Raw genomic sequence first — 57,671 nt, 5'->3', positions numbered from 1 at the left:
GGCCAGCAGACCACTCCAGCCATTCCTGAATTTCAGCACCGGTAACTTCTACGGCTTGAACTGTGTTCGGGTACACGTACAGATCGGACACGTTTTTAATGGCTATCGTGCCTTCAGGAATGTTGGTGTAATACTCAGCACCGTTTCGACCACCAGCCTTGAATGGAGCGCCAGCCGACAATACGGGAAGATTTTCGTATTCGGTCCCTTTAAGATGGTTTTGTACATACCATTTTTGTGCATTCGTCACGATCTGAATGGATGGATCATCCTGAACTAATGCAAAATAACTGTTAATCGGTGCGGTCGTGGTTCCTACTGGTTGACGAACATAATCCAGCGTTCCTGTATGCTCTTCATTGATCGCATCTGTCAGTTTGAATTCGGGTTTGATCTGCGCAGTCTGATTTTTGGTATTCACAACCGGACGTACTTCCGACTGAGAGTTGGTTACATTCCACACGCGGTTTTTCTTTTCCAGGCTCAGGTCAATAATGCCCAGTTCCTTGCCCCATGAGGAAGCTTCCACAGCTGGTACACCATTAATCGTTCCTTTATCCAGGTCTACACCACTCATTTCTTTAAAATCAGGGCCGGGGAAGGATTTATGCGCATGTCCAAACAGAATAGCGTTAATTCCGTCCACCTTGCTCAAATATTTAACGGCATTTTCCATCATCGGAGTTTGTGGTACATCCTCATAACCTGTGTGTGCCAGCACAATAATAATGTCAGCACCCTCGGTTTTCATTTGAGGAATAAACTTTTTCGCCGTTTCCACAATATCCTTGGTAACGACCTTCCCCTTCAAATTGCCTTCATCCCACTGCGTAATTTGGGGCGTTACCAAGCCAATCACGCCCACTCTGAGTGGATGAATTTGACCCTTTTCATCCGTCACTTCTTTATCAAGAATCCGATAAGGGGTAAAATAATTTTTAGTTCCTTGGCCCCCATCATCGTAATACACGTTCGCATTTACGTAAGGGAAATCGGCTCCCTTGAGTGATCTTTCCAGAAAGTCGAGACCATAGTTAAATTCGTGATTCCCCACCGTAGCCGCATCATAGCCCATCAAGTTCATCATCTTGTAGACCGGATGGACTCCGCCCTCTTTCTCGAAGGCTTTGCTTCTGGCCATATAATCACCTAGTGGATTGCCCTGCAACAAGTCGCCGTTATCGAACAACAGGCTGTTTCTTGTTTCACTGCGCGCCTGCTGAATCAGTCCAGCTGTGTTAATCAAGCCATATTCATTCGTTTCCCTGTCCGCATAGTAATCGTAATTCATCAAGGCCGCATGAATATCTGTTGTTTCCATGATGCGCAAATTCACTGTACCGCTATCCTTGGATTCGCTGGCAGCCCAGGACGGAGCGGCCGAAAACACCAGCATGCTACAGGCTACAACTACTGCTGTAAGCCCTCTAAAGCATTTTTTATGAAATATCAAAATATATCCCTCCTCATTAAGGTGTAGGCGTCATACACATGCTTTTGCACATATATGTAAGCTTTGAACCCACCATTCCTATTTTAATCCAATGACGGACAAATGAGTAGTCATTTACTCCATTTATTTATGAAAAAATAATTAATTTTCCGTAAACTTAAAAAACCAGCAAACCTCCCAAATAACTCGGAGAATTGCTGGTTTCCTCATATTCTAACCGTTCTATTTCTCCCAAACCTGACGTCCGTTTTGCTTACCCATATACTCAATACGAGTCGGATTCACATCCAGAATGACATAATCGGGGTCATCTGGGCCAGAAAACCATTCCTTTAGCGAATCATTCCACACTTGTTTACGGAGTTCCTCGTCAGCTGTTACCCGGACAGTAGCCTCAACCTCCACGACTTCCTTCGTACCGCCAACCTCATAGCCCAGCAGCAGATAAGCGTTTGGATTATCCTTCAGCTCTTCCACCTTATGTGTTTTGCGATCTGTCGCGAGATGAATGTTCAGCCCTTCGTTAAAAAGAGCCATATAGCGTACCTTCGGCTTGCCGCCCTCCACCGTACCCAACGAGCAAAATTTGTTGTTATCCAAAGCCTTTACAATGGCTTGTTCCAGTTGGCTGCGATCCAATGTTTCCGTTTTACCCACGGTACAACAACTCCTTTTCGCAAATTAGAATTCCTGTGAATGCCATGCCTTGAACCGAAGGATCATAGTCATTTTCAGAACAAAGCTCACAATAAAAGTGTACCCTGACGTGCGGCAAATGAACCGTCACTTCTTCCCCCATGCTGGACAGACCCGCCTTCTAGGCATATAATCGTCGTAGTAAACCCGAATGAATAACCCATTTGACTATACAATGCCAGGGGTGCTGGAATCGGCCGGCTGAGAGTGTGTCCCAAGACACTGACCCTTACAACCTGATCTGGGTAATGCCAGCGTAGGAATGCTTAAGCAAGATGCGCCCCCTTTTTCTTACTACGGTGGGCCATCCCTTACTTTGGTATATACAAGCGCAAGCGTCCCGGAACATCGGGGCGCTTTTTTTTGTTGAGGATGATGTTGTTGTTGGAACAGATAGCGTCCGGCAGAAGTTATTTTTGTAAAATGGGAAACATAAGCTGTCTGATCCGACGGATTACGGGTAATAAAAGGAGAGAAAACAACGATGAAGCGCATGAAAATGTTAAGCCTGGGGCTGATCAGCCTGTTGCTCATGACCCTGACTCTGACCGCCTGCGGCGGAAGCTCCTCCTCTGCGCCACAAGGTGCGGCTCCTGCCGCCAATACCCAAGCGACCTCCCCGACCAAGGGACTCCAGGATGTAAAAGTCGTGCTCGACTGGACGCCAAATACGAATCATACGGGACTCTATGTCGCCAAGGACAAAGGATTTTACGAAAAAGCAGGCTTGAATGTCCAGATCGTTCAGCCCGGTTCGGGCGGAGCCGATCAAATGGTTGCTTCCAATGCTGTACCTTTTGGTATCAGTTATCAGGAGGGCGTCACACAAGCTCGTACGCAAGGGGTACCGCTCGTATCCATCGCTGCGGTCATTCAGCATAATACATCAGGCTTCGCAGCCCCGGTTGACCGCGGGATTAAGAGCCCGAAGGATTTTGAAGGTAAAAAATACGGCGGCTGGGGTTCGCCCGTAGAAGAAGCGGTCATGAAATCCATCATGGACGCAGACAAGAGCGATGTAAGCAAGGTGAAGATCATTAACATGGGCAATGCCGATTATTTTACAGCCGTGAAGCGGGATATCGACTTTGCCTGGATTTTCTACGCATGGACCGGGATTGAAGCCCAACTACGGGGTGAACCACTGGATATGCTGTATGTAAAAGATTATTCCAAAAGTCTGGATTACTATACACCCGTCATCGTGAGCAACGAACAGACCATTAAAAATGATCCCGAGCTGGTCAAGTCCTTCATGGACGCGACCGCCCAAGGCTATGAATATACCATCGCTCACCCGGAAGAAGCCGCAGACATCTTGACCAAAGCGGTTCCGGAACTGGATAAAAAGCTGGTACTCGCCAGCCAAAAATGGCTAAGCCCGCGTTATCAGGACGATGCCGCCCAATGGGGCGTACAAAAAACGGAGGTCTGGAAAAACTACTCGGACTGGATGTACGAGCGCAAGCTGCTCAGCAAGCCTTTGGAAGTCAATAAAGCCTTCACCAACGACTTCCTGCCCAAGCGCTGATCTTGTAAATCGAGCTTAAAAGTAGCCTTTGCGCCACTACGCAGTCGGATGGTGCTTCGCTTGTAAAGCACCATTCCGCCTACTTCGTTCTTATGCTTGTTTCGCTTTTATAAAAATGCCACACCAATAAAACCCAAAAATATGGTGCTTTTAAGGCGGTTGGCAGCGTAGCGTTACATTTGAATCTGAAGAAGCGAAGCGGTCTCCCCCCCTTAAACCACCATATTTCCCTAAAAACACTCCAAATAAAGGACAGGTGAATTCACATGGCTAACACACTGCTCAGTATTCAAGTAATTCCTAAAACCCCCAATAACGAGGACTCTTACGCATATGTAGATAAGGCAATTGAAGTTATTCAGCGCTCCGGTGTCAAACATCAGGTGAACCCATTGGATACGACCATGGAAGGCGAGCTGGACGAGCTGCTAAAGGTGGTTAAAGAAATGCACGAGGCACTGACAGAAGCAGGCAGTCCAAGCATCATTTCACAAATCAAAATCGCACATAACCCGCAGGGCATCAGCATGGATAAGCTGACCGAGAAATATCGCCCATGAATCCGAAAGGCAAAAACGCTTCTTGGTGGAAAAGCGTATGGCCGCCCCTTGTGGCGGTCCTCTTCTTTTTAGCCGCCTGGCAGGGAGCGGTTTCCTATTTACATGTTGAATCCTGGCTACTGCCAGCTCCGTCCCTAATCGTGCAGGAAGGAATGGCCCAGTCGGCGCTGCTTGGCGCCCATACTTGGGCTACCGTTCGCTTAACGCTGGCGGGATTTACGATCGGCACAGCAACGGGATTATCGATTGCCATTGTTCTTCATACCATCCCTTTTCTCAAATCGGCTCTGTATCCGCTGCTCATTCTTAGTCAAAACATTCCGACCATCGCTCTCGGCCCGTTGCTGATGGTGTGGTTTGGTTTTGGCGTGTTGCCCAAGCTGATGGTGATTACACTGGTCTGCTTTTTTCCTGTGGCTGTAGCGGCCATGGACGGGCTGACGAGGACGGACCGCACGATGATGAGCTATATGCGCATGTCGGGCGCAGGCCGCATGACTATTTTCATGAAGCTGGAGCTGCCGCATTCCCTGCCACAAGTATTTTCGGGCATCAAGATTGCCGCCACATACAGCGTAATGGGCGCGATCATTGCGGAATGGATCGGCGCCAGTGAAGGAATTGGATATTATATGAACCTGCAAAAGTCGGCCTACCGCACGGATCTGATTTTTGCCGCCATTGGCATTATTGTTACACTTAGTTTGTTAATGTTCGTAGCTATTCTACTGCTGGAAAAATGGCTGGTACGTTGGAAACCCGACCAGGAATAGCTTCCAAGTGGAATCAAAGGATACCAAAGAAAGGACGTGGCATGTATGAGTCTGCATCCTACTAACTTATCACCGCAAAATATGGCTGATGAAAAACGAGTCCAACGAGCCGTGGAACCGCAGGAGCATTCTTCCACTTCTCCAGCCTTGGAACTGGACGGTATTAGCCTGGCCTTCCGGGAAAAGCGAAGCCCGCTGCCTGTATTGCAGGATGTATCCTTGAGCGTTCGACCTGGGGAATTCGTCTCCCTGATCGGCCCGTCCGGCAGCGGCAAAAGCACACTGTTTCACATCATCGGCGGGCTGCTCAAGCCCCAGCAGGGGCACATCCGTATGCACGGACAGGACGTGACCGGCGAACGCGGGCATATCAGCTATATGCCCCAGCAGCCCGCGCTTTTCCCGTGGCGTACCACGCTGGACAACGTGCTGCTCGGGCAGGAAAATGCGCGGCGTAAAGATACAACAGCGCAGCCTCGGCACAGCAGCGAACGCGAACGCCGTAAGGAAGCCCTGCAATGGCTGGAGCAGGTTGGGCTTGGCCCATTCGCTAAGGCGTATCCGCATACGCTCTCTGGCGGCATGCAGCAACGGGCGGCTTTCCTGCGCGCGCTACTCAGTCCGCAAGAGCTGATGCTACTGGATGAGCCGTTCAGCGCACTGGACGCGCTGACGCGCGGAGACATGCAACAATGGCTCCTGCGGATGTGGGAGAAGAACCGCCGCTCTGTGCTGTTTATTACCCACAGCATTGAGGAAGCGTTGCTGCTCTCCGACCGTATCTATGTACTGTCGGCGCGACCTGCTTCGGTGATACACATCGTAGACGTTCCCTTCCCTCGCCCTCGCAGGGAAGAAATCACCATCGACCCGCGCTTTATCGAATGGAAGCGGAAAATGACAGGCTGGATGCGCGAGGAAAAGTACAGACTGGAAGGCGACATGGACAACACTGGAGGCGTCCGTGAGGATGCTTCAGGTAATGGGGCAAGCCGTTATGAATGACTCGAAGAATAAGAAACTGGACACGGCAGCGCCAACGACGACGCCAGTACCGGCGCCTCTAATCGACGCGCACATTCATGTGGATGGCTATCCGTCCGAGCAGCAAGAGCTATTGCTCGCTTCGCTTGCAGATAGCAGCGTCGAAGCCGTCATAGCCGTGTCCATGCATCTCGCCTCCAGCCGGGCCAATTTGTGCTTATCTGAGCGTTTTCCCGGGCTGGTACGACCCGCCTTTGGCTTTCATCCCGAACAGCCTCTTCCATCGCAAGCTGAGCTCGATCTGTTATTCAACTGGATGGACAAGCATGCAGAGCATATGGTCGCCATAGGTGAGGTCGGCTTGCCCTACTATAATCGGCTGGAAGCCTTGGAGAGAGCCGTTTCCTTTGACCTTGCTCCTTACATAGAACTGCTGGAACGTTTTGTCCGATTTGCGGGAAAACATAACAAGCCGATTGTACTGCATGCCGTCTATGAGGACGCGGACATTGCCTGCGACTTACTGGAACGCCACGGCGTTACGCAGGCGCATTTCCATTGGTTTAAAGGCTCTCCCGCCACGACCGAACGCATGGCCCGTAACGGCTATTATGTCTCCTTCACACCGGATCTCTTGTATGAGGATGAAATCCGAGGCTTGGCAATACAGTATCCATCCGGGCAGGTGATGGCGGAAACGGACGGCCCTTGGCCCTTTGAGGGGCCTTTTTCCGGACAACAGACCCATCCATGCACGACCGCCGAAGTCATTCGGGCGTATAGCAGGCTGACAGGTCAAAATGAAACTGTCGTTCGGCAATTATTTTATGACAATACGAGACGCTTTTACGCATTGTCTAATTTATAAAGCCATATCAGCTATTCCCTGAAAAGATATACAAGCCAGCTTACAACAAAAACAAAGAACCTCCTATTACGCGGACTTCATCATGCGCAAAAGGAGATTCTTTGTATTTTTCAAACATACCTATGGCTCATGCCATTTATATGTTGCTGCGTTATTTTTATCGCTTACCCGACCTTTATTGCTTCAAAAATCCCTTTTGCTCCAAAAAAGACTTCATCTGCAAACGTGCAGGCTCGGTCAGTCTTGCTGCCATTTGCTCTGACCATGGAGTAGACCGCTGGCCACCTGTGCGTTCCTTCAAATATTCAGCCGATGTGTGATCATACAGATCCACAGCTTTCATCGTCTGATTTTTGTCGTAGCCGTTCATATGCAAAACACCGGACAGCGGAAGACGTGGACGTAAGCTCCCTTCCTGATCCGGTACACCAATACACATGCCGAACACCGGATATACCAGCTCAGGCAATCCCAACAGCTCGGATACCTCGGCTATTTTTGTACGGATGCCCCCGATGTAGACCATGCCCAAACCGAGTGATTCGGCGGCCACGGCTGCATTCTGTGCAGCTAACGCGGCATCAATGGTCGCAACCGTGTAATTTTCGACGGAACCTTCATAGGAGGACTTGCCCGGTTGATGATGAACCGTGACCTGCTTCAAGCGGTACAAATCTGCACACCACACAAGGAACGCCGGGCATTGCTCAACGTAAGCCTGACCACCTGCCAACTCAGCCAGTTTTGTTTTCAAAGAAGGCTCTGTAACGGCAATGACGGTATAAGCCTGTACATTGCTGGACGAGGAAGCCATCTGGCCTGCTGCCACAATAGCTGCGAGCTGCTCGTCGGTAACGGCATCTGACTTGAATTTTCGTACAGACCGATGATTCATCAACAAGGAAATCGTATCATTCATGACTGCTTCACTCCTAATCCATAATATAAGCTTTTTATCTGTGTCAAGCTGTGCGTATACGAAGAGGTTTTGCATGTTTGCATGGCATTACTACAAGTATTATGAAACTTTCGGGAATGATAAGCAACTATAAGCCATTTAGCAAGGAAGGATTCTATGAAAAAGGGCTGAACATAACAAAAAAGCAAGCACTCAGGAGGTTAATCCTTGTTTACTTGCTAAAAAAATGGTCTATTTGTATTCTAATAATGTCGCTGCCCAAATCTTATAAATATCTATATGAGTCAAAGTTCTTTCTACATTCACTCAGTACCTTAGTAAGTTTTTCAAAAAGTCAGTAATTTCTTTGACTGGTATCAGGACCAATGTGCTTGAGGAAATCCAATCATTGTCTTGTATAGAGACTTGATTTGCTTTTCCTGGTTTTAAAATATTAGCTATGCAACCAACTACAACTTTTGCCTCGTCTGTTACTCCCCAATTATGTCTATACTGGTCATCGATATTATTCACATAGTTTAAGGCACCTTTTAAAATCTCTGGATACACAACTTCAGCACACTGAATTAATGCATCCTCCAATGTGCCTTTATCTCTATTATTAGGGAAAACATGTATTCCTATACGAGGGATATTTTCTATAATCTCACCTGGATATCCTATATTCGAAAACGCTAAGTCGTCATCTCCTAAAGTCTGAATGATATTTTGACAACTTATCTTGGCTTCTTCATCATCCGCGTCAATCAGAACGCCAACTGCACTTAAAAAACCATTTTCCTTCCGCAAAATATTTAACAAAGTTAACCTCAGCACTTTAGCTATTTTGGTTATTCCTCCGGCAGAGTGTACAGCGACTGACAAGTTGTTGCTCTGAAAGAAAACTGGAATAGAAACTCTTTTTAGTAAATCGCCTTCAGGAGGAAAGTTCTTTGGTATTATATCTAGTCAGTACTCGTCTAATTTAGAAAGTTGTTGAACTCTTTTAAAACCATTCGATTTCAAGACTTTCCCCACTACTTCAACATCGTGAGGACCTTCGACAACCAAATATGCATATTCCATTTGCTTACCTCACATCCTGACCCAGCTCATATCTCAATGAGTACATATCCTCACCTATAAACCTTTTTGAATATGTTCTGCTATCTGACAAAAGTTTCTCTAATCTATAGGTAGTAAGCTCGTTTAAATTTTTTGTATCTGCTGACAATATCGCATCAAGGGCTTCTAAACTATGAGTTGTTACAAATAGCTGTACATTAAAATCTTTACAATTGCTGACAAGCCAATCAAAGAACTTTTTAAATAGTTTGGAATGTATGGCAGTTTCAACTTCATCTATTAACAACACACCGTTTTTAGACTGTAATATAGCGGTTGCAATAGTTAAAATTCTCCGCACACCATCACCATAGACCGTAATCGGAACATATCCCATCGTCCTATGCTTAAAATAAGGAGTAGATCTGTTGCCATTAGGATCTAATATCTCTATTCCCTCAATATTTTCATCAAAATCTTGTAGTAAGTTAATAATACTATTTTTATTTCCCGTCATAATAGTTGCTGAAATCGCTTTTGCTGAGATAGGCAATACACGGTGATCCACGGGAGATACCAGATTTGTCTTGAAAATAACATTTTTCCGATCTCTTCGCATAACTCTTTGTGAATCGGTAATCAAATACTTTTGCTCTACTTCATCATTGAGTACTTTAGTTCTAAACATGATTTCAACTGCTCGTTCTTCTTCTACTTCTCCAATGTTCTCCTGTTGTTTCACACTATTCGTTAAATCCATAACAGATGTTTCATGACATTCAATATTACATTCTATAAATCCCGATTCTAATTTCGCTCCTAAATTAATACGTTCCCTGACTAACTCATTAACAGCCCCGTAAAAGGCAACTGGGAAAGTCCATAGAACAGAGTCTACTGTCGATAGTTTCCGAGATAATATTGAAAATGTTCTATCTCTCCCTTTAGAAGTAGCAATAAGCTGAAATATATCCCCTGGACTTGTTATTAATTCAATACTTTCTAAAATGGAAGTCTTACCCACATTATTCTTCCCCACTAAAAGATTGAACTGACTCAAATTCTTCAGTTCTAAATCTTTAATTCCACGAAAATTTTCAATATATAAATCATTTATATGATTCAAAATTATCGCTCCTCCCCATCTTGCTAATACTTAATTATATTCCTATTATTGACTGAATACTCATACAATATAAAAACCTTTAGAAGAATAGTTTATCCTCCTCTTTGAATCGTGTAATTCCATTCTATCAAAGAACCGTTACTTGGGGTTTGAATTTTAAAAAAAGGGCTGCCCTAAGGACAGCCCTTGATTTTATCTACAGTTTCACCCGTTGGAGACGCAGGGCATTCAACACCACCGAAACAGAGCTAAATGCCATAGCTGCTCCCGCCAGCCACGGGGCAAGGAAGCCCAAGGCAGCAATCGGAATGCCGATTACGTTATAACCTAACGCCCAAAACAGATTTTGCCGGATATTCGTCATCGTACGGCGGCTCATTTCGATCGCATCGGGAATGCTGTTCAGGTTGCCGCGCATAAGCGTGATATCCGCAGCCTCCATCGCCACATCCGTACCCGTCCCCATCGCCATCCCGATATTAGCGGTAGCCAGCGCGGGCGCGTCATTAATACCATCGCCCACCATGGCTACGATCAGTCCCTGCTCCTGAAGCCGTTTTACTTCTTCAGCCTTGCCCTCCGGCAGCACCTCAGCCAGCACCCGCTCAATTCCGGCCTCGGCAGCAACTGCCCGCGCGGTCCGTTCATTGTCACCCGTAATCATGATAACCTCAATGTTCATCGCACGCAGACGGGCAACCGCCTCCCGTGACGTTTCCTTGATCGTATCTGCCACGGCTACCAGTCCGGCATAGGAACCGTCCACTACAATCAGCATGGCTGTTTTGCCCGCGTTCTCCAGCTCATGCATATGCTGCTCGGCAGAGTCAGCTATCGCGATGCCTTCCCTGCTCATCAATCGACGGGTACCTGCCAGTACCTGCTTGCCTTCCACATGAGCCATCACGCCATAGCCCGGAATATTTTCAAAATCCGTTGGCTCTGCTAGCTCAATGCCGCGATCCGTAATCCCTCTTACAATGGCTTCCGCCAGTGGATGCTCCGAGCTTTTTTCCGCCGCAGCCAACAACCGCAGCAGATCCGTTTCACTCAAGCTTCCTTCTCCGACCATAACATCCGTCAGCACCGGCTTGCCGTTCGTAACCGTACCCGTCTTATCCAGTACCACCGCGTTGATGGAGCGGGTCATTTCCAGATGCTCGCCGCCCTTGAACAGAATGCCATACTCTGCGGCACGTCCCGAACCCGCCATAATAGACGTTGGCGTAGCCAATCCGAGCGCACAAGGACATGCAATGACGAGAACTGCAATCATTTTCTCCAGGGAGCCTGCAAAATCTGCTGGAGTTACAAGGAAAAACCAGACGATAAAGGCCATTGCCGCTATAGCTACAACGATTGGGACAAAAATTCCTGATATTTGATCAGCGATCCGCTGAATCGGTGCCTTGGAATTTTGCGCATCCTCCACGACCTTAATAATACGGGCCAATGCCGTATCGCCCCCCACACGCTCAGCCTGGATACGAAGTACACCGTTTTTATTGAGCGTAGCTCCTGTGACCACAGAACCCGCTTCTTTTTCCACCGGAAGACTTTCGCCACTCAGCATAGATTCATCCACTGCCGAGCGTCCGTCCACAACCACACCATCGACAGGGATTTTCTCGCCGGGACGTACAATAAAAATGTCCTTCACACGAACCTGCTCAATCGGTATATCAAGCTCTTGCCCATTACGTACCACACGCGCCGTCGTCGCCTGGAGACTCATGAGACTCTTAATCGCCTCGGACGAACGGCCCTTGGCTACTGCTTCGAACCATTTACCGACGAGAATAAGCGTAATCAGCACCGCGCTTGTCTCATAGTACAGCTCAGGCATTTTCATGACAGGCATCCCTGCCATACCTCCCATGCTGTCCATCACGGTAGACGGACGCAGGGTGAGATACAAGCTGTAAAAATAGGCGGAAGACGTGCCCAGAGCAACCAGTACATCCATATTGGAGCCGCCATTGCGCAGCGCCTTATACGCTCCCACGTAAAACTGCCATCCAATGATAAACTGGATCGGTGTAGCCAGCACAAGCTGGAACCACGGATTCAGAAATAAGCCAGGCACATAAATCCATGAGGTAAAGGAGAAATGAGCCACCATCGCCCACAACAGCGGAAGCGACAGCACCGCCGAGACGATCCACTTCCACTTTTTACGATTCATATCCTTGCTGCGCACATCTGCAATGTTATCTTCGGCACTTTGTGGAATGGCTCCATAGCCAAGCTGTTCAATCTTGCTCACCAGATCATTGACTGCAATACTCCCCGCCGCATATTCCACATGAGCTGTTTCCATCGCCAAATTCACCGTAGCTCCTGTCACACCCGGCATCCGATTAAGCCCCTTCTCAATACGGGTTGCGCAGGCTGCGCATGTCATGCCTGTCACATTCAGATTGGCTTCCTCACTCACAGTTCCAAAACCAAGTGAAGCAATTTTATCGCGAAAATCAGGAATATCCACCTGCTTTGGATCATACGAAATCGATGCCTGCTCCATGGTCAGATTTACATTAGCCTGCGCCACGCCGTCTATTCGATTCAGCCCCTTTTCAATCCGGGCTGCGCAGGCAGCACAGGACATCCCTGTAATATGAAGCGTTGTCTGCTTGTCACCATCCGTCACACGGTTTTCCATGATACCCCTCCTCCATATACCCCTATGGGGTATATTTGTGATCAAAAGAAAAAGCTCCTATATGGAAGCTTTTCCTTGTAAAACATGTTCATGTACCCATTTCTTCAATCTTAAACGACGTCATAGCCTTGGTCTTCAATTGCGGTTTTCAACGCTTCCACGTTCAGCTTGGACTCGTCGTATTCTACAGCCACTTGTTTCGCTTCAAGACTGACCTTGCCGGAAGCGCCGACTTTCTCCAAGGCTCCTTCTACTGCTTTCACGCAATGATTGCAGCTCATGCCCTCTACGTTCAATGTTACTTGTGCCATTGTGTTTCCTCCTCCTGGATACTTCGTGTACCCGATTCATGTGTATGGATATTGCTCTTAACGGATCAGCTTCTTGACCGTAACCAGCAGCTCATCAATCACTTCCGGCTCTCCGGCCTGCATGCGCTCAATGACACAGCTTTTCATATGCCCTTCCAGCAGCAGCTTGCCGACACCATTCAGGGCGGACTGGACAGCCGCAATCTGGTTCAGCACATCGTCACAATAGGTATCCTTCTCGATCAAGCCCTTGATTCCCCGAACCTGACCTTCAATACGGTTCAATCGGGATGTAAGACTGTTCTTGAATTCTGCCGAGTGATGACTTTTTCTGACGGTCTTTTCCCCTTCTGTTCCGCAATGAGCCTCATGGACTTCAGCGTTGGAAACAGGTTGCTCTTCAGCCATACATTAGCCTCCTGTGTTGTGTATATGCATCCATGCATTTGTAATATGCTTCTAGCATAATATACCCCTATGGGGTATGTCAACCTTCCAGAAAAATGTCCCCTGTTTGCCTTATTTCAGACCTTCGCGCGCACTTCCTCGGGCAAGTACCATAAAGCTTAACAACGCACCAACTTCCGCTATAGCGATGACGATAGCCATCGGTATGGGGGTTGTTCCACTGCCCAAGCCCACCAGCGGCGAAGCGATGGAGCCAAGCAACAGAGGCAGCAAGCCGAGCATAGCGGACGCACTGCCTGCGGAGCGCTGCTGGCTTTGCATTGCCAATGAAGTGGTGGTGGTACTCACGATCCCGACGCAGGAAACAACAAAGAATAGCGGAACTAGAATAGCAAACAGTTGACCTCCGGTAAAAGCTACAGTAAGCAAGCTAATTCCGGCTACAGCCGCAATCACCAAACCCGATAAGAGCAGCTGCCGTTCGCTGAAACGGCCCACAAGCCTCCCGGTCAATTGAGAAAACAGTACAATCCCCAAACCATTCACCGCGAAAATAATACTGTATGTCTGAGGTGAAACCCCGAAAATATCCTGAAGCACGAACGGCGAGCCAGCGATGTACGCAAACATGGCTCCTGTAATGAGCGCCTGCGAGAAGGCATATCCCATAAAGCGCCGATCCGTAAAAAGATGACCGAGTGTACGAAGCGTCTGCTTCAAACCACCCGATGAACGGCGGCTGACAGGCAGTGTTTCCGGAAGCCCCAACACAACGGCAATTAACATAGCCACACCGACTACGCAAAGCACCATGAACACACCGCGCCAGGATACAAAATTCAAAATTACACCGCCCAGCACAGGAGCAGCAATCGGAGCCACACCGTTCACCAGCATGAGCAGCGAAAAGAAGCGCGTCAGCTCTTTGCCCGAATATAGATCACGCGCAACGGCTCTGGAGATGACGATCCCCGCAGACCCGGTAAGCCCCTGAATAAAGCGCAGCCCGATCAGCACGCCGATATTCGGCGCAAACACGCATAACAGTGAAGCAGCGGCGTACAGGACAAGCGATACGACCAGCGGACCTCTACGTCCTCTTACATCACTCAGCGGCCCAGCAACGAGCTGCCCGACTGCCAGCCCCAACAAACAGGCGGTCAGACTGAGCTGGGCCAGAGAAGTCGTCGTATGCAAATTGTTGGCTAATGTAGGCAATGATGGCAAATACATATCTATGGACAAGGGTCCGAAAGCGCTCAACGCTCCCAGAACAAAGGCAATCCATAAAATCCGGGATTTGGTCATATCTGCGGCAACCATTACTGTATGGGCAAACCGATTCATAATAACAATCATCCTTTTCTGAAAATATAAAATATCACTTCAATTACATCATGATAACATTCATTTTATCCTGGTTCGATCATTTACACGCTAATCCGCAATTTTTTTCGAAACTGCTACATATCAGGCAGGAATTTACCAATTTAAGGTCGAATTATACCTTAACCAAAACAAAAAATTTGCGAAAGCTGGAGAATAACTATGGTCTATGATGGAGTGCTGCTTGGTCTCATTGTAGGACTGTTCAGAGGAGGCTGGCAGCAGGGGTTAATCCGCTTTAGCCAAATTCGCCTCATAGCTGGCTGGATGTTCCCTGTGCTACTGCTGGTGCAGTTCATTATTTTTTATGCTCAGGAAAAATGGGCCTGGCTTGCGTCCATCAACGGGTATCTGTTTATGGGCATCTATGCGGTTGGATTGATTTTTCTCTGGCTGAACAGGCACCACAAGGGATTCAAGCTTATTTTAATCGGAGTTCTGTTGAATTTTGTCGTCATGGCGGTCAATGGCGGCAGGATGCCAGTCTCGTTGAGCGCTTCTGAAGTGCTAGGCCCTTATTATACGGAAATGCTTAAATCTGGAAGCGTTATATCGAAGCATTACATGATGGATGCGGGTACGCGTTTATCATTTTTGGGTGATATTATTCCACTCTCCAAGCCCTATCCCCGTACGCAGGTGATCAGTATTGGAGATGTCATCATGAACTTTGGGATGTTTCTGTTTATTCAAAGCGTCATGGTCGTGAACAAAAAGAAGACCTCTCAGCAAAAAACCCATCCTCGCCACGCCTAGTGTGCGCCTTATTCCAAGGAAGGGAGTGAAACCTATGAAAAATTTGAAATATTCCCGTGTGATTATCAACGCTATTATCGTCGCTTCTGTCGTAATCGCTTTGACTTCCGGTTACAAAATCGGAGGCTAATCACTGATAAGGAAGAGGGAAGCACAGGCTCAACAAAACAGGCTGGATTCCGGCCTGTTTTTTCATGTGAAATATTCGATTACAAAATTGTAAATTACCCATTTACCCCCTGGTAGCTTTGACATCAAGATACGACAAGGCAGGAGAATGAAATAATGAGTATAATAAAAAAGCTGCAAGAACGGGTTAGCGCGACGGGATTATACGTTTTTCTCGTATGTACGGCAGGCTTAGTCGTCCTCTTGTATACGAACCATTGGTCCTTTATGCATTACTCGTCTACAGAGTGGGTCACGATCTACTCCCTGCTGGGGGCAGTTCTGATTTTGGAGCATTTTACCTTCCAGCTGCCGCCAGCCAGTAACAAGCAGTCGATGGATTCCTCCGTGTATCTCGCTTGTATTTTTGTACATGGCACTGAAATCGCTATGCTCGTTTTATTGTTCAATGTACTCATTGCCGCAATCCGGTATAGAGAACTTTCCTGGTGGAAGCATGCCGCCAATTTTTCCATCTATGCGCTCTCCATTTTCCTGTCGTCTGTCGTCTTTGAGCTTAGCGGCGGAACGCAGGGAGGCTTGAACGATGAGCATTTTACTTCCTACCTGCTGGCACTGTTCTGCTACTTTACGGTGAATACCATTACATTGGGTCTCTACTTTTATATTGCTTACAAAGGCTCTCTTCATGAGCTCAAAAAGGCTTTTCTCGCTGAATCCCTGCTTGTTTACTTATGCACACTCATCCTGTCTCTCGTACTGACCACACTGATTTATCATAACGGTATTTTGGGGCTTCTGCTGTTCCTTGCACTAAGTATGCTGCTATCCCACGCATTCAAGCAGTTGTTTACGATGTACCGGGAAATTGAAGAAAAAGCCAACATGGACCGCAGAACAGGGCTGTACAATCACAGTTATTTTGAAAATGCACTCGAAACCGAGCTGAATATAGCCAGATCCCAGAATACGCCTCTCAGCCTTGCCCTGATTGATATTGATGATTTCAAAAAGTACAACGATCACTTCGGTCACCTGAAAGGCGATCAGCTGTTGGGATTCCTCGGAGAGATTCTCAAAAAGGAAACCTCCGGCTCCAATATTATCGTCTCCCGCTATGGTGGAGAAGAATTTACGTTGCTTATGCCTGACCATACCGCCGAGCAAGCCTACGAAACGGTCAATGCCATCCGAAAAAGACTGAATGATTCCCGCTACGAGGGCGTGGAAATTTTCCCACACGGCTGCTTGTCCTTCTCCGCAGGCATTGCACAAAGCCGCATTGACATCTACGACAAATCACAGCTGGTTGATCTGGCAGATAAAGCACTGTACTACGCCAAGAAGCAGGGGAAAAATATCGTTCACACACATGGCAGTTTAAATGAACTGGAACGTGAAGTCGATCTGGGACAGGATATTCGTGATATTGAACAGCAGCTTAATCTGTTTTTGTACAAGGATATTAATACCTTCAAACATTCCAAACGGGTATTCAGATATGCAGCAGATATGAGCGAGGTGCTTCAGCTCGGCCCGGAGGATAAACGGCGGTTTATATTGGGTGCTCTCATTCATGACATTGGAAAACTGGAAATTCCTTGGAATATTATCAATAAAAAAGAAAAGCTGTCCTGTGAGGAATGGACGATGGTGAAAGCACATGTCATGTGGGGCAAACGAATTATCGAGGCCAACGAACGATTCGCAGACTTGGTTCCTTTTGTGGAGCTACACCATGAACGCTATGACGGGGGTGGCTATCCGTTCGGCTTTAAGGGTGAGCAAATCCCCCGGCTGTGCCGGATGCTGACGATTATTGACTCCTTCGATGCCATGACCACTGAGCGTCCCTACCAACCCACCAAAACGTTCGAGGAGGCCATCGAAGAGCTGCGGGCCTGCTCGGGTAGCCAATTCGATCCGGAGCTAACGGCTATTTTTATCCGCCATGTCCAGCATAAGCAGCCTGCTTTCATGGATTCTATAGAAGCAGACCACTAATTCCACATAAGGTTGCCCATCACCCCTACCGTTGTTAAAATCGTCCAGATTTCTACATCGGTAGGGGTTTTCATATGGATAGCACATGCAAAATACTATTTATTTCAAATTTCATATAAATGTCATAATTCGCTCCATCTATTTCTGCCACATGCACTATGATTAAGATATGAATTTAGGCTTGACCGTATGAGATGTCGTACTTTGGGACATCCTCGCTTCAAGTAATCGAGAGAAGGTGAATCCACGGGCATGTTGCACCTGTCCAGACCAGCCCGCGCGGCTTGTCTTCTGCTGCTATGTCTACCGTTACTTTTACTGTTTCCTCACTTATCATGGGCCCATGCATTTATCGTTGAATCCAGTCCGACCGAAAATCAGGTTTTGGACAAGCCGCCTTCACAGGTAAAAATCACCTTCAATGAGAATTTGCAATCCGCTTTTATGTCGATGAAAGTGACCGATGAAACAGGAAAACGGGTCGATACAGGAAAAGCGCAGCTCCATCCGGAGTATGAAAACACGATGGAAATCAAACTGATTCCGGGGATGAAAAATGGAATTTATACCGTCAATTGGAGAGCTTTATCCGCGGACGGACATCCGATCAACGGAGTGATTCCATTCCAGGTCGGCAACGGTTCCCATGCGTATACGGACCCCGCTGCCATCACATCCGAAGGCTCGGGAGCATCGCGGCTTGACCTAATTGCTATCCGCTGGCTGCTGTATATAGGACTGTCGTTGCTTTTGGGAGCGCTCTGTTTTCGGCTGTTCATCCTGCCAGGAACGGATCAAAGCAAGTACGCAAGTGAGCATCAAAAGCATGATCAACAGACCGGCATCACGTTACCACGCTGGTCCGCACTGCTATGGAGCGGCTACGGCATCACGTCTGTCGCCATCCTGATCAGTCTGCCGCTTCAGGCATCCTGGGATGCCGGGGTTTCGATCGGGCAGGGCTTTTCGTTCCCGATTCTTGGAGAAGCCCTCCAGTTCACGGGGGCGGGACAAATCTGGTTTATCCAGATGATTCTCGTGCTGATACTGAGCGTAGCGCTGATTTATACGCTGGATCACAGCATTTCCAACCGCCAGCGCCGTCTCTGGGGCTACGGCTCCGTCGTCCTGACGCTAGGCCTCATGCTGTCCAAGGCCTTTATAGGCCATCCGGCGGCGGCTACCCATCCGACTCCAGCCATCGCAGCGGACTTCGTCCACCTGGCCGCGGCAGCCTTCTGGATCGGCTCACTCGCCGTCATGGCGTTGTGCCTGCCTGCTGCCAGTCCAGAGCTGCCTGTGTCCGAGCGGGCAGCTCTGCGGCAAGCGGCCCTGCGCCGCTTTGCCGGCTGGGGCATTGCCATGGTGGCGGCGCTGCTCGCCACCGGCATGTATGGAGCCGTGCTGTACGTCCCGGCTCCATACATGCTGCTGAACACGTCCTACGGACTCGTTCTGCTTGGAAAAGCAGCGCTGCTGCTGGTCATGCTGGCCTTCGCGGCCAGCCAATTTCGCAGCGCACGGCAAGCGGCGGCAGCCAAGCGTGCCGCCGGGGGCTTGCGCATCGAGCTATCCATCGGCCTGCTCGTGCTGCTGTTGGCGGCGGTGCTCACCCACCTTTCGCCTGGTCAGGCACCTGCGGTACCGTTTGAGGAAACTCGCACCGCAGGCAAATATAACGTCACGCTGGCGGTTAGCCCGAATACCGTGGGCAGCAATGAATTTAAGGTAACCGTGCGGGATGCCAAAGGAGCCACCGTACAGGGAATCCAGCAGGTCACACTGACACTCGTTCCGGATGCCCCTGACAAATCCCGACAGGAATTTGTACTCCCTGTGCGGCAGCGGCAGCAGCAACCATTCCTTACTCAAGAGCTGCTGACCGCTGGAGGAACGTGGGCGGTACAGGTACATGCTCTGACCGCATCCTTGGATGCAGTTGACGCCGAATTTACTCTGCATGTCAGCCCCATAAAATAACCTAGGGCACGTAATTACAAATCTTTCAAACTAAAGGAGCTTATTTATATGAATACAAGAATTCAAATGGTAAAATCCAGATTTTCCAGGCTTGCGACCTCGTTGGGTCTGATTGCAGCAGGTGCTTTACTTTTTGCGGGTATGGCCAGTGCCCACGTGACGGTCAAGCCTTCCGTTTCACAGCCTAATGCTTGGGAGACATACACGTTGAAAGTGCCTGTAGAGAAAAACATTCCAACCACCAAAGTGGCTTTAAAAATCCCGAAAGAGGTCGTTTTCAAACAGTATGAGCCTGTACCAGATTGGAAGGTAGCAACCGAGAAAGACAGCTCCGGCAAAGTAACCACCGTTACCTGGACGACCGACGAAGATGGCATTCAGGCGGGTCAATACATGCGTTTCAGCTTCGTAGCACAAAATGCAGATCGGAATACGGAAGCCGCATGGAATGCTTTCCAATATTACAGTGACGGAAGTATCGTGGAATGGACAGGCGATGAAGGAAGCAACAATCCGCATTCCATTACAAAAATCACGGCAGATGCCGCCTCCGAAGCTGCCGCACCTTCCGCAGATCATGGTCATGATTCGGCTGGTGCAGCCGCAGGCGATGCAAGCACAGACACAGCTAAGGATAGCAGCAGCCCGGCACCCGCTTCGAACAATGCTACCGAAGCCGCACCTGCCGCTGCCAGCTCTGCTGCACAAACGACCGCACTCGTTCTGTCGATCATTGCAGTCGTGCTTGGTGCAGCAGCCGTCGGTATTGCGCTCAAGCGCCGCAAGTAATTTTTGTTTGCTAAAGCTGGCACCTGTATTAAAAGGGTGTCAGCTTTTTTGCTGATTTTAATTAAGCTTGCAATATTTATGTAGCAATTAACCATCGTCCCTATATCTTTTTATTTTTCATAGAATTCGAAACTGCATGTACGAACTTAACATTCACCTATCTATCATTTTTTTTGGTAAAATAGTAGAAACCTCACGATTCTAACATGATAGCTTTGTAATCTATGATGCATAGGAGAGTATAAGATGAAAATCGTAAATAAGGCTCTGTTATCCAGCGCCATCTTTCTGAGTGCCGCAGCAGGTATCTATAGCCCGTCTGCGCAGGCAGAAGCGGGGCAGGTCAGCATTGTGCTGGACGGATATCCGTTACCGTTCCCCGTACAGCCCGCAATGATGAACGGCACGACCATGGTCCCTTTTCGTGCTATTTCTGAGGCTCTTGGCATTACGGTGAAATGGGATCAAGCCCGCCAAAGCATTACCGCTACCAAATCACAGGTCTCTGCAACCAAGCAGGTCGTGCTGAAAATGGGTAGCCGCAATGCGACAGTCGACGGGCAAACGGTGCAACTAACAGCCGCACCCCAAACCGTGCGTGGCAGCACAATGATTCCGTTAGGCTTCTTCGGGCAGCAGTTTGGAGCCACGGTCAACTGGAATCAGGGAACGCGGACAGTATCCATTACATCGCCGCGTGAGCCTATGTATACAGTGGGATTTTATGCGCTATCTTCCTTCGACCAAAAATCCAAAATACCGGATTTTAACGCGATAGCCTTCGGCTGGAGCCGAATTGATGCGAACGGACAATTTACGACCAGCGGTAAGGAATACAAATGGCCTCAAGCCGCCGGCACCGTAACACCGGAGTCCATTGTACAGGAGGCAGACAGTCAGGGGACTTCCCCTTACCTGATGGTCTATTCTGGAGACGGCAATCACGAGCTGACCAAAGTTTTGGAAAATGTACAGCTTCAGGAGCAGACGATTTCACAAATCGTCAGCACCGCCACCGACAAGCAGTTTAAAGGCATCACGCTGGATCTGGAGGGACTGGGCTGGAGCGGCGATAAAGCCAAGGCGCGTTCAGACTACAACGCCTTCATCCAAAAGCTGTCGGCCAAAGCGCATCAGACCGGACTCAAGCTCACGGTCGTCCTGCACCCGCTGAACAGCTCTTACTCAGGTTACGACTACAAGACACTGGGCAATCTGGCGGACGATCTGATCATTATGGCCTATGATTACGGACAAAAGGCAACGCCTGAGCCACTCGATAAGGTAGACGAAGCCATTCGACTGGCTTTGAAGGAAGCTTCACGGGACAAGCTGATTTTGGGGATCTCTATGGGTAGCGAAAAAGACAGCACCATCAACGCTAAGATCGGTTTGGCGAAACGCTATGATCTGAAGGGCATCGCCATCTGGCGGCTGGGCATCATTGGAGAAACCGCCTGGACGCAGATGAACGAATCCATCAAGTTTAAATAATCTAGAATAAATAGGTTTACATTTTATAAAAATAACCCTGTCCTTATTCCGCCCGCTGATGAATTTCATGCATCTTCCATGCGAAGCTCATGAGATCATCAACGGGCATTCCTCATTTTTCACTTCAACAAGAAGGCTCCCCACACTTGGAATTTGCCGCCACAGGCTCGCAGGTCTGTTCCCCATAGAAGATACCCCATTCTCTCATAAAATACAGCAACGACCTCAACGTATCCCCCAACGGAGTAAGCGAGTATTCCACACGCGGCGGATTCTCGTTATAGATTTCACGGTGTACGATACCGTCACGTTCCAGCTCACGCAACTGCAAGGTCAGCATACGCTGCGTAATATTGGGCAAGGTCCGTCGAATTTCGTTATACCGGCGCGGTCCTGTGGTCAAATGATATAAAATGACTCCCTTCCATTTTCCGCCTATAACCCCTACCGTTTTCGCTACCGGACATCCAAAGTTCACGCTGACTGTATTTTCCATCTCTTGCGTCATGGTTTCCCCTTCTTTCTACTGATTGTAGACCCGAAATCTCAGAGTAATGACAAGGAACAAATATGTGCGTACTTGTTCCTGCGAAAAACTTTTTATATGATGACTATACATTCGATATCAGCTCTCATTATAGTAGCAGAAAATAAGTGGAGCACCAACTTAACCCAAAACGGAAGGAGTACACTTCATGTCCAATACATCAGCTAAAAAACAGGAGATTCTGGATGCCTTTCTGTTCAGACATGCCACCAAGGAATTCGATCCTGATCGCATCATACCGGAGGAAGATTTTCAATTTATTCTCGAAACCGGTCGACTTTCCCCAAGCTCTGTCGGTTTTGAGCCGTGGCGATTTGTGGTCGTACAAAATCAGGCATTGAGAGAAAAGCTGGCTGCGGTTTCAAGCGGGGGCCAAAAACAGATTCCTGATGCCAGCCATGTTGTCCTGATTTTGGCACGCAAGGATGTTCGTTATGATTCCCCGTATGTGGAGTATATGTATAAAGAGATTAAAGGGATGTCCGAGGAAGACTTTGCCTCACTGCCGGGCCGATATAAAATCTTTCAGGGTGAAAATCAACGCCTGCTGGAAAACGAACGTACGTTATTCGACTGGGCTTCCAAGCAAACCTACATTGCCTTGGGCAATATGATGACGGCGGCGGCTCAGATCGACATTGATTCCTGCCCGATTGAGGGCTTTAACTACGATCAGGTGCACGCCATTTTGGAGGAAGAAGGACTGCTGGAGAACGGACTGCTGGATATATCGGTCATTGCTGCCTTTGGTTATCGCGCTCACGAACCCAAGCGGGAAAAATCCAGACAACAGCTGGAAAAGGTCACACGCTGGGTCTTGTAAAAGCATGTCCAACAGGGTTACCCAAGCTTTAAGTATAGTACATCATAACAGGCGAGCTTGCGATCATTCACTTTAACGGTGGACTATTGCAGCCCGCCCTCTTTATATTAAATTCTTCTCCTCTAACAACTTTTATTCATCACCGCAGCCAGATAAATTGTATCTGGACATAGCCATAGACCCTTGCTCCAAGATCAGAATACCCTTGGAGGCCAGATTATCCAGGCATTCCTGCATATAAGCATCGTCATGCTCCGCATACGCTCCGACAGCTTCCAGTTCCTCGCCAAGCTCTGTCGCCCACGGTTCGCACTGCTTGCCGCGATACAACGGCTGCTCCCATAGCGGATCAACGTTGTAACCGCGACTTTTCATTTCGTCCATGATGAGCTTATGGTAGCGGACGAGCAGCATGGGGTGATAGTCGAACACATAATTAACCGTAGCATGTCGCTTTCCCCACCCGTTCCCACGCAGTGCACAGCACTCGCGGTGTTGCCCCAGCAGTTGCGGCCGCGGCAGCTTGTCGATCAACTCTTCGTGCCAAAGCCTCATTGCTTCACAACCTTATCTGTAGCATTTTCTTCTCTAATGAATCAACCGATCAGCATACGGACACCTGTCAGGACAATACCGATCAGGAAGCCCGTAACCGCGCCGTTAATACGTATCCACTGCAAGTCCTGCCCCAGCTTGTCCTCCATCAGAGCAATCAGGGAATCGTTATCCATTTTATCTACATTTTCGCGTACCAGATTACCAATTCGACTATGGTTGGCTTCCACCAGCCCGGTAATGCCTGCCACAATTCTAGAATTGATCTTGTCCAGCAGCTCGGTATTCCCTCTCAAATCAGCCAGCATCCGATCCAGTAGCGGCAAAATATAGGTCGGCACATAGCTGCCGTCTTCCATATAGTCCAATAAGCGTACGCGCAGCTCTTCCATCTTATGAAGCACCGACGCATCGCCTTCCCAGGTTCCCACAAGGTTGTTTTTCCAGCTGTTCAAGCCTTCCTGAACCGTATCTTTCGTCGCCAGACGGGTCAGCTGTGTTTTCAGACCATCCAGCACGGCCCGACGGCGTGGATGTTCTTCCCTTTGCAGCTCCGCAACCTGATCCAGCAGGAAGTGGCGAATCATTTCACCCATGCGCTCTTCGTTCAGATAGCCAAGGAACGCATTCAGGGCAAATTGCATCAGCCCGCTCACTTGCAAACCGCTAATAGCCTGCATTCCCAAGGTACCCAGCGTGTAGCCCGTTTCCGGCTTCAAAAGCCAGGATTCAGCCTGCTCCAGCGAGTCATCCAGCGCGCGGCGGTCATAGCCCTTCTCACTGGTTTGACGGACAAGCGCCTCCAGCAGCGGTCCGGCGTCGAAATCTGTCACCTGCCGCTTGATCTCGGCCGCAATTACTGGGGCCAGCTCCGCAAGCGGAAGCGACCGGACCAGTCGTTTGGCGAGAACATCTATGGATGCGGCCGCTTCCGGCGTGCGCAAGCCCTTTTCCACACCATCCAGCATCAAATCGGCCAGCCGGATATCGGCAATTTTAGATGCGATACTGTCTTTATTAAGCAGGTTATTTTCCACCGTACTCACCAAGGTACTCGTTAGCTTGTCCCTGTTCTTGGGAAGAAGTGCTGTGTGTGGAATCGGAATGCCCAGCGGGTGACGGAACAATGCGGTGACGGCGAACCAGTCCGCCAGTCCTCCGACAAGCCCGGCCTCGAAAGCACCTGCTAACAACCGAGCCCAGCTATATTGCTGAAAAGGCAACATAGCTGCAAAGCCCGCTCCCAGAATAACGAGCGACCAAGCCGCTGCGGTTTTCGTATTTTTTGGTTTTCCCATCCTATTAATCCTCCAAACTGACTGTTGAGTAAGTGAAGCCCTATATCTGTATTACCCATCATATCATTGCCTGTATGAATTCCAAAGCTAACGGCACTCTATTTCCTATTATATTAGAACGCATCGAAGCAGAAAATCACGCAAATAAGATAATACACTTTTTGTGTTATTTTGTACTTTTATACTTTTATTTTCCATATGATTTGCATATATTTACAGTGCACTAATCAGCACAAAAAGAGTTCATATATCTCCCTCGTGCGTCTACATATTTGTGAACAAAATCACAACATTGGACCCAATCTCATTTTTTTCCATGATAAGCCTAATGAACTATTTCGCTAGAACAAAGACCCATTTTTTTCAAAACAAAAGGATATGCACGTTGGAAGGTGGAATGGGCATAGAATACCTTTAGCATCCTTTCCTGGATTTTATTCCAGAATTGAATTAAATCCATGGCATCTCCGAATTTTTTTCAACATAATTTAACTTTTTCATATGGATGAATGAGTTAAAAATATGGAGGAAACGAGGCTGTTTTCACCATAATAGTACACCTGATTTAGATTGGGAAATAATTCAAAATATTATTCGCTACATGCATTTATATGATGTGATAAAATAAACCGTATTAAGTAGGAAATCATGTGTAAACCACCATTTTGTTTGTTAAACAAACAGTGATTAGCTTGATAAATTTGCTCTTTTGTAAAGGAATTGGACATGACAACAGACCAAAAAAACAACGGGAATGGGACCCCTTGGAGCAGCGATCCAGTCGTCATTGCACGTACTCCCTCCGCTTTTGCCAAGCGATCCCTTTTTTATATACAGGAAATAGGTTATTTCAAAAAAACATCTGCTTATGCCATGGAACGGAAGGAACTCACCTCGTTTCTGCTCGTTTTTACGTTATCAGGACAAGGGGAATTACTGTACCGAGAGAAAAAATACATATTGAAGCCTCATGATATGTTTTTCGTTAATTGTGAGGAATTCGTACAGTACAGCAGTGCTGGTCATGAAGCTTGGGAGTTTATCAGTGTAAATGTGTACGGCAATCTGATCGACAATTTCTACGAACAATTTGCCAAGCACAACAAGCCTGTAATATCACTCAACGATCCAGTCACCATATTGGACAAGCTGCGTTCCCTCTTATGCGTACAATCTGACAGAACTCTCTCTGCTGAACTGTTGACATCCAGACTCATCAGTGAGTTGCTGACTTATATTTTGCAGCACCCCTACGATCATCCGTATGTAAATCAGGATACGATCACCGAGGTACGCAAGGTTCAGCAATATTTGGATCGATCCTACAGTGAACGAATTACGCTGGATTCGCTGGCAGACATGTTTGAGTTAAACAAATTCAATCTCGCTAAAAACTTCAAGAAACAGATTGGATTTTCTCCAATTGATTATCTCATTAATGTCCGCATCACAGCGGCTCAAGGCTGGCTTAAAACCAGTGACGAATCCATTGTGGATATCGCACGGTTTGTAGGGATTCCCAACACTAGCCATTTTATCAACCTGTTCAAGGAACATGTCGGAGAAACCCCACATTCCTTCCGCAAAAAATGGGGGAATCGAACCAAACTATAAACTCATCTATTAGATGACTTTGTCGAAAAACAGAGAAAATCTGAGATTGTGCTTGCCTAATCGGAAGTCCAACTGATAGAATGATAGATATAGACTGTTCAGGATAAATGGCAAACCTGTCGAAAGGCAGGGACGCAAAGCTACAGGGCCTTCTTTTTAAGATGGCAGCCAGCTACCGGTTGGAGAGGCTTTTTGTCGTGTCTTTTTTCCTGAAAAACTTTATACGATAATAGCAAACCTGTCGAAAGGCAGGGACGCAAAGCTATAGGGCCTTCTTTTTAAGATGGCAGCCTAGCCGCCGAAAGGAAGTTTTTCTATGAGGAAAATGTCATCTTTTTTAATTATTTTGGTTTTTTTGTTATCCATCCCCCTACATACGACAGCATTTGCTGCCGAAAGTCAGGCATGGCTGAATCAAAACAACGTAAACCACGGTATTGTTAGTATACGTTATCCTGTCAACTCCAATGTCAAAACCAAGATTGTAATTACCAAGGATGCGGAGAAATACTCTTATTATCTGAATTCGGGCAAGCCTGAAGAAGCATTTGCTCTTCAAATGGGCAATGGCAATTATAACATTCGTTTATTGGAACAGCTAACTGGCAACCAGTATAAAGTGATAGGTGAAGAAACGGTCCAGTTAAATTTGAATGACAGTAAAACCATATACCTCAATTCTATTCAAAATATTGACTGGAGCGATACGAATCAGGCGATTCGGAAAGCCAAGGAATTAACCAAGGGTGCAAAGACAGATGATGAAAAGGTGAAACGTATTTACGAGTATGTCATTAGTCATATTAAATACGATTCCAATCAGCCTTTCAACCTATCAACAGACTACCTTCCACAAATTGATCGTACAATAGTTTCGCAAAAAGACATTTGCTATGGATACGCTTCACTGTTCGCCGCCATGCTTCGAAGTGTGGATGTTCCAACGAAGCTGGTTATGGGTGAATCCTCCTATGTGAAAACTTACCACGCCTGGAATGAAGTCAATATCAACAATCAATGGGTTATCATTGACACTACAGTAGATGCTGCTCTAAAAAGCGGAAAACAGAAGTTTGCAATGGCCAAAGAACCCTCCAAATATACAAAAACAAAACAATATTAATTTTTTTTGTAGAAAGCCCTGATCACTGCGATCAGGGCTTTTTTCTATTATTGTTGAGAAATTGTTGAGATAAGGAAGGTATTGTATATCTAGTCAGTCATTTAAAAACTAAGTTTGTTGAATATACTATTTCCGGGACAAGAAAGAGGGGGGAGCCAAATCCGCCCGGGTACTTTCCATAATATTATGATGAATAGGAGACTTACTTAAGAGTATGAGAACAAAAATAAACGCAACGATCATTGTACTATTGCTTATTTTCCAAAGTTTTTTTAGTGCAGCGTTGGCTTACGCAGACACTTCAACCACGGCTGTACCAGAAAGCGCTATAAGCGATCCTGCGAATACAGTTATGGAAGATGTATACGGTATTCCAAACCCTGAACCGTTAGAGGCACCTCCCAGCATAGCCCCTATGATTCAGGCAGCGACCAACTCAGTTCAAGTAGACAATATTTTAACCAAGCTGATCTTGACGGATGAAACTGGCCGTATCATTGATGCTGTGGATAATCCTGGCGTCCGTGTGGACATTGGCGCGGCAGTCCAGCTAAGCTATGAATGGGAGATTCCGGACAATCAGTATAAAGAAGGTGATACCTTCACCTTTAACTTACCGGAACAATTTGAAATTTACACAGATATCTCGTCTCCGTTGATTTCAACAGATGGAGAGGTTGGTACCTTTACGGTAGATCGCCAAGGGAAAGTCATTATGACCTTTAACGATTACGTAGAGAATCATTCCAACGTAAGCGGAAAACTGCAAGTAAAAACCGAGTTCAGTAAGGAAGTTGCAAAAGGCAGTACAGAAGTCATTATTTCGACTCCAATTAAGATCGGGGTACAAACATCCATCGTCAACATCAAACCCGTGTCCGGTCCCCCAATAAGTAAACAAGGAAAGGCTAACGGCAAAAACAAGATTGACTGGGCCATTAATGTGAATACACAATTGGACACCGTAAAGAATGCGATCGTAACTGACCCGACTCCTCAAGGGCTGGAGCTGTTGCGAGACTCCTTCCAACTGTATAATCTGCAAGTCAATATTGACGGCTCGACGGTAGTTAAGGACCCAATCAGTGGGGACAAGTATACGCTCGAACCAGATCAGGCCGGTACGGGCTTTGTTATTCGTTTTAAAGACGAGAGCATCAGCCCAGCCTATCAGATTCAGTATTCTACAGATATTACAAGTGACGAGACCCGATTCTCCAACACAGCTACTTTTTCGGGAGACTCTATGAATGGTGTCTCTGCTACCGCTACCGTACAGGTTGATCGCGGAGAATTCTTGTCCAAGAAGGTGGAAAGCTACGACCCTGTTACACAAACGGTATCTTGGGTGATCAAGTACAACTTCAGCGAAAAGAAAATACCTGCCGACAAAGCCTTGTTAAGTGATCGGTTCAACAACAGTCAGGTATGGCTTCCCGCTTCACTTGAAATATACAAAGACGATACTCAAGAGGTACTTCCATCCTCAGAATATACCGTCTCTCCGGTTACGAATGATCTGGACAGCAACGGCTTTGATCTCCAATTCAACTCCGATGTGGATACAGCCTATACCATTCGTTATCAAACGAAAGCCAAAGAACGTGTATATCAAGATGATAAGGTAACGAACCGTGTGACTTCAGGTGGAGTCTCTAAGGATGCCACAGCAACTCTTAAAAGTGGAATTATTATTAAAGAATCCAAGGAGCCGAACTATAACGCAAAATTCATACCTTGGGTTATTACCATCAATGAAGATCAATATATTATGAACGATATCGTCATCAAGGATGTATTTCCCAACGACGGCTTGGCCTTGTTGCCGAATACTTTGAAAATCCAATCCGCTGACGGAAAAACGGAGCTTCAAGCTCCCGCAGATTATGAGCTTATTCCGTTATCACCGGATAATAAGCAAGGATTTAATATCATTTTCCATGCACCAATTCAAGATACTTATACGATCAAATATTCAACCGCATTCAATAATGACTGGAAAAAAGATGTGAAAAAGACTGAGTTCTGGAATAAGTCCGTCATTGAATGGCAGCAGGACGGAGATTCAAAATCTGCAGAAGCAGACGCCCGGGTCTTTCCAGACATCATGACCCAGCAGAATGGAGCCAAGCAAGGAAGCTACAATGCCAGCTCCAAACACATCACATGGGACATTAAGGCCAACTATAACCGTAAGACCCTAAAACAACCGGAAATAAAAGATCCATTGCTGCAAGGTCAGAAGCTACTGCCAAACTCCGTTAAAGTGTACAACATGACACTGACTGGATCGAGGAACGGCGTGGAAAAGGGCTCCGAATTACCAGCAGACCAGTACACACTTATTCTCCCATCCGAACAAAATGGCAACACGTTGCGTATCCAATTTAACAATCAGATTCAAACCCCATATTGGATTACGTTCCAAACGACGCTGGAAGGAGAACTTATTGAAAGAGAAATCCGCAATAAGGCCCTTTTTCTGGATGGAGAAAATATAATCTCAGAATGGTCAGCCCAAGTAACCTTACCTCACGGTGGAGAATATGTTTCTAAAAGCGGCAGCCAGAACGGGAATAAAATTAACTGGCAAATCCGTATAAACGAAGGACAGTCTCAAGTAACAAATGCCAAAATTGTGGATCATCCCAGCAGCAATCAGATTCTGATCGAGAATTCCTTTCATCTGTATTCAACTGTGGTGTCTGAAAACGGGAAGGTTACCAAGAGTACAGAACTAACTAGGGATCTTGATTACAAGCTCATTTTCAAGCCAGATGCTCAAGGTCAGGAAACTTTTGAGCTTGCTTTTACGAAGGAGATTTCCTCCGCCTTTATTCTGGAATATCAAGCGTTCATTGATGCAGCTGACAAAGAAAAGGTGAGCAACAAAGTATCCTTCGAAGGGGATCGCTTAACAACAGAACAGAAGGAGACGAATCAAGAAATTATTGTGCGGACTTCTTCCGGCTCCAGTTCAGGCAGTGGTATTAAAGAAAGCCTCGAAATTACAAAGGTTGATCAGGATGAGCCTGATAAGGTACTGCCTGGAGCAAAATTCGCGCTCTATGATAAAGCGGAGAAAAGAGCCCCAATCATTCAAACTACCAATGCGGAAGGGAAGATTGTGTTCTCTGCATTGCTCCATGATGATTACATCTTGGAAGAGCTAGTAGCTCCCCAAGGCTATAAAATAATGGATAGTAAGCTTGAAATCAAAATAGACGATACAATCAAACAAAGCGCTGGTATTAAGAAAGTTGTGGTAACCAACCACAAAGAAAACAATACAGATCCAGGTACACCTACCAACCCGGGTACACCTGGTACACCGACTAATCCGGGCACGCCTGGTACACCTACCAACCCAGGCACGCCTGGTACACCTACCAGCCCTGGGGGATCAGGTAAAAAACGCGACAAAGATTCTGAAACAACAACTACGCCGTCTATATCCGTTCCTTTAGTGGACAATAAAGAACAGACTGTGGATGTTGAGAGCCCAGTATTAGATAGCATCGTGCCTGCATCTACACCTGACAAAAAACAGACGGATGATGATGGGGGCCTGCCAACGGGTGGTATTGTGCCTGCATCTACACCTGCACCGAAAGCAAAACCGAAATTACCAATCATTAAACCTAATAAGGAACCTAATCCCCCCGTGGAAAGTGATGACGACTCTCTGCCTCGTGGTGGAATCAAAGTTCCTGCTGATGTACCGAAAGATCCGAATGTTTCACCATCGGCAAATAAATTGCCACAAACAGGAGAAAACAGCCCTGCTCCCTTCTATTTAACAGGCCTAGCTATGATCATTTGTGGCGCATATCTGAAATATAGACGGATGGGCAAAAAATAAAAATAATCATCCCCTCCCTTTCTCAGACTACACTAAATGAGAAAGGGGGGATTTTTAAAATCAGTACGCGATACACCTTACATATGTTAGGGAGGTTTTTAGATTGCGTAAGCTATCATACTTGTTTATCGCCTTGGGATTACTCATTATTTTGTTTCCTAAAGCCAATGAATGGATCGAAGATCGGAAGCAGGGCGAGCTTTTGAAAGAAGCAGAGGTATTGAACCCTAGCATTATCGACAGCTATAAGCGCTTGTCCAGCAAGCTTGCAGAAAACACGGGCATCGAAACCACACGAGGTCCTTCGGTACCCGCAAATGAACCAGACACCAAGCAACTCCCCATTGCCACCATTAGCATTAATCGCATTGATTTGAAGCTTCCTGTGCTGGAGGGTGCAACTCGGGATAATATGAAGCACGCATCTGTACATATGTCGGAAACGGCAGCTCTGGGTCAGACAGGAAACGCCGCCATAGCAGCCCACCGTGCGCGTACAGCAGGACGTTTATTTAATCGGCTGAACGAGGTGAAGATTGGAGATAAAATCATGATTAATACCAAGGGTGAACAATATAGTTATACAGTCTATAAAATTTCGATTGTCGCTCCTACAGACGTCTCCGTTCTGAAAAGTTTTGAAAATAAAAAGCTTCTCACATTAATTACATGTGACCCTCTTGTAAATCCGACACATCGCCTCATTGTTCAGGCCCGACAAAGCACCTAAAGCTGGAACTGTTCGCCATATCCGAACACCCTTTGCTACTTAGATTTACTTCATTTGCAGCGTTAGAGGTATCTCTATTTCATTGGACAGACTCTTAGTCCGTTGAATATATTACTTCCGTGAAAGAAGGAGGGATGCTATAAACGTCCTGACATGAATACAATATACAGTAATCTTTATACAATAATCTTTAGAAAGGAGAATTAAATAGAGTATGAGAAAAAAATGGAATGTACTAATTATTGCACTATTACTCATTTTACAAAGTTTTTTTGGTATCACCCAAGCTTATGCTCAAATCCCTGCCCCGGATCAGCCGGAGATTGCTGGAACCGAGGCAGAGCAAACCGTTACAAATGATGTATATGATATCGTAGTACCCGAAACAGAACCAGTCATAGAACCAGAACAACAGATGCCTCCTTCCCTACCAGCTCCTGTTGTTCAAGCAGCGGTCGCCACAAATTCTGAAGAAGCTGCTCAAGCGAGTATATTAACGAAACTTACCCTGACCGATGCGACCGGTCAAGTGATTGATGCGGTATACAATCCCGATAGTCGCTTGGACATTGACGATGCAGTCCATCTCATTTATGACTGGGAGCTTCCCAACAATACGTACAAGGCCGGAGACACCTTTACCTTTCAATTGCCCGAGCAATTTGAAATCTACACAGATATCTCCTCTCCTTTGGTTACGACAGATGGAAATGTTGGCCATTTCACGGTAGACCGCCAAGGCAAAGTGGTCATGACTTTTAACGATTACCTGGAGAGCCATTCCAATGTCAGCGGAAAACTGGAGGTTAAGACCGAGTTCAGCAAGCAAATTGAAAATGGCAGTACAGAGGTCATTATCGCCATCCCGATCAAGGGGGGCGTACAAACAGCAGTCGTAAATATCAAGCCTGCGGCAGGCCCTTCCCTGGATAAGCAGGGGAAAGCCAATGGAACCCGTCAGATTGATTGGACGATTGACGTAAATAAACAATTGGATACGGTTCAACATGCTGTAGTCACTGACCCGACTCCCCAAGGATTGGAGCTGGTAAGGGATTCTATCCGGTTATATTATTTACAAATCAACGTGGATGGTTCAACCTTGCTGCGTGATCCGGTGGATAAGGATAAGTATACGCTGGAAGCCGATTCGGCTGGTACCGGCTTCATCATCCGTTTTAAAGATGAAAACATCCGTAGCGCATACCGAATCCAATACTCCACTAACATCACCAGCGAAGAATCACGTTTTTCCAACACAGCCACTTTTTCTGGCAGCAATACGAAAGACGCTTCTGCAACAGCTACAGTAACCGTTCAACGCGGCGAATTCTTGTCCAAAAAAATGGAGCAATACGATCCGGTTACGCAAACGGTATCCTGGGCGATCAAGTATAATTTTGGCGAAAAGAAAATTCCCGCCGGGAAAGCCGTGTTAACTGACCGCTTCAACAAAAGCCAAGAGCTCGTGGCTGGTTCACTTAAAGTGTACAAAGGATCAACTTCTGAGGAACTTTCTTCCTCCGAATATACCGTCTCACTGGTTAGCAATGAAACGGCCAACGGCTTCGATTTACGCTTCAACTACGATGTAGAGGAAGCATACACGATCCGTTATCAAACCAAGGCGGTAGATCGTGTACTTAAAAATGAACGTATAACGAATACCGTAACGTCTGATGGAGTAACCAAAGATACCACCACTGAGCTAAAAAGCGGGGTCATTGTTAAAGGCTTCAAGGAACCGAACTACAACACAAAAACGATTCCCTGGGTTATTGCCATCAATAAGGATAAATATACGATGAATCAGGTTGTGATCAACGATACGTTTCCGAATGGCGGTTTGGCTCTTTTACCAGATACATTAAAGATCCAAAGCGCGGACGGAAAATCAACACTAACATCACCAGCAGATTATGAACTGATTCCTTTATCACATGACTATAAGCAAGGATTCACGATACGTTTCCATAAAACGATCCAGGACGCGTATACCATCAGCTATTCAACAACATTTAACAATGAATGGAAAAAGGATACGAGCAAGTCGGAGTTCTGGAATAAAGCTTCCATCTCATGGGTGCAAAATGGAACGCCCTACTCTGCTGAAGCCGAAGCCCGGCTATGGCCTGACAATCTGACACAGCAGAACGGTGCCAAGCAAGGAAGCTATAACGCTACCTCCAAGCACATCACATGGGACATCTTGACGAACTATAACCGTAAAACCCTGAATCAGGCTGAAATAAAGGATACGCTACAGCAAGGTCAGAAGCTGGTTCCCGGCTCTGTCAAAGTGTATGACATGACACTGCTTGGGTGGTGGAATGGTGTGGAAAAGGGAGCTCAACTGTCGGCAGACCAATACACCCTTGTTCTTCCCACCGCTGATAACGGCAATGAGCTGCGTATCCGTTTTAATGAACAGATCAACACTCCCTACTGGATCACTTTCCAGACCACCTTGGAGGGAGAGCTTATTGATAAAGAAATCAACAATAAGGCTCTGCTGATGGATGGAAAAAACATGATCTCTGAGTGGGCAGCCAAAGTAACTGTGCCTCATGGGGGAGAATACGTTACAAAAGCCGGTAGCCAGAATGGTAATAAGATCGAATGGCAGATCCGGATCAATGAAGGGCAATCTTATGTCTCCAACGCCAAAATCGTGGATACACCCAGCAGCAATCAAATCCTGATTGAAGATTCCTTTCATTTGTATTCCACCAAAGTATCAGCCAACGAAGAGGCTGCCAAAGGCACTGAATTAGTCAAGGATCAGGATTATAAGCTGAAAATTACGACAAACGATCAAGGTCAGCAATCCTTTGAGCTTGGCTTCACACAGGCCATTTCATCCGGCTATATTTTGGAATATCAATCTTTCATTCAAGCGGATGATAAAGCGAAAGTGAGTAACAGCGTCTATTTTGAGGGCGACCGCTTAACTACGGAGCTGAGAGAAACCAGTAAAGAAATCATCGTGCGGACATCCTCCGGCTCAGGTTCAGGGGGAGGCATAACAGGAAGCCTGGAAGTGACCAAGGTTGACCAGGATCATCCTGACAAGGTGTTGCCTGGAGCACGCTTTGCACTCTATGATAAGAACCAAAAAAGAGCCCCGCTCATTCAAACTACCAATGCAGACGGGAAAATTTTGTTCAATTCATTGCTGTATGATGAATATATTCTGGAGGAACTTGCAGCTCCAGCAGGCTATAAAATAACAGCCTCGAAGACAGCGGTCAACATAGACGCCACGGTTAAACAAAGCTCAGGTATTAAGCAGATCGTGGTGACCAATGAAAAAGAGACCCCTGTTGATCCGGGTAAACCTACCGATCCAGAAACGCCTACGAATCCAGGAACACCTACGAATCCGGGTTCAGGTAAAAAGCACGATAAAGATCCTGAGCCCACAGAAACGCCGAATGTACCCGTTAAGCCAGTAACCAATGAGCCACAGATCGTTGAAGATGAAGATGTGCCATTGGGTGTTCCAGAGATTGAGCAGCCTCCTGAAGAACCCGATGCGCTGCCGGAATCGCCAGAAATGGATCCTCCTCAGAAATCGTCTCCACCTGTAGAGATTGAAGATGAACCCATACCCAAAGGAGGCATCAAGTTCCCTGTTGAGGACCCCGAGGACCCAAGTGATTCAGGTCGTACTCCGCAGGTAAATAAATTACCGCAGACAGGAGAAAACAGTCCTGCTCCCTTCTATTTGAGCGGAATGTCTTTCATTCTTCTGGGTGCCTATTTGAAATACAGACGGATGCACAAAAATAAAAGAATGAAATAATCAAACAATCCCCTTTCTGGCTTACACAAAGCGAGGAAGGGGTACTATCATGATATGGGTGGTGACATGAACTTGAATTTAGCTCAAAACTCCTATATGCTCTTGTGTTTATTGATCTTAAACCTGATCGTATGGACATGCCTTGGGATTTTTTTAAGGTCTGTATTTGTGGAAAGAACTATGCTAAGGAAACTTGCTTACCAAGACCCTGTAACAAGTTTGTTCAATCGGAATGCGCTCAACCACTTTTGGAAGCAACATAAAGGCAAAGAAAGCACTGCTATTTTATACATTGACCTGGACGGCTTCAAAGCCATTAATGATGCTTATGGACACAAGGTTGGCGATATGCTGTTACATGAAGTTAGCCTTCATCTGCTACAAGTCATGAATGCGAACCAAAAGGCTTTTCGAATTGGAGGGGATGAATTTTTACTCATTATAAAAAATTTTGATTCCGACCAGGTAAAAATTTTGGCGCAACTCCTCCTAAGAAAAATCAGCAGCGCCTACAGCATTCATGGACACAGACTATCTGTCACAGGAAGTATCGGTATTAGCTTGAACCCATCCCAGAAGGACAATCTGCAGACATTGCTCAAAGAGGCAGATATCGCCATGTACCATGCCAAACGAATGGGAAGAAATCGCTATGCCGTATATTCCAAGATTAACCGGAAACAGAGCAGCTCATACAACACTACACGGATCAAAAACCTCGCAAAAGACATTCGAAAGCGCCATAATGTCCATGCCCCAAAAAAACCTTCACCTCTATAAGCCAGAAAACAATCCAAACCCAGCAGAGAATATAAATCAGGCGGGCCATCCTGTTAATTTAAGGAACACACCCGCCAATAAAAACTTCCTTATTCAGTTTTGTCCTTTGCAATCAGCTTGAAATCGTCAAAGTGGAATCCCGGAGCAACGACACAGGTTACCAGCACAGGCTCATCCCCAAGCGGACGCGCCGTTTGCCATACTGTGCCCGGCACCAGCGCTTGTGGATGCTGTCCTGCCTCCACATCGGCACCGACGATAATCACCGTTTCTTCACCAGGTTGTTCTCCGCTTCCACCCAATTTCAACTCCACAGGGCTTCCGCTATGATACAGCCACAGCTCATCCGAATGCACGACATGCCACTCGGAGAACTCGCCCGGATGCAGCAAAAAATACGTCGATGAAGCTGCAAAGCGCGGACCGGAATACACATCCGGCAGTACAGGCTTCGGAATTTGAAAATGGGACTTCCACATTTCTTTGTACCAGCCGCCTTCCGGATGGGGCTCCATGCCCAATGCGGTTACCAGCGGTGAAATAGCTTTCGTCATTGCACTAACCTTCCTTTACCCTAAATTCCTTCTCCCCTACTGTAAAACATAACGTTGCTTTTGTCACGTTTCTCCCTTGGAATGTCGAAGGAGATTATTTTATGTCAAATTTAATAACATTAATTTGTGCATGCATGCTCATCTACATATGAAAATATCGATTCACTCATGAATAATTACATAAAAATATATTTTGAGTGAAGTTTTATGACATAAAATCTTGTTTTTCATTGTAAGCTTATAGTATCATGAGAGAAAATTTTGAAATTTTGATAGAGCTTTATCATGCCAGCCAATCTACCAAGCTATGTATCCAAGCCTGAAAGGGGTGAGCCTTCTGATCCAGTTTCGCAACGTCAACAAGCATTTTGGTCACTTCCATGTACTTAAAGACATCAATCTTCAGATTAAGGAGGGCGAGGTCGTCGTGATCATCGGACCCTCCGGCTCGGGTAAAAGCACCCTGCTACGCTGCATCAACCGTTTGGAAACCATATCGGACGGGGAGCTGATCGTCAACGAGATACCTGTACATGACAAAAAGATTGATATTAACGCGTTCCGGCGCAATATCGGTATGGTATTTCAGCATTTCAATTTGTATCCCCATAAAAAGGTAATTGAGAACATTGTACTCGCACCCATGAAGGTGCTGGGGATCTCGAAGAAAGAGGCTATCCAAACAGCCATCACCTATTTGAAGCGTGTTGGAATCGAGGAAAAAGCACAGAGCTACCCCGCCCAATTGTCCGGGGGACAGCAGCAACGGGTTGCTATCGCCCGTGGCCTCGCTATGAATCCAAAGATCATGCTGTTTGACGAGCCTACCTCCGCTCTGGATCCCGAAACCATCGGAGAGGTACTGGATGTTATGCGTTCGCTCGCCCATCAGGGCATCACCATGGTCATAGTGACTCATGAAATGGGCTTTGCCCGTGAAGTAGCGGATCGCGTCATTTTCATGGACAAAGGACAGATTTTAGAAGACAGTCAGCCTGCCGAGTTTTTTCAGAATCCGGGTGAAGAGCGGGCGCGCCTGTTCCTGAGCCGTCTGATTCACCATTAAACAGACCTTTAATCGAAAGGAGATTGTTCAAATGAGAAAAAGATATTCATGGAGTGCCCTTATGCTGCTTACGCTGTCCTGTCTACTCGTTTTGGCTGGCTGTGGAGGCAAGCAAGGAACGGCAACGTCGGGGAATGAGGCGGCGGCAGCCAACGGGCTGGAAGCCATCAAGCAACGTGGCAAGCTGGTTGTTGGGGTGAAATACGACACCAAGCTGTTCGGTCTGAAAGACCCGGCTAGCGGGAAAGTAGAAGGCTTTGATATCGACATTGCCAAGGCGGTAGCCAAACATATTTTTGGAGACGAAACCAAGCTTGAATTGAAGGAAGTCACGTCCAAGACACGAATCACCTTGCTGCAAAACGGAGACATCGACGCCATTATCGCAACCATGACCATTTCGGACGAACGTAAAAAGCAGGTCGATTTCAGCGACGTCTACTTTAACGCCGGGCAATCCCTGCTCGTGAAAAAAGGAAGCCCGATTACCGGTCTGGAGTCCCTGACCCCGGCTACCAAGGTACTCGCAGTTAAAGGCTCCACCTCCGCCAAAAATATCCGCGAAAAAGCACCCAAAGCGACTATACTGGAGTTCGAAAACTACCAGGATGCATTCAACGCACTCAAGGCAGGTCAAGGTCAGACGTTGACCACCGATAACTCTATTCTGCTCGGCATGCAACAGCAAGATCCGAATTACACCCTCGTAGGCGGAAACTTCACTGAGGAACCTTACGGCATTGCGGTGAAGAAGGGACAAACGGAATTGCTGCAAGCCATTAACGATACGCTCAAGGAGCTGAAAAGCAACAGTGAATACGATAAGCTCCACGAGCAATGGCTTGGGGTTAAACCCGAATAATGGGGGTGTCATCCGCAGATGCTTACTTTTGATATCAACGTACTTTTCGACCATAGCGACCGCTTCATAGAAGGCTTGCTTCATACCGTTCAAGCCAGTGTCATTGCCTTGATCGGAAGCTTTATTCTGGGAGCGATCATCGCCATCCTCCGAATCGCTCCCTTTCAATGGATGAACTGGATTGGCACCGTCTACGTAGAGGTCATTCGTAATATCCCGTTGCTGATCGTTGTATTGTTTTTTTATCTGGGACTTCCTACTTTGGGTGTTCCTTTGGATGGTTTTGTGTCTGGAACGCTTGGCTTGACCGTATACACCGCCTCCTTTATTGCAGAAGCGATACGTGCCGGCATCCAGTCTGTATCAAAGGGGCAATTCGAAGCCGCACGCTCCTCCGGGCTGAGCTACAACCAGACGATGATCAGTATTATTTTGCCACAAGCGATTAAAATTGTACTGCCTGCGATTGGCAACCAGTTCATCAATCTGGTCAAAAACTCTTCCGTACTGGCCATAGTAGCGGGACTGGACCTGATGTATTATTCGGATCTGATTAACTCGGATACCTTTATGCCCATCACCGTCTATGCCATCACAGCGTTGCTATACCTTACCTTGACGGTTCCACTTAGCTTTCTTGTCCTGTATATGGAACGTCGTCTGTCCAAAACATCCTGAGGAGGGAAGCCCGTATGGATTTCAGCGGCTTGTTTGTATGGCCTAATGTGCGTTTTATACTGGAGGGCTTCCTGCTAACGCTGGAGGTCTCCGTTTATTCCATCATATTCAGCTTCGTGCTTGGTATCGTGTTTGGAATCCTGCGCTATACGCGTTTACCTGTCATTTCACAAGTAGCGGCCTTTTTAATCGATCTGATTCGCAATCTTCCGTTATTGCTCATTATCTTCTTCATCGGTATGGTCTTACCGTCCATCGGCCTGTCCATTTCGCTCAAATGGGCAGCTATTACGGGCCTGTCGATCTTTGAGGGGGCCATGATCGCCGAGATTGTCCGTAGCGGCTTGAACTCCGTCCATAAAGGACAGATTGAAGCCGCACGGTCCTCCGGGCTGAGCTATTCCAGAACGTTATGGCATATCATTCTGCCACAAGCGCTCCGCCGCATGGTGCCACCTATCGTCAGCCAGTTCATTTCCCTGCTCAAGGATACTTCTCTCGCGGTCATTATCAGTCTGCCGGAGCTGACGCATAACATTCAGATTGTTGGCGGTCAAAATCAGTCCTTCGTCATTCCTGCTCTGCTATTCGCCGCCTTCTTGTACTTCGCTGTTAATTACAGCATGTCGCTGCTTGCACGCAGGCTGGAGGTGCGCACTCATTAGCATTCAGCACGCGTAGCATGATCAGGGCTGCCGCCAGCCTGAACGTTTTGTCAGCACAATGCCAAGGTCCATCCGGTTATCCAGCTCCAGCAAAGTGATACCGATCCGCAAGCTTCCATTGAGGTGCGAAGCTCCTCAATGGAAGCTTGCGCCTGCTGTAGGTCCTTGAGCGCATGAGGGGGTTGACCGTCAGATCCAGATGGTCGACTGCGGGGTAATATTCATCCTTAATGCCAAAAGATACCGTTAACCCTTTGATTTCCAACACCGGCTCGCTACTCAATGTATATGCTTCCTCCATTCTCCATGGTCTTGTCCTGCTTATGCGCACCACGCTTGATGTTAAACTTCTCATGAACATTACACACCGATTTAGTCGGAATAATTTGAACTTATCCTATCACCAGTATATGGATATATCAATTAAGAATAGACTATCACGATCATTGAAAAAACCAACCACAGATTAATTTTCAGCACCAAAAATAACCGGAGATGCAGCTTCTTCCGTACTCATGCCTTTGGCCGGATTGGAATAGGCTCCATGCTTTGGTGCTGAAGCGCTTCTGCTACCGTCAACGCGCCCTCTGCCTTGACCTGGCCGAATGGAACGAAGAGTCCTAAATTATGTAAAATCCCAACCTGTGATTGACACCAGGCATGGCATACATTACGCTTAGGAGGAAATGTTGAACGGTATACGCGAATGAAGATGACGGGAGAGCCTGTCTGGGAATCACATCCCGGCAGCACCGAAGGAGCAAGACGTCAGCACCCGGCTGGCGGATAATCTCTCAGGTCCATGTATCGTCATCTGACGCAACTCTGGAGAGAGCGCAAGCCACCCAAGGGGTAAGGCGGGTATGACACCGTACGAAACTCTCAGGTAACGAGGACAGAGATAAGGGAAATTTCCTTATCCTGTCCTTTTTTGTACTCACATGCTGCGTCAGCATTAGAAGCCGTCACACCCGCGCAAAGGCGCGGCAGCACCATATACTATGGTATTCAAACATACAGGGGGCCACACCATGCGTTTCAAGGATGTATTTTCTATTATCGGTCCGGCTATGACCGGACCCTCCAGCTCACATACCGCTGGCGCGGTGCGGCTCGCACGTGTTGCCCGGCACTGGCTCGGTGTGCAACCTGACCGTACCCGCATGACGCTGTACGGCTCATTTGCCGATACGTACAAGGGACACGGCACAGACCTGGCACTCATTGCCGGACTGCTGAATTACGATACAGACGACTACCGGATTCCAGATGCCGAGCAATGTGCAGAGCAGGCCGGGATGGAAGTAGAGTTGGCTGTCAGCGGACTGCCCGCCCCTCATCCGAATACGGTCCGCTTCGAGCTATGGAAGGGTGAAGATCAACGCACGCTGCTAGGCTCCTCCATCGGCGGCGGAAACATTCATGTTCAGCAGCTCAACGAATTCCGGGTCAACCTAACCGGAGAGCTGCCTACGCTGGTGCTTCTCCACTCGGATAAGCCCGGAACATTGGGCGCGGTGACTTCGGCGCTGGGCGCAGCTGACATTAACATTGCCTACATGCACGTGGATCGCAAAGGCCGGGATGGCGAAGCGCTCACTGCCATTGAAACAGATAGTCCCGCTCCGGCTAAATTAATTGCAGAGCTGCGAGCTTTGCCTCATATGTATGAAATCAAAATGATTAACTTGAAAAAAGGAGCTGAATCCGATGCGGTTTAGCCATCTGCATGAATTAGGTGCCTTGTGCGCCGAGGAATCCACTACGATTGGGCGCATGATGATCAAGGAACAGGTGCAAGAGACGAACACACCAGAGGAAGAAATCCTCCGCCAAATGTCTGATTATTACGAAGTCATGAAGGAAGCCGTTCATCGCGGGCAAACACAGGACACTGTATCCCGCAGCGGATTGACGGGCGGCGACGGCAAACGCCTGACGGAATATTTGCGCGCAGGAGAAACCTGCTCCGGCGATGCCTCGGTACTCGCCATGGCGTATGCCCTCTCCGTATCGGAGGTCAATGCGTCCATGGGTCGCATTGTCGCCACGCCCACCGCAGGCTCATGCGGAGTCATCCCCGGCGTGTTCATCAGCGCGCAGGAGCGATTCGGCTGGGATGACGAGCATATGGTGCGCGGACTGTTCGCCGCTGGAGCGATTGGCTACGTCATCGCCAACAATTCCTTCATCTCCGGTGCGGAGGGAGGCTGTCAGGCCGAGATTGGCTCAGCCATCGGGATGGCCGCAGGGGCCATGGTCGAGCTGCGCGGCGGTACGCCAGACCAGGCCATCCATGCAGTAGGCCTCGCGCTCAAAAACACGCTCGGCCTGATTTGCGACCCCGTCGCCGGACTCGTGGAGATTCCGTGCATCGTGCGCAACGGGCTGGGAGCCGTGACCGCGCTTGCCGCTGCGGATATGGCTCTGGCGGGTGTGCGCAGCGCCATCCCGTCTGACGAAGTCATCGACGTGATGCTCGAAGTCGGCAGCGCGATGCCATCCAAGCACCGCGAGACAGCCAAGGGCGGCCTGGCCCAAACGCCGACCGGCAAGCGTCTGACGGAGTCGCTTACGCGCAACATACCAGCCAAGAAGGATAAGTCATAGCTTCTAAGCGGTAGTGCCACCGAATATCCTTCTTAAAGCAAAGGGGCGTCCCATTGCCATTTCCATGGCTTTTGGGACACCCCTTTTTTCTTACTGTACGTTCACCTGTACCTTCGTCGTTTTTCCTGCATATTTCACGGTAATCACAGCTTTACCTTTACCCTGTGCCTTAATGCTGCCGTCTTTGACTGTGGCAACAATAATTCGGGACGAGGACCAGACTGCCGGCTTGGATACATCCTTCTCCGACTCATCCTTATACGTAGCTGTAGCCGTAACCTTGGCTACCTGTCCTGCTTTCAAATTCAGCGAGACTTCGTCGGTTTGCAGATATTTAAGCGTATCGACATCCACAGGTACGGTGATATATTTCCCGCCAAACTTCGCTTGAATATTGGTTTTACCGTAGCCTACCGCGGTAACCTGGCCCTTTTTGACTGTAGCTACCTTATAATTTAACGTTTTCCATTCGGCTTGGGCCGTAACGTCCTTTTCTTTGCCATCACTGGATTTGACCACAATTGCGATGGTTTTTTGATCTCCGGATTTAAGCGATAGCGCGATAGCATCTGCCTCAATCTGTTGCGCTACATCCACTTCTACTGTAAATGTAATGCTTTGCTTGCCATAAGAAGCTGTAACAGTAGCCTTACCACTGCCATTCGCTTTGATCAAGCCCTCGCTAACCTCGACCACCTTCACACTGCTGGTAGTCCAGGTCGCATCCTTGGTTACATCTGTTTTTGTACCGCCGCTCTTGACGCCTGTTACTTTCAACTGCTTCGTTTCCTGGGCACCCAGCGCAATCACGCGTGTGTCTGTTTCCAAACGGTCTACGAGACCGACTTGTACATTAATAGTCAGCTTTTTGCCATTATAAGTGGCGGTAACAACCGCCTTACCCGCTGCTTTACCCGTAATGGTTCCTTTGGACACCGAAGCAACATCCGCCGCACTTGAAGTCCATTCTGCATCCTGTGTCACATCTTCCTTACGACCATCCGCATACGTAGCGGTCAGAGTAGCAACATAATCCTCATCAATATCAATCGTTGCTGTTTTGGAGGACAGGGACAGGTCACCAGGCACATTCACAGATACCGTCGCTGTGACTGTTTTGCCGCCATAGGAAGCTGTGATTGTAGCCTCACCTGTTTTATAGCCCGTTACTTCACCCTTGCTGACAAAAGCAATATCTTCATTGCTGGACTTCCACTCTGCCTTATCCGTGATATCTTCTTCCACACCTGTTACATACGTCGCGGTCAGCTTGAGCTTTTTGGATTCCTTGGCATTCAGGCTCAGCTTGTCCTCACTCAAATTCAGATATCTGGAGGTTTCTACGTCTGTCTTAATCGAAACCGTCTTATCACCATACTTAGCGGTCACCGTAGCCGAACCCGCTCCAATGGCCATAATCGTTCCTTTATTCACTGTCGCAATTTTTTCATCGCTTGTGGACCATGTAGCTTTATCTGTGATATCCGTTACCGTTCCATCTGGGTACACCGCAGAAACCTGTATTTTCTTGGATTCATCCAAACGGAGAAAAATACTGGATTCGCTGGCTTTCAGCTTATTCGTTTGATCGACATCCACCGAAATGGTAGCAGACATCGTACCATATTTACCTGTAATCGTCGCTTTACCTGCGCTGTAGCCGGTAATGGTGCCTTTCAGCACATCCGCTACGGCTGCATTGCTGGAGCTCCACTCGGCAGACTCAGTAACATCCTGCACCGTTCCATCCGGGAAGGTCGCCGTCAATTTGACCTTCTCGGTATCCTTCAGCAAAAGGGAAGCCTCAGATGGACTGACATCCAAGCGTTTAACCTGTTCTACCTGCACAGCAATCGTTACGGTTTGTTGACCGTATACGGCCTTAATGTTGGCTGTACCTGCTCCCTGAGCGGTAACCAATCCGTTAACTACGGTTGCTACCTTCTGGTTATCCGAGGTCCAGGTAGCATCGCCCGAAACCTGAGCAGTTGTATTATCACTGTAAGTCGCTGTCAGATTAATCTGTCCTGTGCCGCTTGAACGCAAGCTCAAGCTTTGTACACTGGATGTGAGCGCCTTAACCTTTTTCGTTACATGTACCTGAACCGATTGTATCTTATCTTTATAGGTCGCAACCACAGTCGCATCCCCTTCGCCCTTACCTGAAACCGTACCGTTATATACCGTAGCAATAGCAGTATTATCACTTTTCCAATCCGTGCTTACCGTTACATTTGAAGTCGTCCCATCGGCATAAATAGCCGTAGCCGTCAACGCAGCCGCATCCCCCTGCTGCACAGTTACCTCGTTAGAGGAAAGGACAATCTTGGAAAGCACCGGATCAGCTGCGGATGCAAACCCTGCGTATGATGTAAAACTTGAGATCAGGATGACCAACGCCAAGAAACCGGACCATCTATTCTTCAAAATCTAATTCCCTCCCATTTCAAAACTTAAAATTAAGGATTTCGCAAAATCCTTATACCTACGTTTTATTTCGACATGTGGAAAAGAATAGTTTAGGCTTTAAAGAAAATTTGGTCCTTATTAACTACTACATTTTACATTAACAGTTCTGCCACTGTTTCTTCCCAGCGATTTAACACTGCTTCTGGCTCCTTAAGTCGGACCGTAACACCTGTCAGGATATCCGCATATTGAGCAGAATCCTCTCTGGCTGCGAATACCTGTGCCGCAAACCGTTCGCGTACATGCTTGGCCCTGGGTAAAGCCGACAAGTGTTCCAGCGACAATCGGACATAATGCGCCTTCCCGCCGATGAACACCGCGAGTGTCGCCTTCCTGGTACGGATCATGTTGCCCGTCGTTGTCGTGCCCGGCCATAGTGCCAGACGCAGATTTCCCTCATCCAGCGCTACAACCTCGCCCACGCTAATCATTGCAATATGCGGCCATTGATCCTCCGTGACCGTCAGCAGCATCATCGCTTCATGCTGCTTGTTCTCCAATGCCTTGCCGTCCAACAGCGTGAACAGCTCCTTGCCGATCCTTGGTGTCTTCATAAAGTATATTCCCCTTTACATTTGGCCTATATCTTCAAAGTACCACAAAGGATCGTTATTTATCTAATGCAGCTCGCAAATTGGTTGAACAGCTACAGGCTGGAGACACGAAAAAGACTGCTCCCAAGTAGATGCTCTACAGCCCTACTCATGAAACAGCCTTATACTGGAGGAACTTCCATCATTCCTTCGTTGATACCGCCTTATTTGACTCCCTGATGCCGATACTCGGTCGGAGTCATTCCACATTTGCGCCGGAACACCTGTGTAAAATGCCGCATGTCCTGATAGCCAATCCGCTCGGAAATATCGGCCAACCGAAGATGAGGATCACTGAGCAGCCGCTTTGCTTCCTCCATCCGCAAGCAAATAACGTAATCCTTGTAGCCTTGTCCAGTTTTTTGCTTGAACAACTGGCTGAAATACACCGGATTCAAAAAGACAACCGAAGCCACCTTCTCCAGCGACAATTCCTCTGTAAAATGTGTACGAATATATTGCAACGCCACATCCACCGTATGCATGCCTTTTCGCAAACATTCTCCCGCGTCCACCGCCGCCGCTGCAATCTCCTCGGGCGTTCGTCTTAGCCGTACCACTTCTTCAGGAATAGACGCAAAATTGTGGTGAACTCCCGAACGCGTAATTTGTAACGGCACCTTCACATAACGCTTCAAGTGGGATTCGAGCAACGTTTCCAGCCGTGCCGCCTCTGCCTCATCCCGCAGCCGTGCAATACCCAGCAGGCTATGGCGGTCGAGACTGACGACAAAGCCACTCCCGCCTGCCTCAACCAGCTCGGATAGTACATTTTCAATCATAAAATGCTCCAGGTGTGTCTGCTTGTGATCAGGTTCCATACGAACCATGAAGAGATGAAACTCCGGATAGTTTTCCACAAACGGCTGTATATCGAGCTTCCCAGTATCCAGTCCAAGTGCATGGCGTTGAAAAACAGCTTCACGCAAATAGACCATATTGGACTTGAGAAGCTTGCCCTCGCTCGCCTGCTGTGAAGCGACAAGTGCTTCGGCCGCCAGCATTTCAATGCATTCGAGCAGCTTTTTTTTGCCAATCGGCTTTAACAGGTAGTCTTTGGCACCCAGCTTTACTGCTCTTTGTGCATATTGGAAGTCGGAATGGGCCGAAATAACAACCCACTGCAGATGAGGATGCTTTCGCTTGGAAATGCGCATGAATTCCAGACCATCCATACCGGGCATCAGGATATCGGTCAATACAATATCCACGGGATGCTCCGCCAGAATGCCTGCTGCTTCCTCGGTGGAAGCAGCGATATGAATGCCGCAGGCTGGCAGAGCCTGACCAATGGTGCGCCGAATCCCCTGCCGAATCATACTTTCATCGTCAGCTATCAGAATATTCATGATTCTCCTCCTTCTGTGGCAGAGGCACACTTACAGTGGCTGTCGTTCCGGCCCCAGGTACGCTGGAGATCCGTAGGCCGTACTCTTCTCCGAACATGTGCCGTAGCCGTAAATTTAGATTTTGCAGGCCGATGCCTCCCACCTGCCCGCTGCCCGTCTGCTTGCCGGGTTCTGCCAAAGCAACCTGAACCACCTCCCATCGTTCGTACTCCATCCCTGCGCCATTATCCATAATATGCAGACTTAATACACCGTCATATTCCTCTGCCCTGACGAGCAGCTTGCCGCCTGTATTCGCATGAAGAGGCTCGAGTCCGTGCTTGACTGCATTTTCAATCAACGGCTGTAAGGTCATTTTCGGCAAGCGGATATCCATCCAGCGCTCATCAATACTGATGTCTACGGATACCCTGCCTTCCAGCCGTGCCTGAATAATCGTGAGGTAATGCCCGATCTGCTCCACTTCTTCGCGCAGGCTGACATCGGTCCCTTCCTCCCAATGACTGCTGTAGCGGAACATATGGGATAAGGAGAGCACCACTTCCCCGAGCTGATCCTGCCCCTTTTCATCCAGCATCCAATAGATCATATCCAGCGTATTATACAGAAAATGCGGATTGACCTGCGTCTGGAGCGCGTGCAACTCGGCATTTTTTTCACTGACCGATGATATGCGTACCAGCTCGATCAAATCGGCAATCCGTCTTACCATATGGTTGAAGGATGTCGCCAATTGGTTGATTTCCTCATAAGATTCAATCTCCACCGTATGGCGGAAATTCCCCGTCTCTACCCGTTTCATTTCGCGAATGACCCGCTTCAGCGGAAGCGAAATACGTCTGGAGACGATGGAGGCAATCAGCGCGGATAAAATAATGAGTACAGGCACCACGATGAGCAAATACCTTTGATTTTGCACCAGCTCCACGTTTAAATCCCCGCTGGGTGTCACACTAATGACCGACCAATCGGCAAACGGCAACTTAGAAGCGATTACAACCTTCTCATTACTCCGATTAACAATGACATCATCCTCAGGCACCTGCTGCTCCAGACTTTGCAGATCCGGTGGCGGTTCAGAGGAAGTAGCCGACACAATCCGATTTTTATGGCCTACCAGATATACCTGACTATTGGTGCCCAGCCGCAAATTATGGAGGGCGGACAGAACCGAGCGCGGTTCAGCTTCAAACAGGACGATACCAATCGGCTTATGCTCATCCAGATCATAGAGCTGGCGCCCGAACGCAAACACCGGTCTGGTTTCCACCTGGTCAATGACAGAGTGAGGATAAACGCCCAACCATGCGATTTTGCCCGCTGACTTTCGAATTTCCTTATACCATTCAGTGTGTTCGTAATCGGTATCAATAACATTCATGTAATTACCGTAGTTGTACACCTTGCCTGTGTCTGTAATGACATGAATGCCTATCAGGTCCTCACGCGAATAATAGATAGCTCCCAGAATATTGGTAATTGTACGTTCATTGATGTAATTGACGGCGGGTAAATCACTGGTATCCGTCGTTAGCAGACGAACCAAATCCATATTGTTGCTGATCGATTTGGACAGACTGTTATAGCTGCTGAGCAGCAGTTCGAACAGTCCTGCCGTTTGAGAAACATTTTTACGAGCCAGCTCACTGACCTTATCATGGAACTGTACTGTAGTACGGTTATAAAATAACAGACTGATCGCCAGCACAATACCGGACATGCTCAAGAGGAATAGAATAAACAAGCGGTGGTGAATAGACTGAAAACGGCGCATCATACCTCCGTGCGCTCCTTTCGAATCGCTCGCCTACCCTTTAATCGCCCCCGCTACCATGCCCTTGGTAATCTTTTCGGACAGGACAAAATAAATAATAATGACCGGTAAGGCCCCCATGACCAGAAAAGCGCCAATATTGCCGTAATTCACAGAATACTGACTGACGAATGTATAGACGCCGAAAGGGAGTGTTTTGAGCTTCTCTGACGAGATAAAGGTGGCAGCCATAATGTATTCATTCCAGATATTAATAAAGGTCAAAATACACACCGTCATCATTGGCGGAATCGAGATAGGTAAGATCACACTGCGAAAAATACGATAAATGCTCGCTCCATCAATGTAAGCGGATTCTTCAATCTCGTGGGGAATGGACCGCATAAAGCCGGACAGGATGAAAACCGCAATCGGTGTCTGAAAAGCAATGTAGGGTAAAATTAGCGAGAAATACGTATTGAGAATGTTGATGTTTTTGAACATCACCATCAGCGGCAGCAGCGTTGCCTGCATCGGAATCATCATTCCGATCAGAAACAAGGTCAGCACAGCAGCTCCAAAGCGCCAGCGGAAACGCGCAATCGCATAAGCAGTCATCGAGCTTAACAAAATGACGAATAACATCGTAACCCCGGTCACCAGCACACTGTTTCCCAAATAGCGCAAGTAGCTCCCTGCTTCATACGCTTCCTGATAGTTGTGCCACTGGGGCACTTGAGGGAGTGCAAAGAAGCTTGCGCTCAAAATCTCTTCATTCGTCTTCAACGAATAGGTCAGCAGCCAGAAGAGTGGGTACAGCTGCGTGACGATCAAGACCGCCAGCAAGGAAAAGACCAATGTTCTTTTCATGGTGATCACAGCTTCATCCCCCTTAGCTTACCTTATTTTCGATTCGTTTGAAAACAAAATTTATCACAATTGTAAATGACAAGCAGATAATCACGAGAAACGAAGCCAATGCACTGCCATATCCATATTTCATGGACAAAAAAGACATGTTATACATATACGTGGACACCGTATCCGTTGCATGAGCAGGCCCTCCACCCGTCATCACCCAGATCAGATCGAACGATTGCAGAGAACCAATAAAGGCCAATACAATGGATATTTTGAAAATAGGCACAATGAGCGGCAGCGTAATATACCGATCTGCTTTAAAACCCTCAGCTCCATCCATTTTGGCTGCCTCGTACAACTCATTCGGAATATTTTGCACCCCGGTAAACTGAATCAGCAAATGATAGCCAAAATACTGCCACAACGACACAAAATAGAGAGCATACATGGCAAGCTGCGGTTCTGTCAGCCATGAGCGTGTCCAGCTTTCCAGCCCGACCGACATCAAAATACCGTTCAGCATCCCACCCATTGAGGCCGGATTATAGATCGTCTTCCACAGCTGCCCGATAATAACCACCGACAGAATGACTGGCAGAAAATACATCGTAACCAGCGTATTCGCCTTACGCACATAGCGATTAAGCAAAATAGCCAGCAGCAGACAGAACGGAATTTCCAGCATGGAGAACACAGCGAACATCATCGTCCGCTTCACAGACGGCCAGAACACCGGATCGGCTGTAAATATTCGCTCGAAATTCGCCAGCCCTACAAACTTCGCCTCAGATATTCCGTTCCAATCCAGTAGTCCACAGTATACCGACACCAGAATCGGAACAAACACCATACAGGTGTACAGCAGCAGGCAGGGCAGCACGAAAACGGCAATGGTGCGTGCCGGCACCTTAAGTACATTCATGCTCCAATCTCCTTTTGTGTTTTTTCTGAACATCTTCTAAGGATGGGCAGCTCATGGTTATCCCAAATCAGGGAAGGAACCAATGCGCCCCTTCCCTGTTCAGCTGCAACTATTTGTTCGCTTCAAAAGCGCTCTGATGCTCCTTGGCAACTTGTGCAGAGTCTTCTTTTTGCACGAACAGGTTTTGAATACTGCTCAGATGCGCCTGCGCGATAGCTGGATTCATCGTATTATCAAATGCGAGGTCGCCGCCCTTCACATTTTTGAACAGCTCATTGAGATTAATTGCCAGCTCGGAGTAGCCCGCCTCCTTCAGATCGCCTTTCATTTTCTGCCCGCTGCCAATTGCATTTTTCAGATCAAACTGGATCTTGGGCATCTCTGTAATAAAATAGTGCAGAAAATCCTTCGTCTCCTGCAAATGCTCACTGTTCGCCGATACCGCAAACGCACTGCCCGGCGCAATCACATACTCATTCACATCTCCCTTGCCATTCACCGTAGGGAATTGGAACGCGCCCACCTTGCCTGCTACCGAAGAAGCATCAATAGACCCTGTTTCCCATGTGCCCATGATATACATCGCAGCTTTTCCTGTTTTAAAAATGTTGCCGCCCGCATTATAGTCAATGGATGTTGCTCCATCCGGGAAAGCCCCTGCCTGCACCAGTTCCTGAAATGCATCCACTGCTTCCACAAAAGCCGGATCATTAAACGTCTTTTTGCCGTCCAGCACATCCTTGAGGAAATTCGGTCCTTCATTCGTACGCAGCAAAATATTCATGAAAAGGAGTGATCCGGTCCACGAATCCTTCTCCCCAATCGCAATCGGGGTAATCCCCTTTCCCTTCAGCGCCTTGACCGCCGTTATCAGCTCATCAAAGGTGGTTGGCAGCTTTTGAATTCCCGCCTGCTTGAACAGCTCTTTATTGTAAAACACCACTTCTATATTGTTGCCGTCCGGAAAAGCATAAAGCTTATCATCAAAGCTATAATAATGGAGCAGTCCATCCTGAAATGTATCTTTTAACCCATCTTTATCCGCCACATCGTTCAGAGGAGCCAGCAGCCCTGCATCTACGAAGGGCTTCATCTGTGCGGCCGGGTTTACAATTGTAATATCCGGAACTTCCTTCGCCGCCGCCTGTGTTTTCAGCTTTAGCTTTTGTTGATCTGTATTCAGCGAATCCAGCTCAATTTTGACATTCGGATGATTCTGCTCATATTGACTTACAATTTGCTTTATCATTTTGTATGAAGGAGTGCTAGGATCAGGATTAATGTTCTGGAAGGTAATCGTCACTTCTTTACTTGCAACGTCTCCACCCTTGCTGCCTGAGTTTCCCGGACTTGCGCTCTGTCCGTTATTACAAGCTGTCAGCGTCAATGCCAAGGCGCTCGCCACCAAAATAGCAAACGCTTTCATTTTTGTTCTGCCCATTATCTTTTTCCTCCTCTTGTTGAAGCATTGCGCGAATTGTCTCCCGTCTGTGAACACTCAATGCCCGCTTGTTTTTTTCATTATGTTCTATAGAAAAGAAGTGAACAATGTGTGAACTTAAGGAGAAGGGTTTGTTTTTTCAAGCCCTCATTCGTGCGCTTCAAAATTCATTCATATCATACCTTGCAATTTATCTCGAACACAGGCATAATATGAATAAGCTCATTCTTTGATAATGATTCTCATTATTAAAAGGGAAATATACATGGACTCCAAAGGAGGCAGGACCGCAGTGAAAGAAGCTTTTAGTAGAACCTCCCTGCATATTGATGATTATTTGGATCTTCTCAATCTTGCGGTACAAGTCGGAGATATAAAGTGGCAAAAGGAAATTACACGTAAACTTCAAGCCTTAAGTGTCCTCCAAACAGAACAGGTTGAAATAGATCAATAATCGTCTCCCCAGCTAATTGACCGCTATACGGCGTTGATTAGCTTTTTTTATATTAAAAATGTGAGCATTTTGCATAAGTCCCAAGAGCGATTTCAAATCAGCAATATAAAGATCGAAATGGTTTAGTTCGTCTATATATTGTACTTTTAAGCGTTCGGAATCGAATGTTGCAAAATGCTGGTGTATAAGTGCAGGTTGTCAGAAGACATAAATAAGGCGGGTCCTCAGGGACTCCGCCTTATTTATGTTCATATTTTTTAGAGTCGGCAAATTTCATGCGCACATTGGCCGTATGAAGGGCAGCAGCACATCATGCGCAGCACCTTGAGATCATGAATGACTATTTTGCCATCCCGCGTATCAAGCGTCCCCTGCTCCTTCAACGAGCTTAGCATCCGATTCACACTCTCCCGCGTCGCTCCAATCATTTCGCCCAGCTCCGAGTGACTCAGCTTCATATTCAGTAAAATGCCATCCTTCACTGCTACACCGCATGTGTTACTCGCCCGGATTAGCGTAGAGGCCAATGCACCTGTTTTACCATACAGCAGCAAATCCCGAAACCGCGATTGCATAATCCGTTGCTTCATAGCCATCCACTGAATGAATTGAAGGCCCATCGCTCCATTTTTGGACAGAAGCGATTCCAGATCCTGAACACGCACGACGCCCAGCTCACAGGCATCGGCTGTTTCTGCAGTGCAGCTATACTCTTCTCCATCTATCCCGCTGAACTCCCCAATCAAGTCGCCTTGATGCTGAATGGTCAAAATCAATTCTTTTCCGTCTTCTGTCGACTTGCGAAGCTTAACATGGCCCGAATGTATATAATATAGCTGCTCCGATTCTTCGCCCTCTCTAAAAAGCGTAATGCCGGCCTTTACCTTTTTCCAGGACATAATATCCTTCAGCAGCCCAAAATGTTCCTCAGTCAAAAAAAGCTGAATTCCCGTGCGTTCCACTTCATCCCCAAACCGTTCCGTACAAGTGGCTTGCATGTTAGTGTCCTCCTCGTGTTTACCTGATATCTATATCATAAAGTTTTGACGCATCAGTTGTTATCAGGAGAACACCTGATTTTACACCTTCCTACTCCCTGATTCGCTGTGATAAATATCACTCCCACCATCAAGCAGAGCCTAATTTATCGGCTTCCCTCCTACTCCTTGCCCCGCATGTTCAAAAGTCAGTGTTTCCTGTACCTATAGATCAGGGGGTTCCCTGACTTACTTTTATAACTGCCGGGACTACAATAAAGTTAGAGCTAAAGGTTTTTTACGAAAAAGGATGTGTCTTCTATGCTAGAAATAACGGATGAAATGCGCAAAACACTGGATCAGTTGAGAGATCGTATCTATGGGGATCTCACAGCACTTGCGCTCATGTCCAAGCCGGGCGGCAGGTTGCAATGGTATTATGCCTCTGGCAGCCGTAGCGAACGCTATCGGCGTATTTCTTTTAAGGTAGGACATGGTATTGCCGGGATGGCTGTTCGTCTGGGGCGTACCGTGACCGTAAGTGCTATGCTCTCCGGCAGCATCCGTTTACGTCAGGAATGTGCGCTGATGCTGGCGGAGCAGCTTCACTCTGCTGTGGCTATTCCCTTTTCCAGCACAGGGGATCTGCCGAACGGTGTATTGCTTCTTGGTAATCGTGATGTGAGAGTGTTCACCGATTCCGACGTCGCAGGGGCCACACAAGTCGCCGAGCAGCTTGGTCAGCTATGTGCCCACACGCTTACTCTATAAGATTAATAGCATTTTTATAGAAAATGAGACGGATATATATTACGAAATATAATTGTATCTAACTGCCTATGTTGATTGGAATCCCTTAAATTTGCTATGATGATGATAAAATGTACGGTTCTACCGTTCGAGGGGATGACAAATTGATTCGTATACTTGTAGTGGATGATCATGTTGTCGTACGTTCCGGCCTCATGGCCCTACTGGACGGCAAACACGGTATTAAAGTGGTAGGAGATGCAGCGGACGGGGATGAAGCGATTCGCAAGGCGATAGAGTTACAGCCCCATGTTGTACTCATGGATTTTAGTATGCCACCTGGCAAAGACGGTCTTACGGCAACTACTGAATTGAAAAAACAGTTGCCCGATACGGAAGTGCTTATTTTAACGATGCATGACGATGAAGAATATCTGTTCCGGGCCATTCAGGCCGGAGCTTCCGGATATATTTTAAAAAGCGCACCTCACGAGGAATTACTTGCTGCCATTCAGTCTGTGGCCGAAGGTAGCGCCTATCTGTACCCGAATGCAACCAAACGACTAATGAGTGAATATCTGGATAAGATCAAAAAGGAAGGCATAGCCGGCCCATATGAGTCCCTTTCTGAACGTGAAAAGGAAATCCTTTCGTGGGTAGCCAAGGGATATGCAAACAAGGAAATTGCCGAGCGTCTGGTGATCAGCGTCAAAACCGTTGAGTCCCACAAAAGTAACCTGATGGAGAAGCTTAACCTGAAAACACGGCCCGAGCTGGTCAAATTTGCACTAAAAAAGGGGCTGCTGCATTATGAATGAACCTTCTAATCCTTTGCTCCAGCATGCTTTTGGCGAGTCAGCCGATAAGCTGCTGGATAATTTGGAAGCGCATATACCGGAATCCCCTTTTCTCCATGCACTGCGTAACTCACTTCACCAGCTATCCAATCTGAAATTTGCGTTGGATACGTCCTCTATCGTTGCTTTGACCGATCACCGGGGCATTATTCAGTACGTCAACGACAAGTTCTGCGAGATTTCGCAATACAGTCGTGAAGAGCTGATCGGTCGGGATCATCGCCTCATTAATTCGGGCTATCATCCCCCTGCCTTTATGAAAAACCTGTGGACCACAATTCGTTCAGGCGAGGTATGGCAGGGAGAGATACGTAATCGAGCCAAAGACAACACCTACTATTGGGTGAATACCACCATCGTTCCATCCATGGACGAAGAAGGTAAGCCCTATCAGTATTTGGCGATCCGTAATGAGGTAACCAAACTAAAAAAAGTAGAGGCTGAGCTTCAGACGATGATGACGCAAGTGATGCAAATACAGGAGGAAGAGCGCAAACGTTTCTCAAGAGAGCTTCACGATGGAATTGGGCAAAGCTTGTTTGCGCTGATTATTCAACTGGATAGCCAGCTTGCTGAACAGCCTAGTCCTGCTCTGGAAAAGCTGCGTTCACAGGTGACTGACATTATTAAGGATGTCCGCGGACTGGCATGGGAACTTCGTCCGTCGGTTCTGGATGATTTGGGCGTCGTACCGGCCATACGGACCTATATTGAAAACTATTGTTCTCATTACGGAATTGAGGTACATTTTCAATGTAATTTGCGTAAACGCCTTGATATCCGCAAAGAAATAGCAATTTATCGGATTGTACAGGAAGCCTTGACGAATGTAGCCAAGTATGCGGACGTAGCAGAGGCACATGTCAACGTAGAGGATCGGAGTGAGACCATACAAGTGACTATTTGGGATGAAGGTATTGGATTCTCCAAGCAATCCCAAGGGGAGGGCGTGGGACTGTTCAGCATGGAGGAACGAGCCAGGGGAGTAGGAGGATGGATGAGCGTAACCTCTGCACCGGAACAGGGGACCTCCATCCAACTGACCATTCCTGTGTAAAGATACAACAGCATAAATAAAAAAAGAGAGAGCGCTGTCCCAGACAGGCTCTCTTTATTTATAAGGTGTCACCACTGAGGCAACAAGAATCCGCTATAGCAAAAAGCGGGTGATGGGAATCGAACCCACGCTATCAGCTTGGAAGGCTGAAGTTCTACCATTGAACTACACCCGCAAATCAGTATCGGGATGACACGATTTGAACATGCGACCCCCTGGTCCCAAACCAGGTGCTCTACCAAGCTGAGCTACATCCCGATATTATACATTTTTAAGAAAATGGCGCGCCCTGAGAGATTCGAACTCCCGGCCTTTTGATTCGTAGTCAAACGCTCTATCCAGCTGAGCTAAGGGCGCAAAATGTAATCCATAATGAGCAGTAAAGGCGCCACCCAGATTTGAACTGGGGAGTGAAGCTTTTGCAGAGCTTTGCCTTACCACTTGGCTATGGCGCCGAATGGATAATGGAGCGGACGACGGGAATCGAACCCGCGACCCTCGCCTTGGCAAGGCGATGCTCTACCGCTGAGCCACGTCCGCAAAATATGGTGCGGTCGAGAGGACTCGAACCTCCACGGGGGTTAGCCCACACGGACCTGAACCGTGCGCGTCTGCCAATTCCGCCACGACCGCAAAATAAATATAAATGGTGAGCCATGAAGGATTCGAACCTTCGACACCCTGATTAAAAGTCAGGTGCTCTACCAGCTGAGCTAATGGCTCTTAATGGCTGGGGATATAGG

49 protein-coding genes, 7 tRNA genes and 4 riboswitches (1 of these 60 running past the window's edge) are annotated in these 57,671 nt (G+C 47.5%); of the genes, 27 read left to right on the top strand and 29 right to left on the bottom strand.

Annotated features, from left to right (window positions below; translation table 11 throughout):
* Window positions 1-1,396, bottom strand: partial view of a bifunctional 2',3'-cyclic-nucleotide 2'-phosphodiesterase/3'-nucleotidase gene (locus tag ACIFQM_RS16400; protein ID WP_430041391.1) — the 5' portion only. 650 nt of this gene lie to the left of the window's left edge; 1,396 of the gene's 2,046 nt are visible here — the first part of the coding sequence; its start codon is at window positions 1,394-1,396; the stop codon falls past the left edge of the window.
* A 279-nt stretch (window positions 1,397-1,675) separates the two neighbouring features.
* Entirely contained in the window at window positions 1,676-2,110 is a 435-nt protein-coding gene (locus ACIFQM_RS16395; protein WP_430041321.1) for a pyridoxamine 5'-phosphate oxidase family protein, read from the bottom strand.
* A 209-nt stretch (window positions 2,111-2,319) separates the two neighbouring features.
* Window positions 2,320-2,429: riboswitch (TPP riboswitch) on the top strand.
* A gap of 204 nt (window positions 2,430-2,633) precedes the next feature.
* Here ACIFQM_RS16395 and ACIFQM_RS16390 point away from each other — a divergent pair.
* The 5 genes from ACIFQM_RS16390 (at window position 2,634) to ACIFQM_RS16370 (ending at window position 6,865) form a co-directional block, all read left to right on the top strand.
* Window positions 2,634-3,680, top strand: a complete 1,047-nt coding sequence (locus tag ACIFQM_RS16390) for an ABC transporter substrate-binding protein (RefSeq protein WP_430041319.1) — start codon at window positions 2,634-2,636, stop codon at window positions 3,678-3,680.
* 266 nt (window positions 3,681-3,946) lie between these two features.
* Window positions 3,947-4,240, top strand: a complete 294-nt coding sequence (locus tag ACIFQM_RS16385) for an MTH1187 family thiamine-binding protein (RefSeq protein WP_014279449.1) — start codon at window positions 3,947-3,949, stop codon at window positions 4,238-4,240.
* Window positions 4,237-5,013, top strand: a complete 777-nt coding sequence (locus tag ACIFQM_RS16380) for an ABC transporter permease (RefSeq protein ID WP_430048287.1) — start codon at window positions 4,237-4,239, stop codon at window positions 5,011-5,013. The genes ACIFQM_RS16385 and ACIFQM_RS16380 overlap by 4 nt, the downstream gene beginning before the upstream one ends.
* Before the next feature lie 45 nt (window positions 5,014-5,058).
* Window positions 5,059-6,018 (top strand): ABC transporter ATP-binding protein, encoded by a 960-nt coding sequence (locus tag ACIFQM_RS16375; RefSeq protein ID WP_430041316.1) that lies wholly within the window; start codon window positions 5,059-5,061, stop codon window positions 6,016-6,018.
* Window positions 6,011-6,865: a TatD family hydrolase gene (locus tag ACIFQM_RS16370; RefSeq protein WP_430065782.1), complete on the top strand. Its 855-nt coding sequence runs from the start codon at window positions 6,011-6,013 to the stop codon at window positions 6,863-6,865. The genes ACIFQM_RS16375 and ACIFQM_RS16370 overlap by 8 nt, the downstream gene beginning before the upstream one ends.
* Before the next feature lie 175 nt (window positions 6,866-7,040).
* Here ACIFQM_RS16370 and nfsA read toward each other — a convergent pair whose 3' ends face one another.
* From nfsA to ACIFQM_RS16335, 7 genes are all read right to left on the bottom strand, one after another.
* A complete protein-coding gene (gene nfsA, locus ACIFQM_RS16365; protein ID WP_430041314.1) occupies window positions 7,041-7,784 on the bottom strand; it encodes an oxygen-insensitive NADPH nitroreductase in 744 nt (247 codons plus the stop codon).
* A 306-nt stretch (window positions 7,785-8,090) separates the two neighbouring features.
* On the bottom strand, window positions 8,091-8,675 hold the full coding sequence (locus tag ACIFQM_RS16360) for a DUF3226 domain-containing protein (RefSeq protein WP_430041387.1): 585 nt from the start codon (window positions 8,673-8,675) through the stop codon (window positions 8,091-8,093).
* 178 nt (window positions 8,676-8,853) lie between these two features.
* Complete coding sequence (locus tag ACIFQM_RS16355; RefSeq protein WP_430041313.1) at window positions 8,854-9,954, bottom strand: AAA family ATPase; 1,101 nt, start codon at window positions 9,952-9,954, stop codon at window positions 8,854-8,856.
* 196 nt (window positions 9,955-10,150) lie between these two features.
* A complete protein-coding gene (locus ACIFQM_RS16350; protein ID WP_430041312.1) occupies window positions 10,151-12,616 on the bottom strand; it encodes a heavy metal translocating P-type ATPase in 2,466 nt (821 codons plus the stop codon).
* Window positions 12,617-12,726: 110 nt separating this feature from the next.
* Window positions 12,727-12,927, bottom strand: coding sequence for a copper ion binding protein (locus ACIFQM_RS16345; RefSeq protein ID WP_025683234.1), 201 nt, complete (start codon window positions 12,925-12,927; stop codon window positions 12,727-12,729).
* Between the two features lie 57 nt (window positions 12,928-12,984).
* Window positions 12,985-13,335, bottom strand: a complete 351-nt coding sequence (locus tag ACIFQM_RS16340) for a metal-sensitive transcriptional regulator (RefSeq protein ID WP_283654317.1) — start codon at window positions 13,333-13,335, stop codon at window positions 12,985-12,987.
* 111 nt (window positions 13,336-13,446) lie between these two features.
* Window positions 13,447-14,682, bottom strand: coding sequence for a multidrug effflux MFS transporter (locus ACIFQM_RS16335; RefSeq protein ID WP_430065780.1), 1,236 nt, complete (start codon window positions 14,680-14,682; stop codon window positions 13,447-13,449).
* Window positions 14,683-14,883: 201 nt separating this feature from the next.
* Here ACIFQM_RS16335 and ACIFQM_RS16330 point away from each other — a divergent pair, with 201 nt between their 5' ends.
* The 5 genes from ACIFQM_RS16330 to ACIFQM_RS16310 all read left to right on the top strand — a co-directional run bounded on the left by ACIFQM_RS16330 (window position 14,884) and on the right by ACIFQM_RS16310 (window position 21,873).
* Window positions 14,884-15,477: a DUF5317 domain-containing protein gene (locus ACIFQM_RS16330; RefSeq protein ID WP_430041309.1), complete on the top strand. Its 594-nt coding sequence runs from the start codon at window positions 14,884-14,886 to the stop codon at window positions 15,475-15,477.
* A gap of 285 nt (window positions 15,478-15,762) precedes the next feature.
* Window positions 15,763-17,610, top strand: coding sequence for a bifunctional diguanylate cyclase/phosphohydrolase (locus ACIFQM_RS16325; protein ID WP_430065778.1), 1,848 nt, complete (start codon window positions 15,763-15,765; stop codon window positions 17,608-17,610).
* Window positions 17,611-17,862: 252 nt separating this feature from the next.
* Complete coding sequence (locus ACIFQM_RS16320) at window positions 17,863-19,590, top strand: copper resistance CopC/CopD family protein (RefSeq protein ID WP_430041306.1); 1,728 nt, start codon at window positions 17,863-17,865, stop codon at window positions 19,588-19,590.
* Window positions 19,591-19,638: 48 nt separating this feature from the next.
* Window positions 19,639-20,379 (top strand): YcnI family protein, encoded by a 741-nt coding sequence (locus ACIFQM_RS16315; protein WP_430041305.1) that lies wholly within the window; start codon window positions 19,639-19,641, stop codon window positions 20,377-20,379.
* 246 nt (window positions 20,380-20,625) lie between these two features.
* A complete protein-coding gene (locus ACIFQM_RS16310) occupies window positions 20,626-21,873 on the top strand; it encodes a stalk domain-containing protein (protein WP_430041304.1) in 1,248 nt (415 codons plus the stop codon).
* 124 nt (window positions 21,874-21,997) lie between these two features.
* Here ACIFQM_RS16310 and ACIFQM_RS16305 read toward each other — a convergent pair whose 3' ends face one another.
* Window positions 21,998-22,381, bottom strand: a complete 384-nt coding sequence (locus ACIFQM_RS16305) for a winged helix-turn-helix transcriptional regulator (RefSeq protein ID WP_430048277.1) — start codon at window positions 22,379-22,381, stop codon at window positions 21,998-22,000.
* A 187-nt stretch (window positions 22,382-22,568) separates the two neighbouring features.
* Between ACIFQM_RS16305 and ACIFQM_RS16300 the strand changes: the two genes are divergently transcribed.
* Window positions 22,569-23,243: an NAD(P)H-dependent oxidoreductase gene (locus ACIFQM_RS16300; protein ID WP_430041302.1), complete on the top strand. Its 675-nt coding sequence runs from the start codon at window positions 22,569-22,571 to the stop codon at window positions 23,241-23,243.
* Window positions 23,244-23,375: 132 nt separating this feature from the next.
* Here ACIFQM_RS16300 and ACIFQM_RS16295 read toward each other — a convergent pair whose 3' ends face one another.
* Entirely contained in the window at window positions 23,376-23,798 is a 423-nt protein-coding gene (locus ACIFQM_RS16295) for a TIGR02328 family protein (protein WP_430041301.1), read from the bottom strand.
* A 41-nt stretch (window positions 23,799-23,839) separates the two neighbouring features.
* Complete coding sequence (locus ACIFQM_RS16290; protein ID WP_430041300.1) at window positions 23,840-25,096, bottom strand: DUF445 domain-containing protein; 1,257 nt, start codon at window positions 25,094-25,096, stop codon at window positions 23,840-23,842.
* 726 nt (window positions 25,097-25,822) lie between these two features.
* Here ACIFQM_RS16290 and ACIFQM_RS16285 point away from each other — a divergent pair.
* From ACIFQM_RS16285 to ACIFQM_RS16260, 6 genes are all read left to right on the top strand, one after another.
* A complete protein-coding gene (locus ACIFQM_RS16285; RefSeq protein ID WP_430041299.1) occupies window positions 25,823-26,710 on the top strand; it encodes an AraC family transcriptional regulator in 888 nt (295 codons plus the stop codon).
* Window positions 26,711-26,809: 99 nt separating this feature from the next.
* Window positions 26,810-26,890, top strand: a riboswitch (cyclic di-GMP riboswitch).
* A gap of 41 nt (window positions 26,891-26,931) precedes the next feature.
* A riboswitch (cyclic di-GMP riboswitch) is annotated at window positions 26,932-27,013 on the top strand.
* A 13-nt stretch (window positions 27,014-27,026) separates the two neighbouring features.
* Window positions 27,027-27,833, top strand: coding sequence for a transglutaminase domain-containing protein (locus tag ACIFQM_RS16280; RefSeq protein ID WP_430041298.1), 807 nt, complete (start codon window positions 27,027-27,029; stop codon window positions 27,831-27,833).
* 214 nt (window positions 27,834-28,047) lie between these two features.
* On the top strand, window positions 28,048-31,695 hold the full coding sequence (locus tag ACIFQM_RS16275) for a collagen binding domain-containing protein (RefSeq protein ID WP_430041297.1): 3,648 nt from the start codon (window positions 28,048-28,050) through the stop codon (window positions 31,693-31,695).
* A gap of 103 nt (window positions 31,696-31,798) precedes the next feature.
* Window positions 31,799-32,425 carry a class D sortase gene (locus tag ACIFQM_RS16270; protein WP_430065776.1) on the top strand — a complete coding sequence of 209 codons (627 nt, stop codon included), beginning with the start codon at window positions 31,799-31,801 and terminating at the stop codon, window positions 32,423-32,425.
* 214 nt (window positions 32,426-32,639) lie between these two features.
* Window positions 32,640-36,230 (top strand): collagen binding domain-containing protein, encoded by a 3,591-nt coding sequence (locus ACIFQM_RS16265; protein ID WP_430041295.1) that lies wholly within the window; start codon window positions 32,640-32,642, stop codon window positions 36,228-36,230.
* 54 nt (window positions 36,231-36,284) lie between these two features.
* Complete coding sequence (locus tag ACIFQM_RS16260) at window positions 36,285-37,010, top strand: diguanylate cyclase domain-containing protein (protein WP_430048273.1); 726 nt, start codon at window positions 36,285-36,287, stop codon at window positions 37,008-37,010.
* A gap of 89 nt (window positions 37,011-37,099) precedes the next feature.
* Here ACIFQM_RS16260 and ACIFQM_RS16255 read toward each other — a convergent pair whose 3' ends face one another.
* Window positions 37,100-37,564, bottom strand: a complete 465-nt coding sequence (locus ACIFQM_RS16255) for a cupin domain-containing protein (RefSeq protein ID WP_430041293.1) — start codon at window positions 37,562-37,564, stop codon at window positions 37,100-37,102.
* A 307-nt stretch (window positions 37,565-37,871) separates the two neighbouring features.
* Between ACIFQM_RS16255 and ACIFQM_RS16250 the strand changes: the two genes are divergently transcribed.
* Genes ACIFQM_RS16250 through ACIFQM_RS16235 form a run of 4 tightly spaced genes read left to right on the top strand, consistent with a single transcriptional unit; the run spans window position 37,872 to window position 40,835 of the window.
* The gene (locus ACIFQM_RS16250; RefSeq protein WP_430041292.1) at window positions 37,872-38,630 is read left to right on the top strand and encodes an amino acid ABC transporter ATP-binding protein; all 759 of its coding nucleotides are present in this window, start codon (window positions 37,872-37,874) and stop codon (window positions 38,628-38,630) included.
* 31 nt (window positions 38,631-38,661) lie between these two features.
* Window positions 38,662-39,492 (top strand): transporter substrate-binding domain-containing protein, encoded by an 831-nt coding sequence (locus tag ACIFQM_RS16245; RefSeq protein ID WP_430041291.1) that lies wholly within the window; start codon window positions 38,662-38,664, stop codon window positions 39,490-39,492.
* A gap of 18 nt (window positions 39,493-39,510) precedes the next feature.
* The gene (locus ACIFQM_RS16240) at window positions 39,511-40,170 is read left to right on the top strand and encodes an amino acid ABC transporter permease (RefSeq protein ID WP_430041290.1); all 660 of its coding nucleotides are present in this window, start codon (window positions 39,511-39,513) and stop codon (window positions 40,168-40,170) included.
* A gap of 14 nt (window positions 40,171-40,184) precedes the next feature.
* The gene (locus tag ACIFQM_RS16235; RefSeq protein WP_430041289.1) at window positions 40,185-40,835 is read left to right on the top strand and encodes an amino acid ABC transporter permease; all 651 of its coding nucleotides are present in this window, start codon (window positions 40,185-40,187) and stop codon (window positions 40,833-40,835) included.
* 76 nt (window positions 40,836-40,911) lie between these two features.
* On the opposite strand, the gene ACIFQM_RS16230 is transcribed toward ACIFQM_RS16235, so the two are convergent.
* Window positions 40,912-41,118 carry a hypothetical protein gene (locus tag ACIFQM_RS16230; protein WP_430041288.1) on the bottom strand — a complete coding sequence of 69 codons (207 nt, stop codon included), beginning with the start codon at window positions 41,116-41,118 and terminating at the stop codon, window positions 40,912-40,914.
* 423 nt (window positions 41,119-41,541) lie between these two features.
* Window positions 41,542-41,655: riboswitch (glycine riboswitch) on the top strand.
* Between the two features lie 211 nt (window positions 41,656-41,866).
* On the opposite strand from ACIFQM_RS16230, the gene sdaAB reads away from it, so the two are divergent.
* Window positions 41,867-42,556, top strand: coding sequence for an L-serine ammonia-lyase, iron-sulfur-dependent subunit beta (gene sdaAB / locus ACIFQM_RS16225; protein ID WP_430041287.1), 690 nt, complete (start codon window positions 41,867-41,869; stop codon window positions 42,554-42,556).
* Window positions 42,546-43,445 carry an L-serine ammonia-lyase, iron-sulfur-dependent, subunit alpha gene (sdaAA, locus tag ACIFQM_RS16220; protein WP_430041286.1) on the top strand — a complete coding sequence of 300 codons (900 nt, stop codon included), beginning with the start codon at window positions 42,546-42,548 and terminating at the stop codon, window positions 43,443-43,445. The genes sdaAB and sdaAA overlap by 11 nt, the downstream gene beginning before the upstream one ends.
* Before the next feature lie 90 nt (window positions 43,446-43,535).
* Here sdaAA and ACIFQM_RS16215 read toward each other — a convergent pair whose 3' ends face one another.
* From ACIFQM_RS16215 to ACIFQM_RS16185, 7 genes are all read right to left on the bottom strand, one after another.
* A complete protein-coding gene (locus ACIFQM_RS16215; protein ID WP_430041285.1) occupies window positions 43,536-45,872 on the bottom strand; it encodes an Ig-like domain-containing protein in 2,337 nt (778 codons plus the stop codon).
* Window positions 45,873-46,006: 134 nt separating this feature from the next.
* Entirely contained in the window at window positions 46,007-46,468 is a 462-nt protein-coding gene (locus ACIFQM_RS16210; protein ID WP_430041284.1) for a pyridoxamine 5'-phosphate oxidase family protein, read from the bottom strand.
* Window positions 46,469-46,671: 203 nt separating this feature from the next.
* Entirely contained in the window at window positions 46,672-47,856 is a 1,185-nt protein-coding gene (locus ACIFQM_RS16205; RefSeq protein ID WP_430041283.1) for a response regulator transcription factor, read from the bottom strand.
* Window positions 47,837-49,633, bottom strand: a complete 1,797-nt coding sequence (locus ACIFQM_RS16200; RefSeq protein WP_430041282.1) for a cache domain-containing sensor histidine kinase — start codon at window positions 49,631-49,633, stop codon at window positions 47,837-47,839. The genes ACIFQM_RS16205 and ACIFQM_RS16200 overlap by 20 nt, the downstream gene beginning before the upstream one ends.
* A 30-nt stretch (window positions 49,634-49,663) precedes the next feature.
* A complete protein-coding gene (locus ACIFQM_RS16195) occupies window positions 49,664-50,479 on the bottom strand; it encodes a carbohydrate ABC transporter permease (protein WP_430041281.1) in 816 nt (271 codons plus the stop codon).
* A gap of 22 nt (window positions 50,480-50,501) precedes the next feature.
* Window positions 50,502-51,392, bottom strand: coding sequence for a carbohydrate ABC transporter permease (locus tag ACIFQM_RS16190; protein ID WP_430041280.1), 891 nt, complete (start codon window positions 51,390-51,392; stop codon window positions 50,502-50,504).
* Window positions 51,393-51,501: 109 nt separating this feature from the next.
* Window positions 51,502-52,833, bottom strand: a complete 1,332-nt coding sequence (locus tag ACIFQM_RS16185) for an extracellular solute-binding protein (RefSeq protein WP_430041278.1) — start codon at window positions 52,831-52,833, stop codon at window positions 51,502-51,504.
* Between the two features lie 292 nt (window positions 52,834-53,125).
* Between ACIFQM_RS16185 and ACIFQM_RS16180 the strand changes: the two genes are divergently transcribed.
* Window positions 53,126-53,287 carry a lysine-specific demethylase gene (locus ACIFQM_RS16180; RefSeq protein WP_014279404.1) on the top strand — a complete coding sequence of 54 codons (162 nt, stop codon included), beginning with the start codon at window positions 53,126-53,128 and terminating at the stop codon, window positions 53,285-53,287.
* Between the two features lie 257 nt (window positions 53,288-53,544).
* On the opposite strand, the gene ACIFQM_RS16175 is transcribed toward ACIFQM_RS16180, so the two are convergent.
* Window positions 53,545-54,285 (bottom strand): Crp/Fnr family transcriptional regulator, encoded by a 741-nt coding sequence (locus tag ACIFQM_RS16175; protein ID WP_283654271.1) that lies wholly within the window; start codon window positions 54,283-54,285, stop codon window positions 53,545-53,547.
* 300 nt (window positions 54,286-54,585) lie between these two features.
* On the opposite strand from ACIFQM_RS16175, the gene ACIFQM_RS16170 reads away from it, so the two are divergent.
* The 3 genes from ACIFQM_RS16170 (at window position 54,586) to ACIFQM_RS16160 (ending at window position 56,928) form a co-directional block, all read left to right on the top strand.
* A complete protein-coding gene (locus ACIFQM_RS16170) occupies window positions 54,586-55,035 on the top strand; it encodes a GAF domain-containing protein (protein ID WP_283654270.1) in 450 nt (149 codons plus the stop codon).
* 143 nt (window positions 55,036-55,178) lie between these two features.
* Window positions 55,179-55,832, top strand: coding sequence for a response regulator (locus ACIFQM_RS16165; RefSeq protein ID WP_044647721.1), 654 nt, complete (start codon window positions 55,179-55,181; stop codon window positions 55,830-55,832).
* Window positions 55,825-56,928, top strand: coding sequence for a PAS domain-containing sensor histidine kinase (locus ACIFQM_RS16160; RefSeq protein WP_430041276.1), 1,104 nt, complete (start codon window positions 55,825-55,827; stop codon window positions 56,926-56,928). Before ACIFQM_RS16165 ends, ACIFQM_RS16160 begins: the two co-directional genes overlap by 8 nt.
* Window positions 56,929-57,032: 104 nt before the next feature.
* Here ACIFQM_RS16160 and ACIFQM_RS16155 read toward each other — a convergent pair.
* The 7 genes from ACIFQM_RS16155 to ACIFQM_RS16125 form a co-directional block, all read right to left on the bottom strand.
* Window positions 57,033-57,103: transfer RNA gene (locus ACIFQM_RS16155), tRNA-Gly, on the bottom strand.
* A gap of 9 nt (window positions 57,104-57,112) precedes the next feature.
* Window positions 57,113-57,186, bottom strand: a tRNA-Pro gene (locus tag ACIFQM_RS16150).
* Window positions 57,187-57,208: 22 nt separating this feature from the next.
* Window positions 57,209-57,285, bottom strand: a tRNA-Arg gene (locus ACIFQM_RS16145).
* 26 nt (window positions 57,286-57,311) lie between these two features.
* Window positions 57,312-57,383 (bottom strand) — tRNA-Cys (locus ACIFQM_RS16140).
* A gap of 10 nt (window positions 57,384-57,393) precedes the next feature.
* Window positions 57,394-57,468: transfer RNA gene (locus ACIFQM_RS16135), tRNA-Gly, on the bottom strand.
* Between the two features lie 6 nt (window positions 57,469-57,474).
* Window positions 57,475-57,561 (bottom strand) — tRNA-Leu (locus tag ACIFQM_RS16130).
* A gap of 14 nt (window positions 57,562-57,575) precedes the next feature.
* Window positions 57,576-57,651, bottom strand: a tRNA-Lys gene (locus ACIFQM_RS16125).
* Between the last annotated feature and the right edge of the window lie 20 nt (window positions 57,652-57,671).

Origin of the sequence: Paenibacillus sp. NRS-1782, from assembly GCF_050467685.1 — a bacterium.
In the GTDB taxonomy this organism is placed as follows: domain Bacteria; phylum Bacillota; class Bacilli; order Paenibacillales; family Paenibacillaceae; genus Paenibacillus; species Paenibacillus terrae_A.
Note: the sequence above shows the minus strand (reverse complement) of the source record. Positions and strands in the feature narration are given on the sequence as shown.

Excerpts from the sequence above, each read along its gene's own strand:
- ACIFQM_RS16375 (WP_430041316.1), top strand. The coding sequence starts at position 5,059 with ATGAGTCTGCATCCTACTAACTTATCACCGCAAAATATGGCTGATGAA.
- ACIFQM_RS16290 (WP_430041300.1), bottom strand. The coding sequence starts at position 25,096 with ATGGGAAAACCAAAAAATACGAAAACCGCAGCGGCTTGGTCGCTCGTT.
- ACIFQM_RS16390 (WP_430041319.1), top strand. The coding sequence starts at position 2,634 with ATGAAGCGCATGAAAATGTTAAGCCTGGGGCTGATCAGCCTGTTGCTC.
- ACIFQM_RS16380 (WP_430048287.1), top strand. The coding sequence starts at position 4,237 with ATGAATCCGAAAGGCAAAAACGCTTCTTGGTGGAAAAGCGTATGGCCG.
- ACIFQM_RS16325 (WP_430065778.1), top strand. The coding sequence starts at position 15,763 with ATGAGTATAATAAAAAAGCTGCAAGAACGGGTTAGCGCGACGGGATTA.
- ACIFQM_RS16170 (WP_283654270.1), top strand. The coding sequence starts at position 54,586 with ATGCTAGAAATAACGGATGAAATGCGCAAAACACTGGATCAGTTGAGA.
- ACIFQM_RS16265 (WP_430041295.1), top strand. The coding sequence starts at position 32,640 with ATGAGAAAAAAATGGAATGTACTAATTATTGCACTATTACTCATTTTA.
- ACIFQM_RS16310 (WP_430041304.1), top strand. The coding sequence starts at position 20,626 with ATGAAAATCGTAAATAAGGCTCTGTTATCCAGCGCCATCTTTCTGAGT.
- nfsA (WP_430041314.1), bottom strand. The coding sequence starts at position 7,784 with ATGAATGATACGATTTCCTTGTTGATGAATCATCGGTCTGTACGAAAA.
- ACIFQM_RS16240 (WP_430041290.1), top strand. The coding sequence starts at position 39,511 with ATGCTTACTTTTGATATCAACGTACTTTTCGACCATAGCGACCGCTTC.
- ACIFQM_RS16210 (WP_430041284.1), bottom strand. The coding sequence starts at position 46,468 with ATGAAGACACCAAGGATCGGCAAGGAGCTGTTCACGCTGTTGGACGGC.
- ACIFQM_RS16245 (WP_430041291.1), top strand. The coding sequence starts at position 38,662 with ATGAGAAAAAGATATTCATGGAGTGCCCTTATGCTGCTTACGCTGTCC.
- ACIFQM_RS16320 (WP_430041306.1), top strand. The coding sequence starts at position 17,863 with ATGTTGCACCTGTCCAGACCAGCCCGCGCGGCTTGTCTTCTGCTGCTA.
- ACIFQM_RS16205 (WP_430041283.1), bottom strand. The coding sequence starts at position 47,856 with ATGAATATTCTGATAGCTGACGATGAAAGTATGATTCGGCAGGGGATT.
- ACIFQM_RS16295 (WP_430041301.1), bottom strand. The coding sequence starts at position 23,798 with ATGAGGCTTTGGCACGAAGAGTTGATCGACAAGCTGCCGCGGCCGCAA.
- ACIFQM_RS16255 (WP_430041293.1), bottom strand. The coding sequence starts at position 37,564 with ATGACGAAAGCTATTTCACCGCTGGTAACCGCATTGGGCATGGAGCCC.
- ACIFQM_RS16260 (WP_430048273.1), top strand. The coding sequence starts at position 36,285 with ATGGGTGGTGACATGAACTTGAATTTAGCTCAAAACTCCTATATGCTC.
- ACIFQM_RS16350 (WP_430041312.1), bottom strand. The coding sequence starts at position 12,616 with ATGGAAAACCGTGTGACGGATGGTGACAAGCAGACAACGCTTCATATT.
- ACIFQM_RS16160 (WP_430041276.1), top strand. The coding sequence starts at position 55,825 with ATGAATGAACCTTCTAATCCTTTGCTCCAGCATGCTTTTGGCGAGTCA.
- sdaAB (WP_430041287.1), top strand. The coding sequence starts at position 41,867 with ATGCGTTTCAAGGATGTATTTTCTATTATCGGTCCGGCTATGACCGGA.
- ACIFQM_RS16385 (WP_014279449.1), top strand. The coding sequence starts at position 3,947 with ATGGCTAACACACTGCTCAGTATTCAAGTAATTCCTAAAACCCCCAAT.
- ACIFQM_RS16305 (WP_430048277.1), bottom strand. The coding sequence starts at position 22,381 with ATGACGCAAGAGATGGAAAATACAGTCAGCGTGAACTTTGGATGTCCG.
- ACIFQM_RS16195 (WP_430041281.1), bottom strand. The coding sequence starts at position 50,479 with ATGAAAAGAACATTGGTCTTTTCCTTGCTGGCGGTCTTGATCGTCACG.
- ACIFQM_RS16315 (WP_430041305.1), top strand. The coding sequence starts at position 19,639 with ATGAATACAAGAATTCAAATGGTAAAATCCAGATTTTCCAGGCTTGCG.
- ACIFQM_RS16190 (WP_430041280.1), bottom strand. The coding sequence starts at position 51,392 with ATGAATGTACTTAAGGTGCCGGCACGCACCATTGCCGTTTTCGTGCTG.
- ACIFQM_RS16275 (WP_430041297.1), top strand. The coding sequence starts at position 28,048 with ATGAGAACAAAAATAAACGCAACGATCATTGTACTATTGCTTATTTTC.
- ACIFQM_RS16285 (WP_430041299.1), top strand. The coding sequence starts at position 25,823 with ATGACAACAGACCAAAAAAACAACGGGAATGGGACCCCTTGGAGCAGC.
- ACIFQM_RS16185 (WP_430041278.1), bottom strand. The coding sequence starts at position 52,833 with ATGGGCAGAACAAAAATGAAAGCGTTTGCTATTTTGGTGGCGAGCGCC.
- ACIFQM_RS16235 (WP_430041289.1), top strand. The coding sequence starts at position 40,185 with ATGGATTTCAGCGGCTTGTTTGTATGGCCTAATGTGCGTTTTATACTG.
- ACIFQM_RS16300 (WP_430041302.1), top strand. The coding sequence starts at position 22,569 with ATGTCCAATACATCAGCTAAAAAACAGGAGATTCTGGATGCCTTTCTG.
- ACIFQM_RS16280 (WP_430041298.1), top strand. The coding sequence starts at position 27,027 with ATGAGGAAAATGTCATCTTTTTTAATTATTTTGGTTTTTTTGTTATCC.
- ACIFQM_RS16250 (WP_430041292.1), top strand. The coding sequence starts at position 37,872 with ATGTATCCAAGCCTGAAAGGGGTGAGCCTTCTGATCCAGTTTCGCAAC.
- ACIFQM_RS16330 (WP_430041309.1), top strand. The coding sequence starts at position 14,884 with ATGGTCTATGATGGAGTGCTGCTTGGTCTCATTGTAGGACTGTTCAGA.
- ACIFQM_RS16335 (WP_430065780.1), bottom strand. The coding sequence starts at position 14,682 with ATGAATCGGTTTGCCCATACAGTAATGGTTGCCGCAGATATGACCAAA.
- sdaAA (WP_430041286.1), top strand. The coding sequence starts at position 42,546 with ATGCGGTTTAGCCATCTGCATGAATTAGGTGCCTTGTGCGCCGAGGAA.
- ACIFQM_RS16370 (WP_430065782.1), top strand. The coding sequence starts at position 6,011 with ATGAATGACTCGAAGAATAAGAAACTGGACACGGCAGCGCCAACGACG.
- ACIFQM_RS16340 (WP_283654317.1), bottom strand. The coding sequence starts at position 13,335 with ATGGCTGAAGAGCAACCTGTTTCCAACGCTGAAGTCCATGAGGCTCAT.
- ACIFQM_RS16345 (WP_025683234.1), bottom strand. The coding sequence starts at position 12,927 with ATGGCACAAGTAACATTGAACGTAGAGGGCATGAGCTGCAATCATTGC.
- ACIFQM_RS16200 (WP_430041282.1), bottom strand. The coding sequence starts at position 49,633 with ATGATGCGCCGTTTTCAGTCTATTCACCACCGCTTGTTTATTCTATTC.
- ACIFQM_RS16175 (WP_283654271.1), bottom strand. The coding sequence starts at position 54,285 with ATGCAAGCCACTTGTACGGAACGGTTTGGGGATGAAGTGGAACGCACG.